Raw genomic sequence first — 53,776 nt, 5'->3', positions numbered from 1 at the left:
CCACTTGCGACGTGTAGTTCAGCGCGTCCCGATAGCTCAACGTCACCGCGTCCAGGGCGGCTTTCTGCTCCCTGGTGTGGTTCAGCTTGAGCTTGGCGGTCAGCGTCAACTTCACAGAAAGGGTTTAACATGCGAGCTGGTGAAAACCTAGGCCGCTTCGCGGCGCTCCGGTTCCTCCCCATGCCCGAAGGCAGGCGCTTCCCCGGAGCATCTTGGTGATTCCAGAGGCGTTTCTTAACCCTCCCGTAACCCACCCTCGCGTATTGCCGCGCGGGGTGCGTTAGGCTCAGGCCATGCGGACGGCTGTCCTGGTCATCATCGTGGTGCTCGCCGTGGTGTTTGCGGTGCTGAACCGGCATGCCCTGATGTTCGGGCACACCCTCAGCCTGGGGTTTGTGACCTACACCGGTGTGCCGCTGGGGCTTATCCTGCTGCTGACCGCGCTCGTGCTGGCGCTGATCTTCTACTTCTGGGCGGGAGTATCCAGCCTGCGGGCGCAGGCCGACAGCGCCCGGCTGCTGCGGGATATGGAAGCGCTGCGGGCCAGCCTCGACAGCCAGGAGAGTAGCCGGTTCGCCCAGCTTCAGGCGTACATCGACGAACGGTTTCAGGCCTTGGGCAGCGGCGCGGCCACGGCGAACCGAGCGGAGCTCGATGCCCTGCGGGCCCGCATCGACGCCTTGCAGGGCGACCTGAACGTGCAGCTCGCGCAGATCGACGACTATCTCAAGCGCCGCCTGGGCTAAGGGCCCTCTGGCTCTCCTTGCACTGCGTTCAGCCGCCGCAGGGGGACCGCACCCGTGCCTCTAGAATGGCGCGGGAAGCGAGTATTCCCCAGGAGGAGTGAAGCGTATGGCGCTCGACCGTTTTTTTCGCCGGCGTCGCCCGCAGCCGCAAGCTGGGGCAGAACTGCCGGACCTCTGGACCCAGTGCCCCCAGTGCAAGGCGGGGCTGTATAACCGTGAACTCGAAGCCAACCTCTTCGTCTGTCCCAAGTGCGGGCACCACCTTCGGCTCGACGCACAACAACGTGTGGATGTGCTGCTGGATGAGGGGAGCTTTGAGCAGCGCTCGGGCCGCGTGCATCCCACCGACCCCCTGGGTTTTGAGGATATCGAACCCTATCCGGCGCGGCTGGAGCGGGCGCAGAAGAGAACCGGGCGTCCCGACGCCATTCTGACGGGAACGGGGACCATCCACGGGATTCCCGTCACGGTTGCCGTGATGGACTTTGCCTTTAACGGCGGCAGCATGGGGAGCGTGGTGGGCGAAGAGATCGCCCGTGCCGCCGAGTATGCCGCTGGAGCGGGCACGCCCCTGGTGCTGGTCGCGGCGAGTGGTGGGGCCCGGATGCAGGAGAGTGCCCTCTCGCTGATGCAGATGGCCAAGACCACCGTGGCGCTCGAGGGCCTCGCGGCGCGCGGCCTACCCTACGTCAGTATTCTGACGGACCCCACGACTGGGGGCGTGACCGCCTCCTTTGCCACCATCGCGGACGTCATCATCGCGGAACCCGGGGCGCTGATCGGTTTTGCTGGGCCGCGGGTCATTCAGCAGACCATCCGCCAACACCTCCCCGAGGGCTTTCAACGGGCCGAATTCCTGCTGGAGCACGGCATGGTGGACGGCGTGGTGGACCGGCGTGAGCACCGCGCCTATCTCGCCCGGCTGCTTGGGGTGCTTCAGCAGCGGGAGGTGAGCGCGTGACTCACGACACGCTGAGCAGGCTGGAAGCCCAGGTGCGTGACCTAGAGGCGACGGCCCGCGAAACCGGGCAGAACCTCGACGCGGCCTTAGAGCCCCTGCGGGCCGAGGTCAAGCGCCTGCGTGCCGAGAGAAGCGCGAGCCTGACACGCTGGGACCGGGTGCAGCTCGCGCGGATGCCGGGGCGGCCCACCGCCCTCGACTACGTGGAGCGGCTCTGCACCGACTTCACCGAGCTGCACGGCGACCGCGCGTATGGCGATGACCCGGCCCTGATCGGTGGCCCGGCGCGCTGGCAGGGCACTCCGGTCATGCTGCTGATGCAGCAGAAGGGCCGCGACACGAAGAGCAAGATCAAGCGCCGCTTCGGCTCTGCTAACCCTGAGGGCTACCGCAAGGCCATGCGCCTGATGGATCTGGCCGACCGCTTCGGGCTGCCGGTGGTGTCGCTGATCGACACCCAGGGGGCTTACCCCGGGATCGAGGCCGAGGAACGCGGTCAGGGCTGGGCGATCGCCGAAAGCATCCAGCGAATGGTGCGGCTGCGGGTACCCGCCGTCTCGGTGGTGATCGGCGAGGGCGGCTCGGGTGGGGCGCTGGCCATCGGCGTCGGAAACAGGGTGCTGATCCAGGAGAATGCCTGGTACTCGGTGATCTCCCCGGAAGGGGCCGCCAGCATCATCTGGAAGGACGCGAGCAAGGCCCCCCAGGCCGCCGAGGCCCTCAAGGTCACGGCTGCCGACCTGCTGGACCTCGGGATCGTGGAGGAGGTGATCGCCGAGCCGCCCGGCGGCGCACACCTCGACGTAGACGCCGCCGCTCAGGCGGTGGGGGAGGCAGTGAGCCGTCATCTCGCTGAACTCTCGAACCTAGACGGCGAGGCGTTGCGGGCGGAGCGGGCAAGGCGCTTCCGGGCGCTGGGGGCCTTTACCGAGGTGTAGCAAGGGGCTGGCTTGGGCAGTACGCTGACCCATGACCAGTCGGGACGAACCAGAGGTCATCGTCGTAGGTGCAGGCCTGGCCGGACTCACCGCTGCACGCCGATTGACGCAGGCGGGGCGGCGGGTACGGGTGCTGGAGGCGCGGGAACGGGTGGGCGGACGAACACACACGGTTCGCCTTCCCGTGACCGGCGTGAGCGTGGATCTGGGCGGACAGTGGGTCGGGCCGAACCAGCCGCATGTGTCGGCGCTTCTTCGCGAACTGGGGCTGGACGTCTTTCCCACCTACGACGCCGGAAAGCACCTGGCGCACCTGCTGGGGCGCACGCGGCACTACCGCGGCCTTGTCCCGCCGCTGCCGCCGCACGTGCTCGCAGACTACGCGCTGCTTATAGGGCGCTTCGAGGCGCTGGCCCGCCGGATTCCGAAGGACGCGCCCTGGACCGCGCCGGACGCAGCAACCCTAGACGCACAGACCTTTGAAAGCTGGATCGTGAAGCACGCCCACACGCCGCAGACCCGCGCCCTGCTGCGGCGGTATGCCGGAGCGGTTTTGGGCGCAGACGCCAGCGAGTTCAGCCTGCTGCATGCCCTGACCTACACGCCTACACGGCCCACGGGGGCGGCATCAATGGCCATACCCTGACCCGTGGCCACGCCCTGCAAAACCGCGTGCTGGGTGGAGCACAAAGCGTGGCGTTGCGGCTGGCCGATGCCCTGCCCGACGTGCGCCTACACAGCCCGGTCACGCGCGTGGAGCAGGACAGCGTGGGCGTCACCCTACACACGCCGAACGGCCCGCACCACGCGGCGCGCGCCATTCTCGCCGTGCCGCCCGCCCTGCTCGCGGGTGTGGCCTTTGAGCCGCCGCTGCCTCCTCGCCGTGCGCAGCTTCAGCAGCGGTTGCCGATGGGTGCCGTCATCAAGTTCCTGGCCGTGTATACGCGGCCTTTCTGGCGCGCGGCGGGTCTGAGCGGTATGAGCATCAGCGACCGGGGGCCGGTCACGGTCACCTTCGACAACAGCCCGCCGCAGGGAAGGCCAGGTGTGCTGCTGGGCTTGATCGAGGGCGGGGAGGCCCGCGCCCTGCTGAACTGCAGCGAGGAGGAACGCCGGGAGGCTGCCCTCAGCAGCCTCGCGCGGCTTTTCGGCCCCGCGGCGCTGCACCCGCTGGAAACGGCCGAACGCAACTGGGCTGCCGAGCCCCTCAGCGGCGGCTGTTACGGCGCCCTGTTCGGCCCGGGCACCTGGACCGGTTACGGCGAGGCGCTGCGAGAACCCGTGGGCCGCCTGCACTGGGCGGGGGCAGAGACGGCCCGCGTGTGGATGAACTACCTAGACGGTGCTGTCGAGAGCGGCGAGCGGGTGGCGGCCGAGGTGCTCGCGGCGACATGAAGCAGAGGAGGGCGGGGACGCGTTCCCCGCCGGCAGAGCCTCTTTCAATCCGTCGCCACGTTCGCCACGTCCGGCGCGTTCGTCACGGCGGGTGTCTGGGTGACGGGTTTTTTCAGCAGGCCCAGCAGCACGGTGCTCACGGCCGTTCCAGCCAGAATCGCCACGATGTACAGGGGCAGGTTGGTGACGGCGTTGGGGATAAACAGCACGAAGATGCCGCCGTGGGGAGCACGCAGCAGGCAGCCCGCCGCCATGCTGATCGCGCCCGCGACCGCCGAGCCGGCCATCAGCGACGGGATCACGCGCAGGGGATCACGGGCCGCGAAGGGGATCGCCCCCTCGGTGATAAAGGAGATGCCCAGCACCCCGGCGGCCTTTCCAGCCTCGCGCTCGTCCGGCGTGAAGCGGTTCTTGAAAAACAGCGTGGCGAAGAAGACGGCGAGGGGCGGCGTCATGCCCGCGGCCATCACTGCAGCGATGGGCCCGTAGACCTTGGCGCCCAGCAGGCCGGTGCTGAAGGTGTAGGCCGCCTTGTTGATCGGGCCGCCCATATCAAAGGCCATCATCGCGCCCAGCAGCGCCCCCAGCAGGCCCGCGCTGGTGTTGCCCAGGCCCTGGAGCCACGCCGTGAGCCCGCTCAGCGCTGCCGCAACCGGCCGCCCGACCACGTACATCATGAGCAGGCCGACCGCCAGGGTGCCCAGCAGCGGCAGGATCAAGGTGGGCTTGAGGCCTTCTAACGTGCGCGGCAGCCGGATGGCGCGGGTCAGCCACCGGGTGATGTACCCGGCCAGGAACCCCGCGATGATGCCCCCCAGAAAGCCGCTTCCCGTCAGGCCCGCCAGGAAGCCGCCCACCATACCGGGCGCGAGGCCAGGCCGGTCCGCGATGGAAAAGGCGATGTAGCCTGCGAGCACCGGGACGAACAAGCCAAAAGCACCCTGGGCGCCGATCTTGAAGAGGGTGTTGCCCAGCGTCCCCGCGTAGCGGTCCTCGTAGATAAAGATGCCCTGATCCCCGAACTGGAACGATCCAATCGCAAAGGCGAGGGCGATCAGGAGGCCGCCCGCCACCACAAAGGGCAGCATGTGCGAGACGCCGGTCATCAGGTGCTTATAGAAGGCGGGGGCGCTCGCGTTTTTGGCCGCTTTGGCTGCACTCGCCTGGGTGACCAGATCCGGTCCTGCGCCTGGGCCCACGGCTCCGCCGTACACCACCGCTTCGGCCAGCGCCCGTTGCACCAGCGCCGACCCGTTTTGGATGGCGGGCTTGGTGCCCGTCTGGTACACTCGCTTGCCCTGGAAACGCGAGAGGTCTACGTTCGTATCCGCCGCGATGATCACCAGGTCTGCCTCCGCGATGTCCTGCGGCGTCAGCTGGTTTCCTGCCCCCACGCTGCCCTGTGTCTCCACCTTGATTCGGTGGCCCAGCGCCTTTGCGCCGTGTTCTAGCCCCTCGGCCGCCATAAAGGTGTGCGCGATCCCGGTGGGGCAGGAGGTGATGCCCACGATGCGAAGGGGCGCGGGGGAGACGCTCGCGGGCGGGCTGCCGGTGCCCGCCGTGCCCTGCCCGAGCGCCTGAGCGATGAGTGCCGGGGCGCTGCGGATCGCTTCTCCGCTGCTCGCCCGTACGAGGCGTTTCCCGGCAAAGCGCGCCTCATCCACCTTGACGTCAGCCGCAAGAATCACCGCGTCGGCTGCGGCGATCTCGGCGGGCGTCAGGGGATCTTGGGCTCCCACGCTCCCCTGCGTCTCCACGCGCAGTTCGTGTCCAGCGGCCTGGGCCGCGCGCCGCAGCGCCTCGGCAGCCATGAAGGTGTGAGCGATGCCTGTCGGGCAGGCGGTAACAGCGACTAGCTTTGCCATGACGGGACCTCCTGGAAGGGGGAATGAAGCGGGGATCGGGGGGCTGCCTGAGGGGGGCGGCGGGTCATGCGGGTTCCACCTGCTCCAGCGGTTCCACCCTCACCTGATGGGCGAACGCCTCCAGTTCGGCGCGGGGTGGCAGGTGCGCTCCCAAGCGAGTGATGGCGCCGAGACTAAAGGCTGTTGCGCGCCGCGCCGCGTCGACGAGCTTCAGGCCGTCCTGGTGGGCCGACAGCAGGCCCGCTACCATCGCGTCTCCCGCGCCCACGGTGCTTTTCACGGCCACGCGGGGGGGCTGGGCGCGCACGGCTTCCCCCGCCGTCACGAGGAGCGCGCCGCGTTCGCCCTGCGACACGGCCACCAGCCCGGCTCCGCGCCGCAGCAGTTCCCGCGCCGCCGCGAGCACTTCGGCCTCGCGGTCCAGCGAGCGCCCCAGCGCCGCTTCCAGCTCGTGGATGTTGGGCTTGACCAGGTCGGGGAGGACATCCGCCGCGAGGGAGGCCTGCAGCGCCGCGCCGCTGGTGTCGAGTGCCACGAAGCGCCCCGCCGCGCGCAGCCGGGCCGTGAGGCGCGCGTAGAAGTCGGGGGCCACGCCGGGCGGGAGGCTTCCGGCAAGCACGAAGATGGTGTGGTCGGCGGTCAGGGCCAAGAGCCGCGTTTCCAACTCCTGTACAGCGTCCGCTGTGGCCGCCAGGCCCGGCAGGTTGATGTCGGTCGTCTCCTGCGCGGCGCCGTCCACCAGCTTCACGCCCACCCGGGTGGCGCCGGGCACCCGCACGAAGCTATCGCGAATGCCCTTGGCACGAAAGAGCGTCTCGAACCGCTCTGGGTTCTCGTCGCCCAGCAGGCCGGTCGCGGTGACGGCAAGGCCCCAGTCGGCCAGGAAGGCGGCCACGTTCACGCCCTTGCCCCCTGCCGCCCAGTGCAGTGACTGACCGATATTCACTTCGCCCTGTCGCCAGCCGTCGGCTCGCACGGTGAGGTCGAGGGCGGGGTTAAGGGTCAGGGTGACGATGCCGGTGGGGGCAAACGTCATGCCGTCGCTCCTTCTGTCTGGGGAGGGCGTACCAGCGCCCGAACGTCCTCGGCGGTGGCCTGGGTGAGGGCTTCCCCGGCGAGGGCCTGAAGTTCGCCCAGGGTGCGCGCACGCAGGGCAGCCTTGACCCCGGCGATCTGCGGGGTGCTCACCGAGAGTTCCTTAACGCCCAGGCCTGCCAGCACCAGCGCGCCCACGTCGTCACCGGCCGCGCCGCCGCACACGCCCACCCATTTGCCGTGCCGGTCTGCCGCCCGCACGGTGAGTGCGATCAGCCGCAGCACGGCGGGATGCAGCGCGTCGGTCTGGCGGGCAAGCTGCGGGTGTAGCCGGTCCATCGCCAGGGTGTACTGGGTGAGGTCATTCGTGCCGATGGAGAAAAAGTCCACCTCGGGCGCAAGCGCCTCCGCGATCAACGCCGCCGAGGGCACCTCGATCATCACGCCCAGGGGGACACGGGGGGCGCCGAGCTCCTCGCGCACTCGGTCAAAGATCGCGCGGGCGCGGCGGAAGTCCTCCAGGGTGGAGATCATCGGAAACATCAGGTGGACGTTTGGGTGATCCTTGGCGACCCGCGCAACCGCCCGCAGCTGCGGCAGGAAGAGGTCGGGGCGCTCGAAACACAGCCGAATGCCGCGAATGCCCAGGAAGGAGTTGTCCTCGCGCGCCAGACCCAGGTACGGCACCTCTTTGTCACCGCCGATGTCCAGCGTGCGGATGATCAGGGGGCGGCCCGCAAGCGCTTCGGCCATCGCGCGGTACTCGCGTTCCTGCTCGTCCTCGCTGGGCACCGCGTCCCGCTCTAGGAAGAGAAACTCGGTGCGCATCAGCCCCACGCCCTCGGCTCCGGCGTCCAGGGCGGCGGGCGCGTCGGCCGCGCGGTTGATATTGGCGGCGACCTCGATCCGCGTCCCGTCGCGGGTGGCGGCGGGTGCGAAGCGCGCGGCGCGGGCGGCCTCGCGTTCCCGTTCAAGCACGCCCTGCCGCTCACGCGCCGAAGCCACATCCGCCCCCGAGGGGTTGAGGTATAGCCGCCCCGCCGCGCCGTCCAGAATCGCGGGCGTGCCGTCGGGGATATCCAGGACGCCCTCTCCAGCCGCCACCACCGCCGGAAGGCCTAGCCCACGCGCGATGATCGCCGTGTGGCTTGTCGGCCCGCCCTGCGCGGTCACAAAGCCCAGCAGCGTGTCCGGCCCCAGCCGCGCGGTGTCACTGGGGGTCAGGTCGGGCGCGAGCAGAATCACCGGGTCCCCGGCCGCCACCTCTACCTCACGGAGCCCCAGCAGGTGTCGCAGCACCCGCCGCTGCACGTCGCTGAGGTCAACGGCGCGGGCGGCGAGCGTGGGGTCATCCAGCCGCTGAAGCTGGGCGATGCGGGCCTCCGTGGCCTCACGGTACGCCCATGCTGCCCCGTGCCCGTCCAGAATGCGGGCGACGGTGTCCTGGAGGATGCCCTCGTCCCTCAGCAGCTCCTGATGGGCGCGGAAGATGGCGGCCTTGTCCGCGCCAAACTGGGCGCCCACGTCGGCGATCACCGTGGCGAGTTCGGCTTCCGCAGCGGCCAGCGCGCCATCTAGCCGCGTGGCCTCCTGCGCTGGATCACCCGGCTCGTCGCGGACATCGAGTGGCCGGGGCGCGTGCTGGCGCGTCACACCGACCACCAGGCCATCAGCGGCGGGGACGCCCTCGATGGTCGCTCCGACCTCGCTGGGCACCCAGTCGGGTGCGCGGCGAACGGGTGCGCCACTCGCCCCAGGGGCGCTGAGGTCATCCCCCAACCCGGCCCGGATCGCGTCCGTCACGGCGGCAAGCAGTTCGGGGCTGTCCGCGCTCACCCTGAGAAGCGTGCCGCGCGTCAGCCCCAGGCTCAAGACCTCCATGAGCCGCGTGGCGTCCGCGCTTTCGCCGTCCGTTCCATCCGGTTCGGCGCGGGTCAGGCGCACCCGGCCGCCGTGTGTCCGCACCAGTTTGGCCAGCAGGGTCGCGGGCCGGGCGTGCATCCCCAGGGGATTGGGCAGCGTCACGGCCGCGCTGTAGGGCAGCGCCGCGGGAGCTGCCGGTGCGGCGGCGGGCCGCTCCCCGGTGAGGGCTTCCTGAATGTCGGTGGGATCAACAGTGGTAGAGAGCCTTTCCACCAGGGCCTCGTCACCAAGCACCCGGGTAAGGCGGCGCAAAAGGCCCAGGTGTTCGTCACTCGTGGCGGCAATGCCGACCACCAGCCGTACCCTTTCGCCGCCCTCGCCCCAACGCACGCCGCCGGGAAGCTGCAACACGGCGATGCCCGTGCGGTGAATCAGGTGACGCGACTCGGGCGTGCCGTGCGGAATGGCGATGCCGCTCCCCAGGTAGGTGTTCGCCTGCTCCTCGCGGGCAAGCATGGCCTGCGCGTAGCCCGGTGCCACGTTGCCCGCCGCCGTCAGCAGCGCCGCGACCTGTGCGATCGCCTCGGCCTTGCTGCCCGCCTGCGCTCCCAGCCGGATGAGTTCCTGCGGAAGATCCATCATGCCTGTCTGCTGCCTCCCCCGGCGAGCCGTCAGCCGGTCTCTGAAAGATTTTGATTACTTCTGAACGTTTAGGATCATAAATGATTTAAGAAGAGGACACAAGTCCCCACCGGGCGCGCGAGGCCCGGTCCAGACGACCCACAGGGGTGAGCGACTTTGAGTCTAGGGGCGGGGTTGCGCTAGCATGCCCGCAGATGACCGCCCCGCTCGCTGAGGAACGCCTGAGCCGCATCCTCGATCTGCTGGCCCGCCGGGGTACCGTGCGCACCACGGCGATCACCGAGCACCTGGGGGTGAGTGGGGCCACGGTGCGGCGCGACCTCGACGTGTTGGCCCAGCGTGGCCTCATTCGCAAGGTGCATGGCGGCGCGGCGCTGGCCAGTCAGGATCAGCGCTACAGCGACCGGCAGCAGCTGGAGCAGGGCGGCAAGGCGCGGCTTGCTGAGGCGGCCCTCACCCTGCTGAAGCCGGGCGAGACGGTATACCTCGATGCGGGCACCACGGCTCGGCACGTCGCGCAGGCCCTGCGGCGCACCCCAGCCCTCACCCGTACCCTGCGGGTGGTCACGCACGGGATCGACGTGGCCTATGAGCTCAACGGCGAGTGCCCGCTGTACGTGGTTGGCGGTGAGCTGTACGGTTCCACCTACAGCCTGACTGGCCCCGACGCCCTTGCCACCGTGGAGCGCTACGCCTACGACACCTTCCTCGTCGGCTGCACGAGCATCGACCCGCAGCGCGGCCTGACGAACAGCAACCTGATCGAGGCCCAGCAGAAGACGGCCATCATGCGCCGTGCTCGCCGCAGCGTCCTGATCGCCGACCACAGCAAGTGGGGCCATACGGGCTTTGTCACCTTTGCAGCGCTGGGCGACGTGAGCGCCTGGGTCACCGATCAAGCGCCCCCGGGGGCCCGTGAAGCCTTTGAGGCCGCCGGTGCCCAGGTGGTGGAGGCCGCGGCGGTTCTGAGCTAGCCGGTAGGGGCGAGGGCGTCTCGCTTCAGTGCCCGCTTGTCGCCTTGAGCCCAAGGATCGCCACGATCATCAGGGCGAGAAAGACCAGCCGAGCAGGGGTAGCGGGTTCCTTGAACAGCACGATGCCCAGGAGAGCTGCGCCCACCGCGCCGATTCCAACCCACACGCCGTAGGCGGTACCGATGGGCAGCGTCTTGGCCGCCAAGCCCAAGAGCCCCATGCTGGCGGCCATGCTGGCGAGTGTCAGAACCGTGGGGAGCGGCCGGGTAAAGCCCTCGGTGTACTTCAGGCCGATGGCCCAGCCCACCTCCAAGAGCCCCGCGATCACGAGCAGAATCCATCCCATCAGACACCTCCCGCGCCGTCTTGTCGTGACCGGGTACGGCGGTGCTCTCGTCCGAGGCGCAGCCTAGAAGCTGTCCGAGCAGCAGTGTACCTGCCTCGCGTGAGCACAAGGAGAGCGGCGTGTCAGCGTCTCCTGGCACGCCGCCCGCCTGGCCCGAGCTTCAGACACCCAGGTACGCGCTCCTCACCCGGTCATTTCCCAGCAGGTCGGGTTGTGAGCCTTGCAGCGTGACCCGTCCGCCCTCCAGCACGTAGCCCCGGTGCGCGATGCCCAGCGCCGCAAAGGCATTCTGCTCGGCCAGCAGGACGCTCACGCCCGCCCCGTTCACCCGCTGTACCGCCTCGAACACCTGCTCGACGACCAGCGGTGCCAGGCCGAGAGAGGGCTCGTCCAGCAGCAGGAGCTGCGGGCGGGCCATCAGCGCGCGGGCGATCGCCACCATCTGCTGCTGCCCCCCCGAGAGGCTCCCAGCGGGCGCGTGCCGTTTCTCCACCAGGGCCGGGAAGAGGGCGTACACCCGCTCCAGTTCGCGCGCGGTTCCCGCCGGGTCGCGCCGGTGCACATAGGCGCCTAGCCGCAGGTTCTTCTCCACGCTCAGCTCGGGGAAAAGCAGGCGGCCTTCCGGGCACAGCGATACCCCGCGCGCCACGTTCAATTCCGGCTTGCCACCCGTCAGCGGCACCCCGTTCCAGGTGGCCGTTCCCCCCGAGGGCCGCCCCAAGCCGCTCAGGGTGCGAAAGAGCGTGCTTTTGCCCGCCCCGTTGGCACCCAGCAGCACCACAATCTCGCCCTGCTGAACGGTGAGGTGAACGTCATGCAGCGCACGAAAGGGGCCGTAGTTCACGCTCAGGTGGCGCACCTCAAGCATGGGCCCCTCCTCCCACGGGCTGACCCATCTGCCCGGCGTGCGCGTGCCCGCCCAGGTACGCCTCGATCACAGCGGGGTCACGGCTGACCTCGGCCGGCGTGCCCTGCGCGATCTTTTGGCCGTGGTGAAGCACCAGGATCTCGTCGGCCAGGCCCATCACCAGGCTCATTTTGTGCTCGACCAGTGCCACCGTGAGGCCGCCCGCGACCAGCTCGCGAATCAGGCCCATCAGATTGACCGTCTCCTCCGGGTTCATGCCCGCAGCGGGCTCGTCGAGCAGCAGCAGCGTGGGATCACTGGCCAGCGCCATCGCGATTCCAACCCGCTTCTGGCCCTCCTGTGTCAGGGCCCCAGCCAGGCGTCCCGCCTGCGCGGCCAGCCCCACCCGTTCCAGCGCCCGCAGGGCCCCGGCGCGGCTTTCTGCCTCGTCGTGGCGTTCTCGGCCGGTGCGCAGCAGGGCGTCGAGCAGCCCCGCGCGCGTGCGTACACGGTGGCCGATCATCGCATTCTCGAGCACGCTGAGTTCTCGGTAGATCGTGGTCGTCTGAAAGGTTCGGGCAATGCCGCGCGCCACCACCTGATGCGTCCTCAGCCGGGTGATGTCTTCGCCCCTGAAGCGGATGCGCCCCGAGGTGGGCTGATAAAACCCCGAGATCAGGTGAAAGAACGTGCTCTTGCCCGCCCCGTTCGGCCCGATGATCGCCGTGATTTTCCCGGCCGGGATGGTCGTGGTGACGTCCCGAACCGCGTGCAGGCCACCGAAGTGAATGCCCAGATGCTGCACCTCCAGCAGCGCGTCAGGCATGGTCCACCGCCCTTTCCGGCCGCGCGGCGGCTCGGCGCAGGCGGGAACGTTCCCACAGCCCCGCCAGGCCCTGCGGCGCAAACAGCACCAGCAGCACGAGCAGCGGCCCGAACACGATGTACTGGTAGTCCTGGAGGCCTTTCATAAACTGCAGCGCCACGTAGATCAGCCCGGTGCCCAGCAGCGGCCCCGCGAGTGTCCCCACGCCCCCCACAAGCAGGTACAGCAGCACCGTGAAGGTGGTGGTTGGCCCAGTCACCGCCGAACCCAGGAAGCCCACATAGGCCGCATACACGCCCCCGGCCAGCCCAGCGATCGCGGTTGAGAGCATCAGGGCCCGCAGCTTGTGCGAGAAGACATCGATGCCAGCGCTGCGCGCCAGATCCTCGCCGCCGCGGATGGCGATCAGCGAGCGGCCAAAGACACTCTTGCGCGTCCGAGCGACGATCAGCACCGTCAGGGCGAGGGCAGCAAGCACCACGTAGTAGAAGTTGGCGGACTTCGAGAAGTCGATTCCGAACAGGCTGGAAGCGGGCGGCACCCCGTTGAGGCCGTCGTTGCCGCCGGTCAGCTCGTCCCACTTGTTGATCACGAGCGCGATGATCACCCCGACGCCCAGGGTAAAGATCGCAAAGGCGTCTCCCCGAGTGCGAAAGGCCACCAGCCCCAGCAGCAGGCCGCCCAGCGCACACAGCAGCACGGCAGCAGGCCACGCCAACCAGAAGTTCCAGCCGTGCTTGAGGGTCAGAATGCCCACCGTGTACGCACCGATGCCAAAAAACCCAGCGTGTGCGAGCGGCAGCTGCCCGGTATAGCCCAGCATCACGTTCAGGCCGTAGGCCAGCATCGCCCAGACCATGGTGTTGATGGCGATGTCCAGCACGTAGGTGCCGGGCTGCGTCAGCGGCAGCAGCGCGGCAGGCGCAAACACGGCCAGCCAGCCCCAGAGGCCGGCTCTGAAGCGGCCCCGGTTCACGTGCTCCTCCGGAAGAGCCCCTCGGGCCGGAGCGCCAGCACGAGCACAAGCGCCGCGAAGCCGATCACATCCGCAAAGTCAAGGTTGATGTAGAAGCCGCCAAACACTTCTGCAAAGGCCAGCAGAAAAGCGCCCACGATGGCCCCCGGCACGCTGCCCATGCCGCCCAGAATGATGATGGCAAACACCTTGAGGTTCATGACCTCGCCCATGGAGGGCGCCACCGAGATAATGGGCGCGATGAGCGCGGCGGCGGCGGCGGCCAGTCCCCCGGAGATCGCAAAGGTCAGCATGCCAACGCGGTTCACGTTGATGCCCACCAGCCGCGCGCCTTCACGGTTTTGGGACATCGCCTCGATGGTCGCACCGGTCAGGGTGCGCTTCAGGAAGAAGTTCAGCCCCAGCATCACCACCAGCGAGGCGGCGATCACGATCAGGCGTTGCCAGGTGATCACCACGTCACCCAGGTTGAGGATGCCCGGCACCGGTTCGGCGATCTGCTTGAAATCTGGACCCCAGATCAGCTGCACAGCCGCCTCCAAAAAGAACAGCACGCCGATCGCGGCAATCATCGCGTGGACGTGCGGCGCGTTTCTGAGGGGATAGAACACCACCCGCTCGAGCAGCGCAGCAAGCAGAGCCACCGCGACCGCCGCGAGCAGCAGCGCGGGCACGTAGCCGATTCCCAGCCCGGTCAGGAGGGCGTAGGTGAAGTACGCGCCCAGCATATACAGGCCGCCGTGAGCGAAGTTGGGCACCCGCATCACGCCGTAGACCAGCGTGAGCCCCAGCGCGACCAGGGCGTACACGCCGCCCAGCGCCAGGGCATTGAACAGTTGTTGCAGCAGGATGGTCAAGGCTCAGCGTCTCCCTGAAGAATGAAAAAAGGCCGCGCCCCGGGATGGCTAGGGGCGCGGCAGCTCGTTACTTGTAGACCTTGTCGACGCGCAAACGGGTGTACTTGCCGTCCTTTACGCTGGCAATCACGAACTCGGCGTCGACGTGCCCGTCGGGGGTCACACCCGCGAGCCGGTAGATCGTCTTGCTCTGGGGAAGCGCCTTGGCGGCGGCATTCAGCTGCGCACGGATGGCCCGTGGGTCATCGGTGGTGCCCGCAAGTTCCATCGCCTTGGCAACGATATTCATGCCCATGTAGTTCAGGGCCGCCTCACTGGTGGGGATCTTCTTGTAGACCCGCTGGTACTGGTTACGGAAGACCTGGGTGCCGGGATACTCGATGGTGGGCAGTACACCCACGCTGCCATTGAGGTATGCGCGGGGAATAATGCCTTCCATCTGCTCGAACTTGGCCTGGTCCATCACGATGAAGCCGCCCTTGAAGCCCTGCTCGCGCGCGGCCTTGATCACCTGTGCGGTGGGCTGCGAAGGCCCCCCCACAAAGATCACGTCGGGTTTCTCGGCCAGGGCCTTGGTCACGGCACTGGAGTAGTCCACGGTGGTGTTGTAGTCCACCCCATTGTTTGCACCCACGGTGCCGCCCTGCCGCTTCCACTCCTCAGTGATGGCGTCGGTCCACTGCTTGCCGTAGGCGGTGGTGGTGCCCAGCAGCGCCAGCTTTTTGCCAAAAGCCCGCATCTGCGTCTGCGTAAAGGGCCGCAGGTAGTTGTCGTAGCGGGGCGGCAGCATAAAGGTCATGGGGTTTTTGGCTTCCAGGATCTTCGGCTCGCTGGAATACGCCACCAGCAGGAAGTCAGGGTCGCGCACGGCGAGGGGCTGCACCGCCTGAATGCCGCCAGCGTGCGGCACAAAGATCACGTCGATCCCCTGGCTGGTGAGGCGGCGGACGTTGGTGGCCGTCTCGTTGGGCAGGTACCGGTCGTCGAGGGACACCAGGCGGAAGGTGACCTTCTCGCCGTTGACCGTGATGCCACCCGCCCGGTTGATCTCATTGATGGCCATCTCAATCCCGCTCTGTACGTCTTTGCCGTAAAAGGCCGCGCCGCCCGACAGGGGCCCACTGTAGCCGATGCTCACGACCTTGTCGGCCCACGCTGAGCTGGCCGTCAGGGTGAGGGCGAGGGAGACGAGAGTGCGTCGCTTCATGGAAAACCTCCCGGTGAAAACGCAGAACGCTGCGAGCGAGACGGGCGGGCCTGTCGGCCCTGAACGCAGTACAGGTTGGGTGTGACCGTCATGCTGGCATGGGGGATAAGAAGTGTCAATTGCCCCGCTTCCATTTGGGCTTCCTGCCCCATCACCGCTGACCTGTTCTGGCCGCTACACTCGGGCACGATGTCTGACCCTGCTCGTCCTGCCACCACCCCCGCTCCCCGCAGTCGCGCACGCATGCTGGAACTGGTGTTTCCGAAAGACACCAATTACCTCGGCACGGCGTTCGGCGGCTTTGTGCTGTCGCTGATGGACAAGGCCGCCAGTGTCGCGGCGGTGCGCCACGCGGGCGGCGCGGTGGTCACGGCCCGCATGGACGGCGTGGATTTTCACGTTCCCATCCGCGTCGGAGACGCCGTGGCCCTGGATGCCCGCGTGGTGCGCGTGGGCCGCTCTTCCATGACCATCCAGGTGGACGTTTACCGCGAGCATATGGCGTCCGGTGAGCAGCAGCTGGCCACCACCGGCTTTTTTGTGTTTGTCGCTGTGGATGAAGAGGGTGCGCCGCGTCCCGTGCCTCCCCTGGCACCGGGTGAGGTAGACCCCGATCCCGACGGCCGCCCCTGAGGGCCGCCGTCCTAGGGGGAGGTGGTTTCCGGCCAGGTGGTGAGGCGCGCGCGGGTCCAGAACTCCAAAAAGCCCTCGACCTGCGCCACGAAGTCCTGGAAGTTCACCGACTTGATCAGGTAGGAGCTGGCGTGCAGCGTGTACGCCTGCGTGATGTCCTGGTCATGGTTGGAGGTCGTTAGCATCACCACCGGGATCCGCAGCAGCTGCGGGTGACTTTTCATGGCGCTCAACACCTCGAACCCCGTCATGCCCGGCATGTTGATGTCCAGCAGCACCACATCCGGCAGGAGGGCGCCCGGCGCGAGCATCGCTTCCAACGCCTCCCGGCCGTTGGCGGCGGTGGTGACCGTGCAGAGGTGAGCGTACCCGGCAAACACCTCCTCCGCCAGTTGCCGGTCCATCAGGCTGTCGTCGATCAGAAGCAGGCGCAGGGGACGGGTCATCGTCGCTCCGTCTGCCGCGGAGGACGCGTCTGAGCGGAAAAGGGCATTCGCGTCATGGGATAGCCCCAGTGTACCGAACCGCCGAGCAAGCTCGATACAGAAATGTCTACGGCGCTCCGTCTGGCGACAGAACGCAAAAGGGCAGCACGTTCCTGCCCGCGCTACCCTGCGCACATGACCGGTGCTCAGGCTTCCCCCCGTCCGCGAATTCTCGTTGCCAACGACGACGGCATCTTTTCTCCCGGCATCAAGGCGCTCGCCCTGGCGCTGGCCGATGTGGGGGACGTCGTGGTCGTCGCGCCGGATGTGGAGCAGTCGGCGGTTGGGCACGGCATCACCATCCGCCGGCCGCTGCGCTTTAAGCACACGGCGTCGGCAGGGTTCGGGGAGATTCCGGCCTACCGGGTGGACGGCACGCCCGCCGACTGCGTGGTACTGGGCGTCCACCTGCTGGGGCGACCTGATCTGGTGGTCAGCGGGATCAACCTGGGGCCGAACCTGGGGGACGATCTGACCCACTCGGGCACGGTGGCGGCGGCCATCGAAGGCCTCGCGCTGGGGCTGCCCGCCATCGCCCTGAGCCAGCAGGGGAGTACGGGAGGCGAGTACAGTTTCACGGCGAGCGCCGCCTATGCGGCCCGGCTGGCACACCAGGTGCTCGCGCGCGGCCTGCCGCCACGGGTGCTGCTCAACGTCAACTTTCCCGCTGGGCTGGCCCGCGGCGTGCGGGTGACCCGCGTGGGAGAGCACCGCTGGGAAGACGCCATCGTGACCCGCCACGACCCAGAAGGCCGCGAGTACCACTGGGTGGCCGGGCAGAGCCGCGCCGCCGACGCCCATGACCAGGACACCGATTATGGCGCGGTGCAGGCGGGGTTGATCAGCGTGACTCCGGTGCGTCTCGATCTGACCGCCCGCGACCTGTTGGGCGAGCTGGCCGGGTACGTGCCGGAGGTGTAAAGCGCTTCAACGCGTCTCCAGCACCACAAACACCCAGGCCCGCACGTCCGTTGGCAGGGGCAGGGGTGGCACCTCGCCCGCCCAACGGCTGGCCACGAGGGTGAGTTCCGGCTGGGCCGGGCTGGAGAGCAGTTCTGCGCCCAAAAAGCCGGGCAGGTCCGGCAGGGCCTGCAGGAAAGCGCGCAGGTTCCGGGCCCCTTCCTCGCCCTTGGCTTCGGCGTAGTGCACCTGCTGAACGCTCACTCGTAGAGCTGCAGGGGGTCTTTGGGGTTCCAGCGCAGATAGGTGCCGAAGTGAAGGTGCGGACCGGTGCTGCGGCCGGTGCTGCCCACCCGGCCGATGATCTGGCCCTGCGCCACCCGTTCACCCGCCCGGATCAGGTTGGCGCTGAGGTGCGCGTAGCGGGTAATCCAGCCGCCTTCGTGCTCGATCACAACGGTCCAGCCCCAGCCCCGCTCGAAATCCGCGCGGGACTCCAGAACGCGGCCCGCGCGCGCGGCCCGTACGGGGGTGCCCTGGGGTGCGACGATGTCGACGCCGTAGTGCATCTCGTGGTCGCCGTCGATGTTGCGTTCGCCAAAGCCGCTGCTGATAAAGCGGTACCCCGTCACCGGCCACAGCCAGCCCGAGCCTGTCACCGGTGAGACGCGGATAGACGCGGTACGAACCGTCGCGCCTGAACTGCGGCGCAGGGAGGCGGGCAAACGGGCGGCCACCTTGCGCCCCGGAATCTGTACGGTCATGCCCGGCCGCAGCGGACGGCGAACATTCAACCCCGGGTTGGCCCGCAGAAGCTGGGAGAGGCTCAGGCCGTGCCGGTGTGCAATCACCGTCAGATTCTCCCCCCGCTGCACGCGGTGCGTCTTGCCGGGCAGCTGCCGGTTGGGAATCAGAAGAATCTGGCCTGCTCGTACCTGGTTGGCATTGCGCAGCGAGGGGTTGGCGGCCCTCAGGGCGGTCAGGCTGACCCCCGCCCGCTGCGCGATGACCGTCAGGTTTTCGCCTGGCCGCACGCGGTAGGGTGTTGCGGCGCTCGCCAGCCCCGCCAGCACCAGCGTGGCGGTGATGAGGGAACGCCGCGCTCTCCGCCACCATACCTGTGAGGAAGAGGAGCAGCAGATGAGGGCGGGATTCACAAGCCTTAGCTTAATGGGTGTCCCGTGATGGAGATGTGAGGAATTCGGCTTGACGCTAGGCTGCCGGTATGGATCATGGGTCCACCTTCGCCCCGCCCGACGGCTTTCAGCGCCTGCGCCTGCTGCTTGCCTGGGACGGTGCGAGCTTTGCTGGTTGGCAGTCCCAGCGACGCGCGCCGAGCGTCCAGGACGCCTTGCATGCAGCCCTCGTGCAGCTGGGCGGCCAGCAGGTGGCCCGTCCCGTCGCCGCTGGGCGCACGGATGCGGGGGTCCACGCCGAGGCGATGCCCGCGCACGTGGACGTGCCGCAGGACTTTCGCGTCCCTCCGGCACAACTCGCCCGCGCGCTCAACGCACACCTGCCGCCCAGCGTGGCCGTGCTGGAGGTGGCGCCTGCGCCCCCCGGCTTCCACGCCCGCTTCTCCTGTACCGAGCGGCGCTATACCTACCGGCTGCTGAATGCGCCGCAGCGCCACCCCCTGTGGGCAGGACGCGCGCTGCACGTCCCCGGACCGCTCGACGTGCCCGCGATGAACGCCGCCGCCGCCACGCTGCTGGGCACCCACGACTTCGCCGCCTTCGCCACCCGCGAGGACCGGCAAACGGTGCGGGAACTGCGCGCCCTGGGCATCCAGCCTGGCCCCGCGCTTCCCGGCGGGCGGGTCTGGGAAGTTCATGTCGCGGGCGAGAGCTTCCTGCGGCACATGGTCCGGGGTCTGGTGGGCACCCTGCTTCTCGTTGGCCGGGGCAAGCTGGATGCCGAGGCGGTCAGCGCCATCCTTGCCGGGCGTGAGCGGTCGGGGGCGGGGGCGAACGTGCCCGCGCACGGGTTGTATTTCACGGGGGCGAGGTACGACGCTCCAGCGAGGACGATGAAGCGTTCCTCAACCGGTCTCGCCAGCGACATACCCTAAAAGCTCCCCTGTCGTCGAGGGGAAGTCCCCGCCTGCTCTTGGGTCTCTCACCCCCGCCGCGTCACCCCGTCCGTCGTCAGCAGCGGGCCGTACAGCTCGGGACGGCGGTCGCGGAAAAAGCCCATTCCGGCGCGAAACTTGCGGGCTTCTGCGAGGTTGAGGGTGTGCACGAGGGGCCCTTCCTCGGTTTCACCGAACTCGGCCACGATCTCGCCGGTGTAGTCACAGATAAAGGAGTGGCCGTAGTACGTCTGGGCGAGGTCGCCCACCACCTCGGTGCCGATGCGGTTGGCGGCGCCCACATAGGTGGAGTTGCTGACGGCGTGCCCCACCATGGCGCGCTGCCACATGCGGTGGTTGTTGGGGCTCTCCACCTCGGCGGGCTCGGTGCCGATGGCGGTTGGATACAGCAGGAAGTCAGCCCCCTGCAGCATCAGCGCGCGGGCGGTCTCGGGATACCACTGGTCCCAGCAGATGCCCACGCCGACGCGGCCGTAGCGGGTGGCCCACACCTTGAAGCCGGTGTCGCCGGGGTTGAAGTAAAATTTTTCCTCGTAGCCGGGACCGTCGGGAATGTGCGTCTTGCGGTAGTTGCCGAGCAGGGTGCCGTCGGCATCGATGCACACCAGCGAGTTGTAGTGCGCTTGCCCCGCCCGCTCGAAGTACGAGAGGGGAAGCACGACGCCGAGTTCTGCGGCCAGGTTCTGGAACCGCCCGATAAAGGGATGCCCCTCGACCGGATGGGCCAGCGCAAAATAGTCCTCGCGCTCGACCTGACAGAAGTACAGGTTCTCGAACAGTTCGGGCAGCAAGATCACCTGCGCCCCCTGGCGGGCCGCGTCCCGGACATGGGCTTCGGCGCGGCTCACGTTGTCTTCCAGCCGGTCAGTGACGTGCATCTGCACGACCGCGAGCTTCACGTTGTGCGTCATGCCTCCTCCTCCCTCAACTTCAGGCCCAGACGGCGGCTGAGTTCGCCCTCCGGGCGGATCAGGCCGCTGCGAGCGTCCATGTAGTCACGGTACACGGGGTCGAAGCTGTAGATCAGGACCGTCATCACGCCGTGCTCATTGGCGTGCAGGCCCTGAATTCGGAAGCCTGCGCGCAGTTTGGGCAGCAGCACCGCGTTGTTGGTGGCGTGGTGGTGGCTGCGCACCAGGCGGTAGCCCTCCTGCCGGAGGGTGTCCAGCACAATGGGTAGCAGCCGGGTATACAGGCCCCGGCCCCGGTGCTCGGGAAGAAAGGCCGTGTTGCTCATGTAGACCGTTCGGGCGTCCCACTGGCGGGAGAAGTGCCAGCCAGCCACCTCGCCTGCATGTGAGATGAGCCAGGTGTACGTTGGGACGCCTGGCTCGGGAAGCGGCGCAGGAGCGCTCCAGTTGAAAGACACCGATGCGTAGGCGGCGTCCTCCAGCTGGGTGTACACGTCCCGGTACACCTCGTAGGGGACGCGCCAAAGGGTGTAGCCGTCTCCCAGGTCCAGGCCCTGGCCCTCCACCGCTGGAAGCGGCAGGTGGGGGGCCGGGCCGCTCTCTGCCGCCTCCTCCCGGAGCGCCAGGCCCAGCCGCCGCGCCGTCTCGCCCGACGCCTGCCGCAGGCCGCTGCGAACGTGCATCGCTTCCCGGTATGTCTCGTCCAGGCTGAGGGTCAGAGCCACGTTGAGCCCGCCCTCGTACAGATTCAGGCCCTGAAGGAAAAACCCGGCCCGCAGCTTGGGGATGATGACCCGGTTGTTCGTGGCGCGGTGGTGACTCTGCACCAGGGTGTACCCTGCCCTGCGGTAGACCTCCAGCACGTGCGGCAGCAGGCGGCTATACAGCCCCCGGCCCTGATGCTCCGGCAGGATTCCGGTATCGGCCATGGACACCGTTCGCTCGTCCCGCTGGTGGGCGTGGTGCCAGCCGATCAGGTCCCGGTCGTGGTAGAGGCCCCACTGGAAGGTTTCGCCCAGCGGTGGGGGCGGTTTGGCCGGTGGTCCGAAGGCGTAGCCCCAGTTCCCCCCGAAGATGCGCCCCTCCAGCCGAGCGCAGGCGTCCCGGTAGGCGGCCAGCGAGATGGGGCGAGCCTCGTACCCGGCACCCAGCGGGATGACGCGCGCGCTCACTCCTCTCCTGTCCAGACCGGCCCCGCCGGCTGCTGCTGCGTCATGCAGTGAAAGGAACCGCCCCCCTCGATGATGGCGCGGCTGGGGAGACCGATCACCTCGCGTCCCGGGAAGAGGGGCCGCAGCACGTCAAGCGCCCGCGTGTCGTTCGGGTCGCCGTACAGGGGCACGACCACGAAGCCGTTTCCGATGTAGAAGTTCGCGTAGGTGGGCGGGAGACGGCCTTCTGCCCCCTCCAGGCGGTGGGCGGGAAGCGGCAACTCGACGATGCGGAAGGGCTGACCCCCCAGGTCGGTCATCCCGCGCAGTTCCGTCAGGTTCTGTTGCATCACCGGGAAGTTGGCGTCCTGCGGGTCTTCGGCCACGCTGGTCACGATGGTCCGCTCGTCCACAAAGCGGGTGATGGTGTCGATGTGCCCGTCGGTGTGGTCGTTTTCTAGGCCGCCGTCCAGCCACAGCAGCTTGTCTACGCCCAGCGTCTCGCGCAGGAGGGCAGCGTAGTCCGCCTCGGTCATCCCGGGATTGCGCGTCGCCGTGAGGAGGCAAGACCGGGTGGTCAGCCCCACGCCCGCACCGTTCACCTCGATGCCGCCGCCCTCAAGCACCTCCGGGCGGTCCCAGTGGGACAGGTTGAGCACTTCGGCCACGTACTCGGGGATGTGGTCGTCCTTTTGCCAGTGGAACTTGCCGCCCCAGGCATTAAAGCGCCAGTTCACCAGGGAAACCCGGCCCTGTTCGTCCTGCACGAAGATCGGGCCGTTGTCGCGGATCCAGGAGTCATCCAGGGGAACACGGTGAACGGTGACCTTCGCGCCGGTCAGACGTGTGCGCGCGTCCCGCTCGCTTTCTTCGTCGCGCACAAGCAGGTGTACGGGCTCAAAGCGGGCGATGGTCCGCACCAGTTCGGCGAACTCATTCCGCACGCCCGCCAGGTGGCCGAACCACAGCTCGTCGTCAGCGGGCCAGCTCATCCAGGTGGCTGCGTGCTGCGCCCACTCGGCGGGCATGGCAAAGCCCCGGTCGCGGGGCGTCGGGTCCTTGGGGGAGAAGTGCTGCATGGCCCGCATTAGAGCAGAGCGGGGAGCGCTGAACCGCGGCCCGGCGGCTGCAGATCGTTAGCCCAGCAGCGGAAGGTCGCCGGGGCAGGCGAGCGCGCGGAAGTGGGCGGCTTTGTCCAGCAGCCCCATCTGTTCGTAACAGGCGGCAAGCTTCAGGGCGAAGAACTCGACGGCACGGCAGTCCTCGCGGCGCTCGGCGGCTTCTAGGCATTCGCGGTAGTGCAGCACCGCGAGGTGGTACTGCGCTCCAGCGGCAGCGTGTTCGGCTCGGCAGTGACTCATCCTGAGGGACACGATGTCGGTGGGAACGCCGTTCATGGCCCTGAGTGTAAACAGGCCGGGCGGCACATGAATGCAAGGTGAATCCGATTCTGCTCCGGCCGGGGTGTGGGATGAAGAACCTCAAGGCGGAGTTCGGCCTACAGCGGGCGCGCCCGCACCGTCAGCGCGGGGAGATTCACGTCCGTGAGCCGCACCCGGAGGGCCGTGCCGAGGCTGGCTGGGGTGCTGAGGGGCAGGTCGAGGGCCAGGTCAGGCAGGAGCAGCGTCGCCTGCGGGCCGCGCCGCTCCACCACCACGGCGTCCCACACCCGGTCTGGTTGGGCCGCCACAAAGCGCAGGGTATGGTGCTTGCGGCTGAGGCGCTCTGCCTGCCGGGTCGCGTCCGCGTTCATCTGCGCCTGGGCGACGCGCGCGGCGACCTCCTGGCTGCTGAGGGGGACCCGGCCCGTCAGGTGGGCGCGGAGCTGCTGGTGCACCACCAGGTCGAGGTAGCGCCGCAGCGGACTGGTGGCCTGCGCGTACAGGTCCAGGCCCATGCCGTGGTGCGGACCGGGTGCGGGCTGGAAGCGGGTCCGCGCGAGCGTCTTGCGCCGGGCCCAGTGGGCCGGGAGCGTGTCTCCCTGCACGTCCCGCGTGGGCGCGTCCTGGGTGGCGAAGGGGAGGGGAAGGCCGTGGTCGTCGGCGTAGATCGCGGCGGCCCAGCCCGCCAGCGTCATGCACTCCTGCACCACCGCGCGCATCTCGGGTTTGGGGAGGGGTGCGACCACCGCGCCGTGCTTGTCGGCCCTGACCCGCACCTCGGGAAGGTCGATGCTGAGGGCCCCTTCCCCTTCGCGCAGCGCGCGGCTCGCACGGGCCAGGTGGGCGAGCTGCACAAAGGGTGCCTCACCGGCCTCCAGCCGCTGCTGCGCCTGGGTGTACGTGAGGCGCGTGACGCGCACCCGGGTCAGGTGCACATCCACCGTCTCGGCGTTGCCGTCGGCATCCAGGTCCAGTGCGATGGACAGGGCCGGGCTCGTTTCTGTCAGGCCCAGGCCGGCGCGTTCGACGAGGGCGTCGGGCAGCATTCCGACCGTCTGGTCGGGGAGGTACAGGGTGGCGCCGCGCGCGCGGGCCTCCTCGTCGAGGGGACTCTTCGCCGGGACGAGGGCCGCCACGTCTGCCACATGCACCCATAGCCGCGTGAGGCCGCCGGGAAGCGGCTCGCTGCTCACCGCGTCGTCTGGGTCGCGGTTCCCCTCGTCGTCGATCGCAAAGGCGGGAAGGTGCGTGAGATCGAGGCGTTCTTCTGCGGGAAAGTCGGGGACCGGTTGTGTCACCGGAGTCAGGGCCACGCCCAGCCGGTCGGCGTAGGGGGTGCGGGCCTCGTCCCACAGGCCCAGACGGAGCAGGAGCGCGTGCGCCGCCTCGGGCGTCTCGGGCTGACCCAGCTCGCGCAGAGTGCGCGATTTGGCCTGTTTGCCGCGCGCGACAAGCTCCACCTCCGTGCGCTGCGCAGACGTCAATTCGGGCGTGGTGGAAGGGGCCTCAGTCATGTGTCTGAGGATACGCGGCGGACCTGGCGACTACGGCTAGAACATCCGGCTTTCCATTTCCTCTGTACAACGGAGACCAGCCGCCGAGGAAAGAAGGGCAAAAGAGCCCCTCGCAGAGCCACCTTAACAGTTTTGAAAGTTAGACTTGACATTCTATCTGGGACGTGTTTCTATCTTGGTCAAGGAGGAGCGCATGAATGAACACCCCGACGAGAGCTTTCGCGCTCAGGTGGAGCGTCTGGTGGCCGAGGGCAAACTCACCCCCGAGGAGGCGGCCGGACTGTTGGAGGAGTCTCCCGAAGGCCCTGCGCCTGCTGACGACGGGCCGGAGACCGATCTGGGCACGGTTCCGCCCGACCTGCGGCTGAAGGTCAGCGGGTACAGCCTGACGGTGATTCACGATCCGGCGCTTTCCCGGCCACAGCTCAGCGCAAACCGTGACGGCGAACTGAGCCTGACGGCCACGCCCGAGGGCTGGTGGGTGCGGCGAGTGCACCGGCCCTCCGGTGGCCCCGCGCTCCTCAAGGCGATCCTCGCCGTGCCCTTTGTGCCCCGGCACGTGGCGACGCAGTTGGAGGGCGGCAGCCTCACCCTGCCCGACGCGGGCGGTGAGGTGCGGGCCGACGTGAGTGGCGGTCATCTTCGAATGGGCCGCGCCGCCAGCCTGCACGCGGACGTCAACGGGGGCAACCTGAACGCGGCGGAGATCGCTGGCCCCACACACCTGACGGTCAACGGCGGGAATCTCTCTCTGGAACGAGCGGCCAGCCTCAAAGCCAGCGTGAACGGCGGGAATCTGCGCTGGGCCGGGCAGCTCACCCAGGGTGACCACCGCTTGGAGGTGAATGCCGGCAACGCGACGCTGCACCTGCTTCCCGGCAGCAGTGTGCGTGTCGAGGCCGACGTGACCGTAGGGGCCTTTAAGGCGGACTTTCCCACCCACAGGAGCGGCAGTTTCATCAACACCCGGCACAGCGGCCAGCTCAGCAGCGGTGACGCCCGCCTGTTGTGCCACGTGGCCGCAGGTCAGGTCAAGGTGGTGACCGCATGAGAGAGAAAGTGAAACGCCTCCTTGACCTGGTGCGCGCGGGCAAGCTCACCCTAGAAGACGCCGCGCCGCTGCTCGCGGCCCTGAATCCCCGTCTGACCCTCACGGAGAGTGACCGCGAACTCATCGCGTCCCTGCTTGCCCGTGAGGACCTCGGCAGCGCCCAGGTCGCCGAACACCTGCTGCTGCTGCGGGGCGTGCGGGAGGTGCCCCAGCCGCCCTTTGCGCCGCGTGCTCCCAGACCCCAGTGGACAGGTCCCGGTCCTTTCGACGTGGAGGGCATCATGGCCGGAGTAGACAGCGCGTTGGGCCGCGTTCATGATGTGGTGGAGGCCGTACACGGGGCTCCCCGTGCCCATCCACGCCGCGAGTGGCATTTCGGCGAGACGGCCGCGCCTGCCCGGATCCTGCGGGTGCAGGTCGAGTCCAGCAGCGGCGACGAGTACACCGCTCACCTTCCGGTGAGCCTCGCCCCGCACCTGGACAAGCTGATTCCGCCGCACGGCCGGGAGGCGCTGGAGCGCGCCGGACTCAGCGTTGAGGCGCTGCAACTCCTGGTCGAGGCGGGGCCGCCCCCCGGCGACCTGATCGAGGCCGAGGACAGCGAGGGAAACAGCGTACGGATCAGCCTGAAGTGAGGCGGGGGGCAGCCCCCCTGCGCGTACAGTGACCCTATGCCCAGACCCCTCCCCCTGCCCTTCCCCGACGAGACCGAAGCTCCCCTTGTCACCGAGCTGCGTTTCCCGACAAGCGGCGTCACCGTGCGCGGCGTCTTCGAGCTCAACGAGTTTGCCACGCTCACGCCCGAGAATCTCGACTTCCTGCGCCTCTACATCCGGGTGCGCGGCAACCTCAAGGAGGTGGAGCGGGTGCTGGGCGTGAGTTATCCCACCGTGCGGGCCCGCTTCGATACCCTGCTGCGCGCCATCGGGTACGAGCCGGAGCCCGCGGATCCGCAGGCTGAGGTGCTGGCCAGCCTGGAACGCGGCGAGATCACCCCTGACGAGGCAGCGCGCAAACTGCGGCGCTAACTCGGCCCTCAGTCCTTGGCGAGCCGCTCTTGCCACTGCGTGTAGCTGATGCGGTCAAGGATAAAGGTGTCCCGGGTGTGGGTATAGGTGCCGCGGCCGCCCATGCGGCCCACCAGGTCGAGGGCGGCGGTGTTCACCTGAAAGCGCTGGGCGTCGAGCAGGGCGTCCGCGCGCAGGTGGAGGCCCAACACCTCGCCCAGGATGACGCGGGTGCGGCCGATCAGAACCGTCTGGACCTCGCGGCATTCGAGGGCGGCGGGGCTGGCCGCCACGCGCGGCACACGAACCAGAGTGCCGGGAACCAGCGTGATCCCCAGGGTCGCGGCCTCATCCATTCCGCGGGGAAAGTCAGTCGCCGTGGCGTTCATCACGGGGGCGAGGTCGGCGCTGACGAGATTGACCGTGAATTCACCGCCCGAGCGGAGATTAAGGGCCGTGTCCTTGGGTGTGCCGTCCGGACGGTCGCCGGGTGCGAAGGCCACCACCGCCGGGTCAGACCCCAGCAGCCCGAAGAAGGAAAAGGGCGCGAGGTTGACGCCTCCATCCGCGTTCAGCGTGGTCACCCAGGCGATGGGGCGCGGGACCACGGTACCCGTGAGCAGCTTGTAGCGGTCCGCAGGGTCCAGCGCCGCGAAATCAAAGTGTTCAAAGGCAGGAGAAGCAGTCACGTCTCAGGGTACGGCGCTATGCTCGGCGAGTGCCGGATCCCGAGACACCGCTCACCTACCGTGAGGCCTACGCGCGGCTTTCGCGCATCGCCGCCGAATTGGAAGCTGGCGAAGCTGACCTTGACCGGGTGCTGCCGCTGCTCGAAGAAGCCCGCGCCGCCTATGCCGCTTGCCGCGCGCGCATCGCGGCGGTGCAGGCGGTGCTGGCGGGCGACTGGGCTGGCGGGGAGGAGGACGGCCCCGCGCAGGAGGACTAGGCGCGGCGTATCCTCGCCGCATGAGTGATGCCCGTCCTCCCCTCGCCTCCGCTTCAGCCGAAGCCAGCGTGCCCCGCGTGAATCCCTGGGTCTACCGCCTGGTCCTCTTGATCACGACGCTGCCGGTGGTTCTGCGCGGGCAGCGCATCGAGGTGCACGGCCGCGAGCATGTTCCGCCGCCCGGCACCGCGCTGATCGTGGCGGGGAACCACCGTACGGGCCTGGACCCCTTCCTGATTGCCGCCGCCCTGCCGCCCGGGCGGCACCTGCAGTTCATGGCCAAAAAGGAACTCTTTGTACCGGTGATCGGCGCCATTATTCGCGCGGGAGGCTCTTTTCCGGTGGACCGCCAGGCGAACGATCTGGGGGCCGTCCGTACCGGCCTGCGGATCTTGCAGCGGGGCGGCACCCTGGGCATCTTTCCCGAAGGAACGCGCGGCGGAGGCGAGGTGCAGGGCGGCGTAGCGCTGCTGGCCCTCAAGGGTCAGGCCCCGATCCTGCCGGTGGGCCTGAGCCGCGAAGGGAGACGCTGGATCGTGCGGTTTGGCGAGCCGATTCCACCGGTGGGGGGCATCAAGGCCCTGACCGCTGCCGTAGGGGAGCGGCTCGCCGAACTCGCGCGGCCGGTGAGCCGGTGAATGGAGCAGGCGTAACCGCTGCGGGATCAGAAAGCGGCTATAGTCGGAGAGACGGGCGTGGGGGAAGACCGGTGCAAGTCCGGCACTGTCGCGCAACGGTAACCACGTCTCTTCCCGAGTGGAAGTCCGAACACCTGCCCCGTCCCGGCCCGCGTCAGACTGGCGGGGCTGGTGGCCTAACCTCTCGCGGAATGGAGGAACCGCCCGGCCCCGCCCCGCGGGTGACCCAGGACGCGCCCCTTCCGCCGCCCTCATCGGGGCGGCCTTTTCCGTGAGGGGCAAGGAGGTGCCCAATGCGTAGAGTCTTCCTGTGCACCCTGGGGCTCGCCCTCACCGGGGCGGTGGCGTCCGCGACCAGCTATCCCCTCACCCTGACGGACGACCTGGGGCGCAAAGTCACCCTGCGTGCAGAACCCAAGCGCATCGTCAGCGTGCTGCCCAGCACCACCGAAACGCTGTGCGCCCTGGGGGTGTGTGACCGGCTGGTTGGGGTGGATGACTTCAGTGACTACCCGCAGCAGGTCACGAAGCTCCCGAAGGTGGGCGGCCTGTACGATCCCGACATCGAGAAGATGGTGGCCCTCAAACCCGACCTGGTGCTGGTGAGTAAGTACGGCAAGCTGGTCGAGCCGCTCACCCAGGCGGGAATCACCGTGCTGGCCGTGAATCCCGAGACGTACGAGGAGGTCTTTTCCAAGACCCTCACCCTGGGCCGGGTGGTGAACCGCGAGGCGCAGGCGCGCGCGCTTGTGCTCAATATGCGGCGCGACATTGCCCGCGTCGAGATCCTGACAAAAAACGCCGTGCGCAAGCCGACCACCTACCTCGAAATCGACCCCACGCCGTACTCCATTGGCCCTAACTCATTTATGGGCGTGCTGCTCACCAAGGCGGGGGCGCGCAACATCATTCCTGCCTCGATGGGTGACTTTCCCAAGGTGGACCCGGAATTCATCGTGAAGGCCAACCCGCAGCTGATGCTGGGCCTGGACCTGAAGACCGCGCGCAGCCGCCCCGGCTGGCAGAACCTTCAGGCGGTGCGGACCGGGCGAGTCATCGAGATTCCAAAGGACCTCAATACCATCCTGGGCCGCCCTGGCCCGCGTCTACCCCAGGCGCTGCGGGGCCTGGCACGGCTCGTTCACCCGGAACTCTTTCGGTAGGCGTCCGGCCGTGAACCTGGAGCAGGAGGGGCGGGCGGCGGCCCCGGCAGTGTGGCCCAAGCGCCTCGGCCAGACCGCCGCACTCGTGGCCGCGCTGCTGGCGGCGGTGGTGCTGGCCGTCGGCCTGGGCAGCGTCACCATTCCGCCGGGCGAGGTGCTGGGGGCGTTGTGGCGGGGCCTGACACAGCTCGGGGGGGGCGCGGAGCTCACCGGCAACGACGTGATCGTGTGGCAGATTCGCCTGCCTCGCGTCGCGATGGGCCTGGTGGTGGGCGCCTGCCTCGCGGTGTGTGGGGGAGCTTTTCAGGGGGTGTTTCGCAATCCGCTGGCCGACCCCTACCTGCTGGGCGTGGCGAGTGGGGCGGGGCTGGGAGCGACGGTCGCCATCGTCGCGGGGTGGCCGCACAGCAGCATTCCGCTCGCGGCGCTGCTGCTGGCCCTCGCCGCCGTCAGCGTGACCCTGGTCCTGGCGCGGGAGGGGCGGCGCTTTCCGCCCACGCGCCTGATTTTGGCGGGGGTGGTGGTGGGTAGCGTCCTGACCGCCTGCACCACCTTTTTGATCCTGCGTGGCGAGGACCGGGCGCGGCAGGTGCTCGCGTACACGCTGGGCGATCTGGGCTTCAGCGGGTGGCGGGACGTGGCGACCGTGCTCCCCTACGCCGCCTTGGGCTGCGGCGTGCTGGTCCTGCTGGGGCGCGCGCTGGATACGCTGCAGCTCGGCGACCTCACCGCCCGTAGCTTGGGTGTGCCGGTCGAGCGCCTGCGGCTCTTGGTGGTGGTGGCCGCCAGCCTCGCGACCGCCGCTGCCGTCGCCTACGTAGGCATCATCGGCTTTGTGGGCCTGGTGGTGCCGCACGTCGTTCGGCTCGCCTGGGGAACCACTCACCGCGTCCTCCTCCCCGTCTGTGCCCTGATGGGCGGAACACTCCTGGTGCTGGCGGACCTCTTGGCCCGCGTCACCCTGCTCTCACAGGTCGGGGTGGTGACCACGCTGCTGGGCGGGCCATTTTTCCTGTGGCTGCTGCGGCGGGAGCGGCATGGATAGGATGACCGGCGACCAGCGGCTCGCTGCGGGCCTAGCGCTGGAGGCGCTTGATCTGCACGTTCGGGCCGGGAACATTCCGGCGCTGCGGGGCGTGAGTGCCGCCTTTCACGCGGGGCAGTTTTCCGCCGTGATCGGGCCAAATGGAGCAGGAAAAAGCACGCTGCTGCGGGCGCTGCTGGGCCTCAGCGTGCCGGAGGCGGGAGAAGTGCGGCTCGGGGGCCGTCCGCTGCGTGCGTGGTCGCGCCCGGAGCGGGCCCGCACCCTGGCGTACCTCGCGCAGGGGGAGGCGCTGCCCGAGGGGGCCCGCGTGCGCGACGTGGTGGCCCTGGGGCGCGGTGCGGGCGAGTGGCGGTGGGGCCTCTTTCCCACCCGGCCCTGGACCCAGGCCGACGAGGACGCGGTCACAGAGGCCATGCGCCGCACCGACACCCTGCGTTTTCAGGACCGGCGGGTGACCGACCTCAGCGGCGGCGAGCGCCAACGCGTCAGCCTGGCGCGAGCGCTCGCCGGGCAGCCCCGTTTCCTGCTGCTGGACGAACCCACCAATCACCTCGACCTCGCCTACGGCCTGGAGGTGATTCGTCACGCCCGCTGCGAGGCCGCGGGGGGGCTGGGCGTCGTGGCCGTGCTGCACGACCTGAACCTTGCCGCCCGCGCCGACCGGCTGCTGCTGTTGCAGGGGGGGCGGGTGCTCGCGCAGGGCACGCCGGAGGAGGTGCTGACTCCCGCGCACCTGCACGCGGCCTATGGCCTGCGCGCCCGCGTGGTTCGCGACGTGGGCCGTCTCCTCGTCATTCCGGAGGATTGAATTGCCCCCCAAATTCTTCCCTACGCGCGGCCATCTCCTCGTTTGTCAGGGCCCCAACTGCCAGGCACGGGGCTCTCGCCTGCTGCATCAGGCCCTCTGGAACTACCTGGAACGCACCTCCCTCGCCTACTACAAGAGGGGCGGGACGGTCCGGCTCACCGAGAGTGGCTGTTTGGGCGCCTGCAGCTACGGCCCGACCCTGTGCGTCTACCGCGAGCGGCGCGGCCACCTGGAAGAGGGCTGGTATGCCGCTGTGGATGTTCCCCTGGCGGCGAAAATCGCGCTGGCCGTGCACGAGGAGGCGGAGTTGCCACAGGAGCGGCGGTACGGGCCAGAGAAGGGCGGATGACCGTGAAGGTCTTCTGAGCGCGTCAACCCCGCACCACCTCCAGAATCTTTTCGCCGTACTTGCGGAGCCGCTCCGGTCCCATACCGCGCACGGCCCTGAGGTCATCGGGCGTGTAGGGGACGCGGCGGGCGATCTCCGCCAGGGTGGCGTTGCTGGCGATGATGAAGCGGCTCACCTCCTGCCGCCGCGCTTCGGCGTTGCGCCATTCGCGCAGCCGAGCGTAGATGGCCGCCTGCTCGTCGGTCAGGTCAGCGGCGGGGTCGGGGCCCGCCCCCTCACCCGCCGCCGCGGGCAGGTCGGGGGTGAGCTCGGCGGTGGGGGGCGTCTCGGGAGCCGCTGCGTCTTCCGGGGCCTCTTTCGGTACGTCCGGCTGCGCTTCGGCCGCGGGGCTGGCCTCCTCCGCTGCTGCAGGTTCGGCGGTGGCAAGGGGTGGCGTGACCTCCAGTTCGGGGGCGTCCGGTCCGGCGCTGACGGGGATGGGCAGCGGCGTGGGGGCCTCGGCGGTAGGATGACTGAACACGATCTCGGGCGTCCAGGGCTCCTCCTCAGGGAGCGGTGCGGGGACGGGGGCTTCAAAGGTCACGCGGGCAAGGGGTTCGGGCGTGTCGGGGGTGGCCTCGTCCGGGCGGTTGGGGCGGTCTGGACGGTCGCCTTCACTGCGGCGGGAGAGCCGGGCTTCACGCGTGTCGGGCAGGGGCGGTGCCGCTCGGGTGTCTTCATCGCGCGGGAGCGGCGCAGAGACGGGGGCCGTTCCCGCCGGGTGCAGCAGGGCCAGCGCGGTTTCGGCGTCCTGAAGGCCGGGAGCAAAGATCACGCCGCCGTCCACGCTGCGCGTTCCAGCCAGCACCCCACCGGGAGGGTGCGGGGTGTCGGGTGCGGCGTCGGGCGGGAGCAGCAGCGCCGTCGGTCCGAAGGGAAGCGCGCCGCCGCCCAGCCGCTCGGCCAGTTGCGTGACGGTGCGGGCGGTGCGGGCCAGGCGCAGGGGAAGGGTGGCCACGTCCCGCAGGGCCAGGGCAACGGTGAGGTCGGCGGGGGCCGGCGCGGCCGGAGTGGGCGCGCGGCCCTGTCCGAACAGCAGGGCAAGGGGGTTTCCTTCGAAGCCGGTGAGGGTGACGCCGTGGCGGTACACCACGTAGGCGGCCCCCCGCTCGAACCAGCCGCTCCCCGGCGCGAGGGTGGCGTCCACAATCACCGGCACGTTGACCCGCGCGGCGCGCCGCAGCAGCCGCTCATCAGGTTCGGCCAGCCACACGGCCCGCGCGCCGGTCCAGTCGGCGTCCAGGGTGGCGGCGGCCAGGCCCTGCTCGGCCAGCAGGGCGCGGTTGACGCCCAGCCGCTCGTCCACGCGCAGCACGCCGGGGCCCAGCAGCGCCGCGAGTTGCCGCGCCAGCGCCGCCTCGCCCGCCAGCGTAAGCCCCCAGTCTGCGCCCTCCAGGGCCGCGAGGGCAGCGGCCAACCGGGCGTGTGGGTCGCCCCGCTCGGCGTGCAGGGTCAGCAGCCGGGCATCAGGGCGGGGATGGGGGCGAGAAGGGTGATGGGTCATGCGCTCTATTGTGCCGCACGGCTCCCCGCTTGCCCCCCTCAACCTCCCGGTTCAGTCCTCGAAGCGCAGGTGCCGAACGCTGCGACCCCCCCGGCGAATCTCACGCAGCGCCTCGATACCGATCTGAACGTGCTGGTTGGCAAAGGTCTGCGTCACCCAGCGGTCACTCTCGCTCGTCTTGACACCCTCGGGCGTCATGGGCTGATCAGACACCAGCAGCAGCGCTCCGGTGGGAATGTGGTTGGCAAAGCCCACGGTGAAGATGGTGGCCGTCTCCATATCGATCGCCATGCAGCGCGTACGCGCGAGGTAACGCTTAAAGGTCTCGTCGTGCTCCCACACCCGGCGGTTGGTGGTGTAGACGGTGCCGGTCCAGTAGTCCCGGCCCGCGTCCCGGATGCTCGAGGAGATCGCCCGCTGAAGGCTAAAGGCGGGCAGGGCCGGCACTTCCGGCGGCAGGTAGTCGTTTGAGGTGCCCTCACCGCGAATGGCCGCGATGGGCAGAATCAGGTCACCGACCTTGTTTTTGCGCTTCAGGCCGCCGCACTTGCCCAGAAACAGCACCGCCCGGGGCTGTACGGCCCCAAGCAGGTCCATGATCGTCGCCGCGTTGGCACTGCCCATCGTGAAGTTGATCATGGTGATGCCGTCCGCTGTGATCGTCGGCATGGCCTTGCTTGGATCGTGAACCGCCGTTCCGGTGATCTCCCCAAAGATCTCCAGGTAGTTCATGAAGTTGGTCAGGAGAATGTAGTCCCCGAAGTCGGAAAGGGAGAGGCCGGTATAGCGGGGCAGCCAATTCTCGACGATCTCCTGTTTCGTGCGCATCTGGCCTGCCAGCGTAGGAAGGGCCGTCAGGTGTGTCAATCCGCGAAAGCCTTAAGCCCCGGCGCGCGGCGTTTCGCCGCTGTGGCGGGCAAGGTGCCCTACCGCCCGAAGCGGCGCTCCCGGCCCTGGAAATCCCGCAGGGCGCGCAGAAAGTCCACTCGGCGGAAGCCCGGCCAGTACACGTCACAGAAGTAGAACTCGGAATAGACGCTCTGCCACAGCAGGAAGCCCGAGAGGCGAATCTCACCGCTGGTGCGGATGATGAAGTCGGGGTCGGGCGTGCCCGCCGTGTACAGGTGAGCGCTGATGTGCCGCGGTTCCAGCGTGGCAATCACGTCTTCCAGGTCTCGGCCCGCCGCCGCCTGCTGCGCCAGGTGCTGCTTGACGGCGTCCACGATCTCCTCGCGGCCCCCGTAGCCCACGGCGATGTTGAGCAGCATGCCGTCGTATTCGGCGGTTTTTGCCTCCAGTTCCCGCAGGGCTTCGAGGACATTGCCGGGAAAGCCCTCGTGTTGGCCGATGGCGCGCACACGCACCCGGTTGGCGTGAATGCGGGGATCACGGGCGAGATGGCGCGCCTCGCGGTCGAAGAGGCGCATCAGGTGGGCGAGTTCCTGGGGATCACGGCTGGTGTTGTCGGTGGACAGCACCCAGATGGTCACGGCGGGGATGCCCAGTTCCAGGCACCACTGAAGGACCTCGTGGGCCTTGTCCACGCCGAACTCGTGGCCCAGTTCCCGTTCCACACCCAGCGCCCGCGCGTAACGCCGGTTGCCGTCCAGAATCAGGCCCAGGTGGCGGGGCAGTTTGCCGTGCGCCTTCACCTCGCGGGCGAGGCGCTGCTCGTAGCCCCACAGCAGCAGGCCACGCGCCGTGTCTCGCGTCTTTTTGGCGGCGCGCAGGGCCACCTTGAGGGGTTCACGGCTCGTCACGCGCGCCAGTCTAGCGCCTGCGGTGGGAGCAGGCTTCCACCAAAAGAGGCAAGCTCTAGGCGGGAGCGAGGAGCAGCAGCCCCTGCCGCCGCTCCCAGAGGTCCAGCGCCTTGTGGTCCAGCCGGGACAGGGCTGCCTCCGCCACCCGCGTTCGCGCGGGGCCGCCCTCTCCGCCGTACACGGTCAGGGTGATCCGGCGGTGGGTCATGGCGTGCGTCACCTGCCCCAGCTTGCCCGTCACCGTGGCCCCCAGGCGGTCCAAGAGGCGAGCGAGCGCGTCCTGCTCGGTCTCGTCGGCCGCTACCACCTCGCTCGGCAGGCCCATCAAGCCGCCCAGCAACGTGCCCGCGCGGCGCTCCAATACCGCTTCCCGCGCGTCGCCAAGCAGCAGGGCCACCGCGCGCACCTCCCGCACCGCCGCGCGAAGCTTGGGGACAGGAAAGGCTGCGGGATGACCCGACTGGAAGGCCGCGCACCACGCCGAGACGGGGCACTCGCCGCACCGCGGCGCTCTGGGAGTACAGACGGTGGCTCCCAGGTCCATCAGCGCCTCGTTAAAGGCTCCGGGACGAGCGGGGTCGAGCAGTTCGGCGGCCCGCGCCTGTACCCAGGGTTCTGTGGGCCGCTGCTCAGCGTGCAGCCGGGAGAGGACTCGCCGCACGTTTCCGTCATTCACCGCGCGCGCCTCCCCGCCGGCGAGGCTGGCGATGGCGGCAGCCGTGTACGGCCCGACGCCGGGCAGGGCGCGCCACCCCGCGTAGCTTGTGGGGAAACCTTCCCGCACGATCACGCCCGCAGCCCGGTGCAGGTTTCTTGCCCGCGCGTAGTACCCGCAGCCCTCCCACGCCTTGAGAATGGCCTCCAGCGGGGCAGAGGCGAGGGCCTCTACGGTCGGAAAGGCCCTCACAAAGCGCTCGAAGTACACCCGCCCGCGGCTCACCTGCGTTTGCTGCAAGAGCACCTCCGAGACCCACACGCGGTAGGGGTCACGCCGTCCTTCAGGCCCTACCCGCCAGGGCAGCTCGCGCCCCGAACGGTCAAACCAGGCGAGCAGCGCGGCGCGCACCTCGAGCAGGGGAAGGCTCACCGAGCGAGTGTAGCGGGAAGCCGACTTCGCAAACCGTGTGGCATGCAGCGAAAGGGACGCTCCTTATGGAAGCGTCCAGCCGGGAGCGCAGGAGGCTAGAGGCCCCTGAGGTAGGCGTGAATGGCGTTTATCTGCTCGTCCGTGGCGGGCGCGCCGTCTAGGCCCGTCTCCCCAAAGCGGGGCATGACGGGAGCAAGCTCGCGCCCATCCGGGGCCCGGCCGCGCAGAACGGCCTCGGCAAAAGCCGCCGCAGTCCAATGCTTGGTGGCGGTGAGCGCGGGGCCAACGCCGCCCTGGGCCTGCGGACCGTGGCAGCCCGCGCAGTTGGTGGCGTAGAGCGTCTGCCCGTTCACGGGGGTTCCGGTGGCGACGGAGACCGCCTCTGCCCCCCCCGCTGTTTCCCCAGCGATCTTCAGGCCGGTGATGTAGGAGCCGGTCCCGATGGCCACCGCCAGCACGGTAAAGGTGAGAACGGCGGTGATCTCGCGCCTGCTGAAGCCGTCGCCGCTCATCAGTACAGCCTCCAGCCAGGAACCAGCTGCATGTTGGCGACCATACGCGCGAGCACCGGCCCATACATCAGCAGCACCAGCGCCAGGGCCAGCACCCACAGGGCCATCAGCGGCTCGGTGAGACGCACCAGGGGATGAGCCGCAGCGAGCTTCTCCCCGGCGGGGCTGATCGCCTCGCTGTAGGGGATGGGCGTTTGTTCACCGTTTTCCACTCGGGGGGAAAGCAGCATGCGAAACAGCACCGAGAAGTACAGGAGGGCGCTGATGAGCAGGATGACGCCGCTGATCGCCGTCAACATGGTGGGAATGGCGATGGGCAGGTCGCGGTATACGTCCGGGGCGGCCGCGCTGACCTGCGCGCGGCGGGACACGCCATACAGGCCCTGCCAGTGCATCCCCAGCGCGAAGACCATCATGCCGACGAACCAGGTCCAGACCGCCCAGGAGGCGACCCTCATGGAGGGCAGGCGCTTGCCGGTGAGGTGCGGGATCAGCCACAGGGCGATGCCCATGAAGCTGAGGGTGGTGGCGGTGCCCACGGTGATATGGAAGTGCCCGGGAATCCAAGCGGTGTTGTGAACGACCGGCGAGAAGGAAGAACTGGCGTTTACGACGCCGCCTGCGCCGCCCAGGATAAAGGAGATCATCGCCAGAACCTGAGCGCTAAAGATCGCGTTCCCCCAGGGCAGCCGGGTGACCCAGCCGACCAGGCCCCGACCACCCCGCGCCCGCGCGGCGTCCTCCAGCGAGGCCGTGACCGAGAAGGCAGTCAGCAGGCTGGGCACCGCGATCATGAACGTCAGGAACATGTGGACGGTCTTCCACAGGTTGGAGATGTTGGGGTCGGCATACTGGTGATGAATGCCAACCGGTGTGGAGTTGAGCAGGAACAGCACAAACACCAGTCGGGTGAGGGGTTCGGAAACGGTGCGGCCTCCCGCGTGCCGGGGAATAAAGGCATACCAGGAGATGTAGGCCGGAAGCACCCAGAAGTAGACGATGGCGTGCCCGGTCCACCAGAAAAGCGTCTTCGAGAGCAGCGGGTCTACGCCCCCCACCAGGCCCAGCGACCAGGGGATCAGCAGGGCCACCACCTCGGTGACGATGCCCAGCGAGGCGACGAACCACATCATCCACACGGCGACACTCATAAAGGTCACCAAGGGGGTGACTTTGCCCGGATTGGCCCGCTTCCAGTTCCACCACATCAGCACGATTTGGCCCACCACCAGCAGGCTGGAGCCCACCATGATGGCCGCCCCGATGTAGAAGAGCGCGTCACCCTGCATGGGCGGGTAGAAGGTATACAGCAGGGTAGCGCGGTTGGTGAGGAGCGGCACGGCGGCCAGCAGCAGCCCGGCCGTCATCAGGACGTAGGTGAACCAGGCAAAGCGCATGTTGATCCGTGCGCCCAGGTCGCGAACCGGCAGGTACAGCAGCCAGCCGCTGATGAAAAACTGCGTGAACACCAGGGCATTGAGCACGCCGTGAAGCGAGAGACCCTGGTAGTAGGACTTGAGCAGCGCCTTGACAATGGGGATGTCGTAGACGTTGATCCCGCCGTAGTTCAGCGCTTGGAGGGGGCCGATCAGCACGCCGATGAAGAGGGCCAGAAAGGCCGTCACGACGTAGTACTGCGTGACCTTTTTGAGAGAAGCGAGGTACCCGGCATCGGTGATGGGCGGGGGCTGGCGCACCACGCCCGTCGGGGCGGGGATACCGGAGGCGCTGGCCTGCCCGGGCGGGGCGTGAAGGGGCGTGGTCGTCACAAGGGTTCTCCTGCGGGGGGAGGGGACACGGCTTTCATAGAACTGTTCAACCGGAATTCGTACTACTGCTGCGGCGTTTCCACGATCACGCGGGTGACCATGTTGTGGTGGCCGATTCCGCAGTACTCGTTGCAGATGGTGCTCAGGGTGCCGGGACGGCGGAAGGTGGTGGTAAAACTGGCGACTTGGCCGGGAATGGCAGTCGCGTTGATGTTGGTGCCCTCCACCTGGTACCCGTGCAGCACATCAAGCGAGGTGACGTGGAAGGTGACGGGGCGGCCAGCGGGCACCCGCAGCACGGTGGGTTCGAAGGCAAAAGCTTTGGCCACCACAAAGGCTTCTAGGGTGCCGTCGGGATTCTCGCGCAGGCCTGGCTTTGCGAAGGGCGTGGCGGCGATGTTCTTGGGGTCGATCCGGCCGTTTTGCACCCCGGTGATGTGGTGCCCGCCTTCCCCGCGGAGAGAAGGGTAGGTGCCGCTGACGAAGCTGGCGATGGCACTCGTAAAGAGGAGCACGTTCATCACGATGGCCACGCCCAGCCAAATGTTCTCTAGGCGTTCCAGGGTGTGATGTTCGAGCCGGGGGACAGGACGTCTACTCGTCATGGCTTCAGGCCCTGCCCTGCTGGATTCCCAGCACCAGCATCCACAGCCAGAGGATCGAGAGCAGCACCACCGCGACAAGCATCAGCGTGCCCACCGGAACCACGCTGCGCTGCGGCTCCTGTTCCTGGTGTGGGCCTGGGTCTAGAGGCGGGCGGCTCATGAGGCGGCCTCCTGCCCGGCGTCGTCCGCGACGGTGATCCCGGCCAGCCGCGTGCTGACCTCGCGCAGGCCGCGGTCGGTCACGATGCCAACCGGGCGCGAACCGTCCGTCACGGGAAGACGGCGGACGCCGCGCTGCCGCAGCAGCCGGGCAGCATCTGGGACGCTGTGGCCAGGCGTGATACGGATTCTGCCCCCGCCGTTCGCCCTCAGTGCTTTCCCGAAGGCGAACGCCATTGTGGAATCCGTCCCTTTTCCTTCTCCCGCCGGTCGGGGTTCACAGGGACCGCATCCCTGTTCAAGCGGAATCCGTATGCCACCAACAGGGGCTGTCGACATCCATTCGGAAACAAGCAAGGGGGAACCTCCTTTCCCGCAGCCTCCCCCCGTCCCATTACGAGGCCATTACCGCTTCGACTCTGCGGCCTGCCCCTCCTGCTCCGCCGCCCAGCACAGGAGCTCGCCTGCCTTGAGGCGCTCGGCGAGACGCACGGTATCGGGCATGGGGGTGTCCCCGACCTCCTCACGCAGGTAACGGCGGTAGCGGCGGTAGTGCTCGACCGCCTCGAAGCGGCCCCTTGTCTGCGCCAGGCAGGTCATCAGGCGCTGGTGGTGGTCTTCCCCGATCAGGGGATCACTCTGCACGGCCCGCAGCAGCGTCTGGGCAGCCAGTGGACACTCGCGCCGCGCGCAGTGCAGCGACGAGAGCGCGACATGGGCCCGCACCCGCGCGGCGCGCCAGTACGCCCGCGCCTCCTCGACCCATTCGGCCCGCACCTGCGGCAGGTACTCGCCGTCCACGCAGGCCAGTGCTCGGCGCAGGGCCTCCTCACGCTCGTCCCCCGTGCGGGCAGCCCGGGCGGCTTCCAGACCCGCTTGCAGCGCTGCGGTATCGCTGGCGGCGAGCAGCTCGGGGTGTAGCAGGTAACGTCCCCGCACCTCCGTCACGGCGTCGGCCCGGCCCAGCGTTGCCCGCAGGCGGTGGAGCGCGACCCGAAAACGGTTGGTGGCGGTGGGGGTGTCTTCTAGGCCCCACAGGTCGGCGAGCACGTCCGCGCGGTACGCCCCCTGTGGATGGGCGTGCAGGTACCAGAGCAACTCCTCAGCGCTGCGCGCGGGCCAGACCAGGGGTTGTCCGTTGAGGGTAACAAGGGCGTCACCCAGTGTCCGCAGGTGGAGGGTGGTGGGGGCAAAGTCGGTCATTGCTCGTGCCTCCCTTCACAGGAAGGATGCGCCTGTAGGGGAAGGCAGGTGTCCCCGTTTCTGTGCTCCTGGGCGGCAACCCCCGCCGGTGCTTGGCCCCGCGTGGTATGACCTTCCCATGACCCTTCAGGAACAAGCCCGGCAGCAGGCCGACCTGTTGCAGGGGTGGCTGGAGCAGCTCAACGACCTGACCCTCAGCACTCCGCCGGAGCGCGTCGCCCTCGTCTGTGTGGACCTGATCGAGGGGTTCACGCGGCGGGGGGCCCTCGCCAGCCCGCGGGTCGCGGCGATTATTCCCCGAATCACCGACCTGATTCGCAGCCTGCTGGACTGCGGGGTTCCGGCCTCAAACATCGTCCTCGTGCAGGACGCCCATCCACAGGACGCCAAGGAATTTGCGGCCTACCCGCCCCACTGCGTCGCGGGCACACCCGAGGCCGAGGCCGTGGCCGAACTGCGCGCGCTGCCCGAGTTCTCGTCTTTCCGGCACGTTCAGAAGAACAGCATCGCCAGTCATACCAGCCCTGAATTTCAGGCGTGGCTCGCCGAGGCGGACTTTGACGCGGTCATCGCTGTGGGGGACGTGACGGACCTTTGCCTCTACACGCTGGCCCTGCACCTCGTGACGTACGGCATGGCGCAGCAGAAGGACTGGCGGGTGATCGTGCCCGAAGAGGGCGTGCAGACCTGGGATGCCCCCGGTCACCCAGGGGACCTGTATCACGCCCTCTTCCTGCACCAGCTCGAACGCAACGGCGTAGAGGTCGTGCGGCGCGTGCGCTGCTAATCTTTACCCGCGCAGCAGGAAGTGCTCGATGATCGCGTGGTGGTCCTCGAAAAACACCTCAGGGTGTGCGAGCGCCTCCGAGAAGGGGAGCCAGCGGGCCTCGGCGGCGTCGGCGGCCGCGTGCAGCTCGGGAAGCGGTCCAGTCCCCAGGTCAAAGTGAAAGGCGTGGGTGACGGTCCGTCCGCGCTGGCTGCGGCCCGGCGCGTCAAAGACGGCCTGAGCACGCCGCTGCGCCGGGAGATTCACCGCCTCGCTCAGCCCGGTTTCGCTGTAGGCCCGGCGAGCGGCGCAGTGGAGAAGCGTCTCCCCGGGGCTCAGAAACCCGCCCGGCAGAGCGAGCTGACCGCGCCCCGGCAGCCCTGCCCGGCGCACGACAAGCACGTGTCCGCTGCGGGTCACCGCCGCGTCGGCGGTCACGAACACGGGCGGGAAGGGAGCCCGTGCCCAGGCCGCGCGGTACTCGCGCAGGTAGTCGTACTCGGTCCGCAGGTCCCGGTACTCCGGCGTCTCCCGGAAAGCGGCCAGAAAGGCGTGGACGGCGGGGGGCACCATGCCCGCCACCTCGGAGAGGCGGTCTTCGAAAAAGGCCTGGCGCACATCGGTGGCGTTCAGCGGGCTCACGACGTGGGTGGGCAGGAACGTCCAGGCGGGAAAGGACCGCAGGTAGTAGCTGCTCTCGTCCTTGAGGTGCCCGATCAGGGCCACGTCCCGGCTGCCCCGCGTCTGCTGCGCTACGCCCTCCTGCACCTCCGAGAGCCACAAGCCCTCGTTGTAGAGGTGGTCGCGCACCTGCACAAAGCGCAGCCGCTCCTGCGCGGTGCCGGCGTCCCGCAGCATCTCGGAGATCACCGCCTGCCGCTCGGCAGCCGTGAAGGGGTTTTTGGTGTTTCGCGCCGCCCGCGCCGACCCGATCACCACGATCAGCTGCCCCACGTGCTGCAACGCCTCGAGCATCACCAGCAGGTGCGCCTGGTGCGGCGGCTGAAAACGCCCGATGTATACGCCGTAGGCCCACCGGCGGGCCACCGGGGGAGAGGTCAGGGCCGGGTCATGCGGAGCGGTCATGCTCCACGGTGGGGGCAGGAACGGATGTGAGGGATGAGAAGGAGCAGCCTACGCCGTCAGCTCTCCCCGTTCCCGCATCTTCTCGGCCAGCTTGGAGGGCTCAAGCAGGCTGGCCCCGGCCCCGTAGCGCCGTTTGACCGCAGCCTGCACGAGGGAGATGGCGAGGCCGACGCCGATCAGGCTGATCACCAGGCTGGGAACGCGCATCAGGGCGTTCACCTCGGCAACCTGGGCATTAAAGGCGTCCGTGCCGAACTTCGCGGTGACCCGCTGGTAGTTCACGGCGCTGTTGACTACGCCGCCGAGAAGGTCTACGGCGGCAAAGACGACGGTGCCCAGCACCACCCCACGGTGAATCTGTGGATCGCGCAGCGCCTGCTCGGTCACGGCGCGGTCCGCGGGCTTCTCGCCGAGGCTGGCCGCGTCCAGAAAGACGCGAAAGAGGGGCACGCGGGTCGCGGCGCTCGCCAAAAACAGGAGGCCCATCAGGTACGAGCGGGCGCTGTCCTTGATGGCGTACCAGAAGCCGTCCACGTACCAAAAGGCCAGCGCCCCGCTCAGGATGGCCCCGGCCCCGCCGATCAGGGCGACCGGGCTGACGTTGCGGTTGACAAACAGGTCGGCGAGCACATAGACGACCGGAACGAGCGCGGCGATCAGGTAGGCCCGGACATTCCCGGCTGTGCCGCCCCCCAGCAGGTCCGAGACGCCGATTCCCTGACCCAGCAGGTTGGGGCTCAGGATCAGGATGGGAATCGCCAGGGTAAAGATCAGGTCCCAGATCGTCTTGGGAATGCGGGAGCGGGACTGGGCGGCTTGCGGCGCGGACATGGGGACTATTCTCGCACCCGGACGTGAGGGGGAGGTGCTGCTCCGCGTTGCTGCCTTGCTTAGTCGTCGTGCGCGTGCCCGCCCTGGCCGCGCTGGCCGCTGACCTCCTCGCGCACCTCGGCGATGAAGTAGGTGCAGGCTTCGGCGCAGGGGATGGCGCCCGGTACCCCGCTGAAAAAGGTGACATTCAGTTTCTCCCCGGCCCACAGCCGGGTCTTGAGGCAGCGGCTGCACACGTCCCGGGCCACGGCCTCCACCTGTTCGGGTGTGGCGCGGGTGACCTTGGCATAGATGCCGGTCTGCCGCCGCGCGGTGGTGGGCCAGGGAGTGGCGCGCAGGGTTTGGGTGTGGTGCGCGTAGCCCTCCTCGACGACCGCCGGGTAGAGGTAGTGCACTCCGCGCGGAAGGTCGGCCTCCGACAGCACCGCTCGCCAGCCGCGCGGCAGGGTGCGGAAGGTGTGGACCGGCCGGTGGTGCCCGCCCTCGTCGCGGCGGGTGAGGTCGCGCAGGCCCTCGGGCGTGACGACGGTGGTGAGCCCTTCGGCAGGACGGCCCTCGTCCAGCGCGTGCCGCAGCTCGAACATGCCCGCGTGCGGGGTGATCAGCGCCTCGCCGACCCGCACGCCCTGGCGGGCCAGCGCCAAAAAGGCCGCCCATGCCTCGGCGTGACCGCGGTCCTCGTCCCCGCCCCGCGTGGGCGCGCCGCGCGCCTCCTCGGCCAGGTGCAGCACCACGTCCGCGACGCTGGGATGGGTGCCGACCGGCCTCGCGTAGTACACCGTCTGGGGACCGTGGGGATTCTCCGGGAAGATGGTCACCTCTCCGGTCAGGCCCATGTCCTCGGGAATGGTCTCCAGCGTGTGCCAACCCTCCGAGGCAAAAAAGGGCACGACGACCACCCGGGGCGCCCGGACCACCTCCGGCCAGGTGCCGATCCGCGGATCCTCATCCAGAAAAAGGGCGTGGACCTCGGCGAAGTGTCCTGCCTCGCGCAGGCGCTCCGCGTTGCGGTAGATCACCCGGTTGCTGTTCTCGTTGCGGGTGGTGCCGTGCCCCAACACGATCAGGGCTGTGTCCGCGGGGCTGAGGTCGGGCAGCACCTCGCGGGCACGGGCGAGAATCACCTCGCTCATCGTGGGGTGCACGCCGTAGGGCAGGGTATAGCGGACCGTGCGGCCGCCCAGCACGCGAGCCACGCCGCCCGCGGGGACCGGGCCCTGGTGGCCCAGGCCAAGCTCGCGGGGAATCACCGTCTCGGTGAAGTAGCCCTCGCTGATGAACATAGGAATCACGGTCACGTCGGTGCTGCGGGTGGTCTTGAGCACCTGGCGCAGGGACGGTTCCTCCTTCCAGTACCCCTCTACGACCTCGTCGTAAAGCCCCCGCTCGCGGAGCAGTTCCGCGTAGCGGTAGACCGCACCCGCGGACTCGCCATTCAGGTGAGAACCGTGACCGATCAGCACGAGCGAACGCATATGGGGCAATCTAGCAGCGCGTTGGCGGCGCAATTGTCCTCCTTGCTGCCCTCAGCGCGGCGGATAAACGCCCCTGAAGTGCCTCCTCACGCATGAGCTTGCCAGGATGCCTAGGGTGAGGGCGTTTGTACGGTCCAGCCGCTGGGGCCGGACCCCGTTCCTCTGCAGGAGGTTTCCATGTTCTTCCAGCAACGCGACCGTCACGAGCGGATGGCCCGCCTCGATCCCCGCGACCTCAACGGTGACGGGACCGTCAGCCCCCAGGAGGCGGCTGCCTACGTCCACGATTACCTGCAAAACGCCTCCCCAGAAGAGCGACGTGAGATTCTGCGCGAGTACTTCGGGCAGATGGACCCGCAGGAGCGGCAGCAGGTCGGTGACGCCATCGTTCGCAGCCCGTTGAATCCGGTGCAGAACGTTCGCTATGACGACCCCGACGACCTCGCCGACGCCTACACCCGCGCGGCGCAGGCCCCGGCACAGGACAACCGCAGCCCGCTGGAGGCGGCTTTTGCGCCCGGCGGCACCCTGAGTCATCCGCTGGTGAAAGCGGGCCTGGTCGGCCTCGCTGCGGCGATCGGCAGCCGGATGATGCGCCGCTGAGCCGCGCTGCTCCCAGACCTGCCCCCGCGCTCGGTCGGGGGCAGGATGACTTTTGCTCCGGTGAGCGTCCTTCCACACCGGCACCCGCTAGAATCGCCCGCGATGCCCCTCTCGTACCTCACGCGCATCGCGCAGACACCCGCCCCAACGTTCGAGGAGGGGGAACGCGCCGCCCTGATCGCAGGTCTCTGGCGCGAGCTGGGCTATGACGTCGTGCGCGACGAGGTGGGCAACGTCGTCACCCGCATCACACCCCCGGGCACGGAAGGCAAGCCTGCTCTGCTGCTCGCTGCGCACCTGGACACCGTGTTTGCTCGGGGCACGGACGTGACTGTGCGCGAGGACCGCGGGCGGCTGATCGGGCCGGGGGTAGGAGACAACAGTGCCAGTCTGGCGGTGATCACGGCGCTGCTGCGCGACCTACGCGGCCACACCCATGAATGGCGCCGTCCCCTGTGGGTGGCGGCGAACGTGGGCGAGGAGGGGCTGGGCGACCTGCGTGGGGCCAAGCACCTGCTCGCCCGGCACCGGGACGACCTGGGGGCCATGATCGCGGTGGACGGCTACCTGGGGGTCGCGGTGACGCGGGCGGTGGGCGTGCGGCGCTACCGAGCCGTGTTTCTGGGCCCCGGCGGGCACTCCTGGGGCGACCAGGCCCCCAGCGCCCTGCACGCGCTGGGTCTGGCCATTCAGGGCCTGTACGCGCTGCACCGCCCGGTGACCCCGCGCACCACCCTGAATGTGGGCCTGGCCTCCGGCGGCACCAGCATCAATTCCATCGCGGGCAGCGCCGAACTGCTTCTTGACCTGCGCTCGCTTGATCCCGCGCTGCTCGCGGACCTCGATACCCGTGCCCAGGCTGTCCTGCACGCCGCCGCCCGTGAGGTGGGCGTCTCGGTGCGCCTGGAGCGTGTCGGTGACCGGCCCGGTGGTGACCTCCACGCCGAGCCGCTCCTGGGGCTTGCCCGCGACGCCGCCCGCGAGGGCCGCATCGACCTGCGCCTCGCTTCCAGCAGCACCGATGCCAACGCCGCCGCCCCCTACCACCTGCCCGCCATCGCTCTGGGTGTCTACCGTGGCGGCAACGCGCACCGCGAGGACGAGTGGGTCCAGGCCAGCAGCCTAGGACCGGGTCTGCGCTTTCTGCGGCGAGTGGTGGAGCTGTACCAGCGGCGACCGGTGGCCTAAGCCCCGTGCGGCTCGCGCGCCAGTGCCCGCGTAAAGCTCTCTGCCGCCCGCGCTTGCATCCCCGCCACCGCGTTCCAGTCAGGAGCGGTGCGGTCCAGAGCCTGCCGAGTGAGGTCGTCCGGGTTCAGGGCCGTGGGGTGGATGGGGGCAGCGGCGTCCGTGCAAAAGCCCTGTACCTTGGGGTCGTAGGCGACGCCCGCGAAGGGAATACGAGCCGCCGCAGCGAGAATGACCGCGTGGAGGCGGACGCCGATCACAAAGCCGGCGGACGCGATCGCGTCCAGGGCCACCTGCGGGTCACGGGTGCTGAGCACCTCGTCCGCGCCGAGGCTGTGGGCCGCCGCGTCGTCCTGATCGGGCATGAAACTCAGGGCGGTCACGCGGCGGCCCTCGGCGCGCAGCTGGGCCGTGACCCGTTTCAGCCGCTCCGTCGCCTCCGTCACGTCGCCGCGCGGCGCGAGGATGACCCGCTGTGGGCCACGCGGCAGGCCCGGCGTGGGGGAGAGGAGCAGGGCGGGGTCGCCGCCCAATTCTCCTGCCAGCCCCAGCGCGCGCAGCGTGTCCAGGCTGCCACGGTCCCGCACGATCACCCGCACGCCCTGAAGGGCCGCCGCCACCCGGCGTCCACCCGCCTCGCTCAGCGGCCCGACGCTTTGGTTAAAGACGACCACCCGCTTGCCCAGCAGCCGGGCGAGGCGAATTACCCCCAGGTAGTAGGTGAGGGTGCGGGCACTCGTCTTGTCCTGCAACAGGCCCCCCCCGCCCGACAGCACGACCTGCGAGCGAGCGAGCGCGCCCAGCAGCGCGGCGGGGTTCATGCGCGCGGCACTCTCGCAGCCGTAGGTCCGGGCGGTCTCGGCGGGCGTGTTCGACAGCAGCAGCGGAACGGCCCCCCGCCGCTTCAGCTCGCGGGTGATCGCCAGGGCAATCGCCTCGTCGCCAGTGTTTCCGAAGCCGTAATATCCGCTGACGGCGACCCTCATGCCCGCACCTCCTGGCCGGCGCGGCGGGCACCCCAGTTCTCCCATAGCCGCAGCAGGAAGTTCAGCAGCGGAATGGCGGCCAAACCGAGCAGCAGGCCCACCCCCAGACCGATGAGGACGCGGGCTGCGCTGATCAGCAGCGGGGTGTGGAAGTGCGAGAAGGTGTTCAGAATGCTCGCCTGCCCCACCACGCCCCCCAGGATCAGGAGTGTGCTGAAAAAGCCCGGCAGCACGCCGCTCAGGCCGACAAGCGCCAGCGGGTGTCCGGCCACCTCTTTGAACCGCGGGCGGATGATGGAATCCTGAAGTTCTTGCCGCAGCCTCGCTTCGGTGTCGCTCACGCCCAGGCCGGTGGCATTTCCGCGGCGCAGGAAGACGACGGCGAACACGGCCAGACCCAGCGCCAACACCGCGAGGTCGCCCAGGCGCAGCGGCGTGTTGTAGAGGTCACGCGCCGTTTGGCGGATGTCTTGGCGCGGCAGAAAGCTGAGGGCCACCAGCGCCAGCGGGACCAGCAGCGTGAGGCCTACGCCCCGAAAGGGTTCTAGGCCAAGCACGCTCTCGCGGTTGGCCCCCAGCGCCGAGACGAACAGCACCCCCGCCAGCGAGAGGCCCGTGGCGATGAACCAGTCGGTGACGCGCGAGCGGCGCAGCACCAGCCCCAGCGCCGGAAAGGTGAGCGCAGCGATCAGTGCTCCGCCCGCGAAGGGCTGGAGGCCGTTGAGCCCGAGCGCGCCCAGCCCGGTCAACCCGGCCACGAGGAGCCCCAGCCGCGGCAGCGGGAAGCTCAGGCCGAGCAGCACGAGGGCGGCCAGCGGTCCAAAGAGGCTCAGCCAGCGCAGGGTGTCATTGGTCTGAAAGGGCGTGATGACCGGGGAGCCGACCTTGACCCCCGCCCGTTGGAGCAGCTCCGAGGTGCGCTTCAGAAAACGTTCTGTCTCGTACACCGTCGGAAAGGGGCGCACATACAGCAGGCGCTGGCTGCGTTCACGGGCGGCCAGCGCGTACTTGCTGGCACTGTCGATCGGCCCGATGCGGTTTTGCCAGCTGGGGTTCAGCGCGAACATCCGGGCCGCGCCGCGCCCCTCGATCAGGGTATTCAGTTCGCGCTGCGGCGAGCCCTCGATCAGGGCGGGCAGGCGCTGCCCGAGCCCCGCTTTGACCTGGGCAAGCCGCTCGGGTGTCCTGGCCCCGACCACCTCGTCCCCCGTAAAGGCGATAAAGGGAACGTCCGGCCAGTCCGCGGCGGGCGCCTTCACCGCCTCGTCATCGTAGGGGCGGTAGACCAGCACCAGGCCCTGTGCCCTGAGGGCGTCGATCAGCGCCTCATTCGGTCCGGCGGGCAAAAAGCTGGGATCGGTGGGCCACGCCACCCACGGCTGCCCGGCCACCGTCACCCGGCGCGTGGGAATGGTGTACCGTCCCGGCAGCGTCGCGAGCTCCCGCTCGCCCTGCGGGGTGAGGGCCCGCAGGTACACCCACTGCGGGTTGACATCCGCGCCGGGGTGCTCGGCGGCCAGGTCCGCGCCCCGCCGCACGTACAGGTCACCGCGCTGCTCCAGGTTGCCGATCACGTCCTCGTACACGGCCACGCCATTCACGCCGAGCGCCCTGTAGCGGTCGAGGAGGGCTTGCGGTTCCAGCCCGACCCGCTGTGCCTGCACCGCCAGCGCCGGATAGTCCATCACGACGGCGACGGTTTTTTGCGCCTGCTCGTACGCCACCCGTTGCCAGGCCAGCACCAGCGCCGGCAGCAGCGACAGCAGGATCACGGCCAGCAGCGGAACAGTGAGGGGATGGCGGGTGGGCGGCGGGAGGGGGGTGGGGTCGGTCACGGGAGACATCCTAGAGGGGAGAAGTTGGAGGTGAGGGAGGGTCAGGGCGCCTGGGCGGCTCCCATCCCGCCCTCAGATCGTCGCGCGAATTCGGGCTGCGAGCATGTCGAGCGCGGGTTCGTTCATGCCGCCGTGGGGAATGATGACGTCGGCGTAGCGTTTGGTGGGCTCCACAAAGCTCAGGTGCATGGGCCGCACGAACTCCAGGTACTGTTCGATGACGCTTTCGGGGGTGCGCCCGCGCTCCTGGGTGTCGCGCAGCAGACGGCGGATAAAGCGCACGTCGGCGTCGGCATCCACAAAGACTTTGAGGTGCATCCGCTCGCGCAGCTCCGGGTCATACAGGGCAAAAAAGCCCTCCAGCACCACGACGGGCGCGGGCAGCACGGTGGTCGTCTTCTGCGAGCGGGTGTGCTGGGTAAAGTCGTACTCCGGCATCTCGATGGGCACTCCGGCGAGCAGGGCGCCGAGGTGTTCGCGCAGCAGTGCCCAGTCGAACGCCGCCGGGTGGTCGTAGTTCGTCTTCAGCCGCACCTGAAGCGGGATGTCGTCCTGTGACCGGTAGTAGTTGTCCTGGTTCAGCACCGCGACGCCGCCCTGCCCGACCGTCTCGATCACCCGCCGAGTCACGGTGGTTTTGCCGCTTCCCGAGCCCCCCGCGACGCCGATGACAAAGGGAGAACTCACGCGCCCCGCCCCAGGCTGCCGATCAGGTCTATGCGCCGTTCAGCCATGCGCCGCGCGACCACATGGGGGGGCTTGCCGACCCGCTCGGCCACGACCACGATGCGGGCAACGGTGGCGTATACGCGCTCTGCCGCCTGTTCAGGGGTTAGGTTGGTGGCGGCGGCGATCAGGCCCGCGGCATTGATGGCGAAGTCGGGGATGTACACGATGCCGGCTTCGCGCACGGCGTCCTCGCCCCGGCGCGAGAGGGGATGATGCTCGCCCCCCGCGATCAGGCGGCACTGCAGGCGGGGGACGTCGGCCGAGTGGATGGAGTGCCCGTAGCCGCACGGCGCGAGGATGTCACAGGGCACGTCGAGCAGTGCCCCCGCCTCAACAACGGCGGTGCCCTCCAGGTCGTCGGCGAGGTCCTGGGCGCGCTCGGGCCGGGTATCCGCCACGGTGAGGCGAGCGCCCTCGCGGTGCAGGTGCTCGGCGAGCGCGCGGCCCACCGCTCCCGCGCCCAGGACCGCTACCCGTACGCCGCGCATGCTCTCGTTGCCCAGGGCGTAGCGGGCGGCAGCCTTGATGCCGCGGTACACGCCGTAGCCGGTCACGCTGCTGGTATCGGTGTTGACACCCAGCGTGGCGGGCGTCTCCTGCGCCACAAAGGCGATGTCGTTCGGCGTCACGCCGATGTCCTCGGTGAGCACCACGCGTGACGCCAGTGGCCGGACCTGGCGGCCCAGAGCACGGAACAGCGCCTCTCGGGCGTGCGGGTCGTCCACGCCGGTTTCGGGCATCAGGAGGACGCATGCGCCGCCCCCGTAGTTCAGACCGGCCAGCGCGGCTTTGAGGGTCAGGCTCTCGCTGAGGGCCAGGGCGCCTTTGAGGGCTTCTTCCTCGCTCAGCGGCCGCAGGCGCACCCCTGCGATGGCCGGGCCCAGCACCGTCGAATGCACCGCCAGGGCTGCTCGCAGGCCGCTGGGCGCGTGGTGCAAAAGCGTCAGGGCCTCATGCCCCCGCGACTGCATCTCCTCGAATATCTGCATCTTTTCTCCGGTACGCGGCGGCGGCCGCGCAGCAACGCCCCGAGAGTAGCATCTGGGGATGAGGCGCGGGGGTGAGCGGCTGGTGCCCCAGCGTTTTTCTTGGTCTCCCTTGAAAGAAGCCTGTCAGGCGTGAGGCGTCACTCTGACGCCTATGGAAATGGAACGCATTGCTCCGCTCGCCAAGATCCTGGCGGAAGCGAACGGGATCGACTGGCGGCACCTGCACGGCACCGGTGACGGTGGTATGATCGTCGAGCAGGACATCTTGAATTACCTCTCGCGGGTGATGAGCGGTGAGGAGGAGCCCCCGCCCACCCCGGTTGACGCTCCACCGCCCGAGTGGACCGGTACCGAGCTGCCGCCCGGCGGCGGCCTGCTGGGCCCCGGCATGCCCAGCATGGACATGCTCAGCAGCGCCGGTGTGGACGCTGACCTGGCCGCGTTTGTCGGTCAGGCTCCGGTAGCGGCCCCGCCCCCCGCCCAAGCCGAAGACGAGCTCGAGTTCGAACTGGAAGACGAGCAGGTGGATGACGTACCCCCGGCGGCCCAGCCGGAACCCCAGCCGCTGCCCGTGCGGGAAGAACGGGAAGAAACGGTGGCGGCCCGTCACGAGGAGCCTGTCGCCGAGCCGGTGCCCGCTGTTGCTGCAGCTGCTTCCGGCAGCGTGATGGGCGGCCTGGGCAGCCTGCTCTCCCGCCTGTACCAGCCCTCTCGAACCACGCCGGAGGTTTCGGCCCCCGCCGCCGAGCCCGCGCCTGCCTCCTCCCCCGCACCCGCCTCCTCTGAGGTGCCCGCCGTTGCCGCCACGGCAGAGGTCACGCCGCCTGCTTCTGCCCCCGCTGTCCCGGTCGCGGCGGAAGCTGTCGCGGCGCAGCCTGAGGTGCGGCCCGCCGAACAGGAGCCGGAAGTCGTCACGCCCGCTCCGGCAGCTGCGGCGGCGCTTCCCAGCCATGAAGCCCGCCGGGAAGCCGTCTGGTTGGGCACCTACCTGCGCCGTGACGCGAACCTGGCCCCGGTCACCGACCTGCGCCGTCAGCTCGTGAATGCCCTTGGACAGGACGTGCCCCTTGCGCTGCTTGTCGCCCGCGCCGCGCAGCGCCACGCGGACAGCCTGAACCTGAATACCGTTGCCATCTACGACCCCAACACCGGTGGGGCCTGCCCCGCCCAGCCGGGTTCCCTGCGCGCCGCCCTCTCCGCTGTGCAGGGCGAGCACGAGGGTACGCCGGAACTGCTGGTGACCGATGCCGGGGCGCTTGACCTCGACGACCTGCACCTTCCGCACACCCTGACCCTCAGCGTGGGCCGCGTGCAGGAGGGCCGCGCCGCCCTCACCCTCAATGGCGACGTGGAGCCCGCCCGAGCGGCCCGCTTTCTGGCGAACGTGGCGGCGACGCTGGAGGAGCCCATCATTCTGGTGCTGTAAACGCGAAGCGGCCAGCTCAAGGAGCGCGCGGCTGGCCGCCCTCTGGACAGGACCAGGCGCGCTTATTCCCCGCCGGGGTACACTGAGGCACGGTGCCGCGCGCCGTGCTTTTTTTTGCCCCCGAGGCGGAACAGAGCAAGTCTGCGCGCGCGGCGGGAGGCTCGATGCCTGGAATTGCAATCATCGGCGCGCAGTGGGGAGACGAAGGCAAGGGGAAGATTACCGACTTTCTGGCTCCGCAGGCGAGGTATGTGGTGCGCTATCAGGGCGGCGCGAACGCCGGGCACACCGTGACGGCCCGGGGGCAGACCTTTAAGCTGAACCTGTTGCCCAGCGGCGTCCTGCACGAGGGCACCGTCAGCATCCTGGGTGACGGCATGGTGATTGACCCGGAAAAGTTCCTCGCTGAGCGGCAGAACCTGCTTGATGGCGGGCTGAACCCCGAACTGCGCATCAGCGACCGAGCGCACCTCGTGTTGCCGCACCACAAGTACGTCGACGGGCGCAAGGACTTCGTGGGCACCACCGGGCGCGGAATTGGCCCGGCCTATGCCGACCGAGCGCGGCGCGTTGGCATTCGCTTTGGGGACCTGGCGGATGAGGGCGTGCTGCGCGAGCGGGTCGAGCGGCTGCTGGAAGCCAAACCCAACAGCACCCGGGACGCGGGCTGGGCCACGGTGGCGGACGCGCTGGGTTACCTGCTCCCCATCCGTGACGCGCTGCTGCCCTTTGTGGAAGACACCGGCGCGCAGCTTCGCCAGGCGATCCGGGAGGGCGAGAACGTCCTGTTCGAGGGGGCGCAGGCGACCCTCCTCGACCTCAACTACGGCACCTATCCCTTCGTGACGAGCAGCCATCCCACGGTGGGCGGCATCCTGGTGGGCGCGGGGGTCAACCACAAGGCGATCAGCCGGACGTACGGCGTGGCCAAGGCCTTTAATACCCGCGTCGGCCACGGTCCCTTTCCCACCGAGGTCTTCGGGGAGATGGAGGTGCGCCTGCGCGGCGACGGCTCCAAGCCCTGGGACGAGTTCGGCACCACGACGGGCCGTGCCCGCCGCGTGGGCTGGCTGGACCTGGCCCTGCTGAAATACGCGGTGGACGTGAACGGCTTTGACGGCCTGGTCATCAACAAGATGGACATCCTGGCGGGCCTGGAGACCGTGAAGGTCGGCGTGGGGTATGACGCGGCGGGTCAGCCCATCTACCGCGAACTGCCCGGCTGGGCCAGCACCGAGGGCGCGACGAGCCGCGCTACGCTCCCCAAGGAGGCGCAGGCGTACCTCGACCTGATCGAGGAAACCGTGGGCTGCCCGGTCGTGATCTTCTCCTGCGGCCCCGCGCGCGAGCAGACGTACGGCGCGGTGAGCTGGGACTAGGAGGTCTGTGCTCTCCTACAGTTCCTCACGGCCCCCGCCCTCTAGACTGGCCCCGAATCACTCGCGTCCCGTGCGGCGCGGGAAGGAGCTGTCATCTTGACCACCCCCCCCCACATCAGCGCCGACGACGAGCGGCAGGAAGTGCCGGGTCTGAGCGACCTGACGTATCACTGGCTGACGGCGATCGGCGAGGACCCGGACCGCGAGGGGCTGCTGAAAACCCCGCAGCGCGTGGCCAAAGCTTGGAGTTTTCTGACGGCGGGCTACCACCGAACCCTGGCCGACGCCGCCGGAG

60 protein-coding genes and 2 riboswitches (2 of these 62 only partly in view) are annotated in these 53,776 nt (G+C 68.9%); of the genes, 24 read left to right on the top strand and 36 right to left on the bottom strand.

All coding sequences use genetic code 11. From position 1 onward, the window contains the following. Positions 1-115: the beginning of a transposase gene (locus EI73_RS08090; RefSeq protein ID WP_231557309.1), read on the bottom strand. Its footprint begins 1,358 nt before the window's first position; the window shows 115 of its 1,473 coding nt (coding positions 1-115); its start codon is at positions 113-115; the stop codon falls past the left edge of the window. 178 nt (positions 116-293) lie between these two features. Here EI73_RS08090 and EI73_RS08085 point away from each other — a divergent pair, with 178 nt between their 5' ends. The 5 genes from EI73_RS08085 (at position 294) to EI73_RS16840 (ending at position 4,040) form a co-directional block, all read left to right on the top strand. Beyond that, positions 294-746 carry a hypothetical protein gene (locus tag EI73_RS08085; RefSeq protein WP_034385825.1) on the top strand — a complete coding sequence of 151 codons (453 nt, stop codon included), beginning with the start codon at positions 294-296 and terminating at the stop codon, positions 744-746. Between the two features lie 106 nt (positions 747-852). Continuing rightward, a complete protein-coding gene (gene accD / locus EI73_RS08080) occupies positions 853-1,707 on the top strand; it encodes an acetyl-CoA carboxylase, carboxyltransferase subunit beta (RefSeq protein WP_034385824.1) in 855 nt (284 codons plus the stop codon). Further along, the gene (locus EI73_RS08075) at positions 1,704-2,645 is read left to right on the top strand and encodes an acetyl-CoA carboxylase carboxyltransferase subunit alpha (RefSeq protein WP_034385822.1); all 942 of its coding nucleotides are present in this window, start codon (positions 1,704-1,706) and stop codon (positions 2,643-2,645) included. Before accD ends, EI73_RS08075 begins: the two co-directional genes overlap by 4 nt. A 31-nt stretch (positions 2,646-2,676) precedes the next feature. Beyond that, positions 2,677-3,291, top strand: coding sequence for an FAD-dependent oxidoreductase (locus tag EI73_RS16845; protein WP_197050755.1), 615 nt, complete (start codon positions 2,677-2,679; stop codon positions 3,289-3,291). Next, a complete protein-coding gene (locus EI73_RS16840) occupies positions 3,273-4,040 on the top strand; it encodes a flavin monoamine oxidase family protein (RefSeq protein ID WP_369699471.1) in 768 nt (255 codons plus the stop codon). The genes EI73_RS16845 and EI73_RS16840 overlap by 19 nt, the downstream gene beginning before the upstream one ends. Positions 4,041-4,084: 44 nt before the next feature. Here EI73_RS16840 and EI73_RS08065 read toward each other — a convergent pair whose 3' ends face one another. The 3 genes from EI73_RS08065 to ptsP all read right to left on the bottom strand — a co-directional run bounded on the left by EI73_RS08065 (position 4,085) and on the right by ptsP (position 9,445). Continuing rightward, on the bottom strand, positions 4,085-5,905 hold the full coding sequence (locus EI73_RS08065) for a PTS fructose-like transporter subunit IIB (RefSeq protein WP_034385821.1): 1,821 nt from the start codon (positions 5,903-5,905) through the stop codon (positions 4,085-4,087). Positions 5,906-5,969: 64 nt separating this feature from the next. Further along, positions 5,970-6,941: a 1-phosphofructokinase gene (pfkB, locus tag EI73_RS08060; protein WP_034385819.1), complete on the bottom strand. Its 972-nt coding sequence runs from the start codon at positions 6,939-6,941 to the stop codon at positions 5,970-5,972. Beyond that, positions 6,938-9,445 (bottom strand): phosphoenolpyruvate--protein phosphotransferase, encoded by a 2,508-nt coding sequence (gene ptsP / locus EI73_RS08055; RefSeq protein WP_034385818.1) that lies wholly within the window; start codon positions 9,443-9,445, stop codon positions 6,938-6,940. Before ptsP ends, pfkB begins: the two co-directional genes overlap by 4 nt. A 194-nt stretch (positions 9,446-9,639) precedes the next feature. On the opposite strand from ptsP, the gene EI73_RS08050 reads away from it, so the two are divergent. After that, positions 9,640-10,419, top strand: coding sequence for a DeoR/GlpR family DNA-binding transcription regulator (locus EI73_RS08050; protein WP_034385817.1), 780 nt, complete (start codon positions 9,640-9,642; stop codon positions 10,417-10,419). Positions 10,420-10,444: 25 nt separating this feature from the next. On the opposite strand, the gene sugE is transcribed toward EI73_RS08050, so the two are convergent. The 6 genes from sugE to EI73_RS08020 all read right to left on the bottom strand — a co-directional run bounded on the left by sugE (position 10,445) and on the right by EI73_RS08020 (position 15,478). After that, complete coding sequence (gene sugE, locus EI73_RS08045) at positions 10,445-10,765, bottom strand: quaternary ammonium compound efflux SMR transporter SugE (protein WP_034385816.1); 321 nt, start codon at positions 10,763-10,765, stop codon at positions 10,445-10,447. A gap of 9 nt (positions 10,766-10,774) precedes the next feature. Next, positions 10,775-10,843, bottom strand: a riboswitch (guanidine-III (ykkC-III) riboswitch). An 82-nt stretch (positions 10,844-10,925) separates the two neighbouring features. Continuing rightward, a complete protein-coding gene (locus EI73_RS08040) occupies positions 10,926-11,633 on the bottom strand; it encodes an ABC transporter ATP-binding protein (protein WP_034385815.1) in 708 nt (235 codons plus the stop codon). Beyond that, positions 11,626-12,438, bottom strand: a complete 813-nt coding sequence (locus tag EI73_RS08035; protein WP_034385814.1) for an ABC transporter ATP-binding protein — start codon at positions 12,436-12,438, stop codon at positions 11,626-11,628. The genes EI73_RS08040 and EI73_RS08035 overlap by 8 nt, the downstream gene beginning before the upstream one ends. After that, positions 12,431-13,414: a branched-chain amino acid ABC transporter permease gene (locus EI73_RS08030; RefSeq protein WP_034385813.1), complete on the bottom strand. Its 984-nt coding sequence runs from the start codon at positions 13,412-13,414 to the stop codon at positions 12,431-12,433. Before EI73_RS08030 ends, EI73_RS08035 begins: the two co-directional genes overlap by 8 nt. Next, positions 13,411-14,271: a branched-chain amino acid ABC transporter permease gene (locus tag EI73_RS08025; RefSeq protein ID WP_034385812.1), complete on the bottom strand. Its 861-nt coding sequence runs from the start codon at positions 14,269-14,271 to the stop codon at positions 13,411-13,413. The genes EI73_RS08030 and EI73_RS08025 overlap by 4 nt, the downstream gene beginning before the upstream one ends. A 67-nt stretch (positions 14,272-14,338) precedes the next feature. Then, a complete protein-coding gene (locus tag EI73_RS08020) occupies positions 14,339-15,478 on the bottom strand; it encodes an ABC transporter substrate-binding protein (protein ID WP_034385811.1) in 1,140 nt (379 codons plus the stop codon). A 189-nt stretch (positions 15,479-15,667) separates the two neighbouring features. Here EI73_RS08020 and EI73_RS08015 point away from each other — a divergent pair, with 189 nt between their 5' ends. Next, entirely contained in the window at positions 15,668-16,111 is a 444-nt protein-coding gene (locus EI73_RS08015) for an acyl-CoA thioesterase (RefSeq protein WP_034385810.1), read from the top strand. An 11-nt stretch (positions 16,112-16,122) separates the two neighbouring features. On the opposite strand, the gene EI73_RS08010 is transcribed toward EI73_RS08015, so the two are convergent. After that, positions 16,123-16,557 (bottom strand): response regulator, encoded by a 435-nt coding sequence (locus EI73_RS08010; protein ID WP_034385809.1) that lies wholly within the window; start codon positions 16,555-16,557, stop codon positions 16,123-16,125. 174 nt (positions 16,558-16,731) lie between these two features. Between EI73_RS08010 and surE the strand changes: the two genes are divergently transcribed. Beyond that, a complete protein-coding gene (gene surE, locus EI73_RS08005) occupies positions 16,732-17,517 on the top strand; it encodes a 5'/3'-nucleotidase SurE (RefSeq protein WP_034385808.1) in 786 nt (261 codons plus the stop codon). Positions 17,518-17,523: 6 nt separating this feature from the next. Here the strand turns inward: surE and EI73_RS08000 are convergent, their stop codons facing one another. Both EI73_RS08000 and EI73_RS07995 read right to left on the bottom strand, forming a co-directional pair. Further along, a complete protein-coding gene (locus EI73_RS08000) occupies positions 17,524-17,760 on the bottom strand; it encodes a hypothetical protein (RefSeq protein WP_034385806.1) in 237 nt (78 codons plus the stop codon). Further along, positions 17,757-18,653, bottom strand: coding sequence for a peptidoglycan DD-metalloendopeptidase family protein (locus EI73_RS07995; RefSeq protein WP_231557308.1), 897 nt, complete (start codon positions 18,651-18,653; stop codon positions 17,757-17,759). Before EI73_RS07995 ends, EI73_RS08000 begins: the two co-directional genes overlap by 4 nt. A 68-nt stretch (positions 18,654-18,721) precedes the next feature. Between EI73_RS07995 and truA the strand changes: the two genes are divergently transcribed. Beyond that, positions 18,722-19,567 carry a tRNA pseudouridine(38-40) synthase TruA gene (gene truA, locus EI73_RS07990; RefSeq protein WP_051935450.1) on the top strand — a complete coding sequence of 282 codons (846 nt, stop codon included), beginning with the start codon at positions 18,722-18,724 and terminating at the stop codon, positions 19,565-19,567. 47 nt (positions 19,568-19,614) lie between these two features. Here the strand turns inward: truA and aguB are convergent, their stop codons facing one another. The 5 genes from aguB to EI73_RS07965 all read right to left on the bottom strand — a co-directional run bounded on the left by aguB (position 19,615) and on the right by EI73_RS07965 (position 24,546). Continuing rightward, the gene (gene aguB / locus EI73_RS07985) at positions 19,615-20,499 is read right to left on the bottom strand and encodes an N-carbamoylputrescine amidase (protein ID WP_034385805.1); all 885 of its coding nucleotides are present in this window, start codon (positions 20,497-20,499) and stop codon (positions 19,615-19,617) included. Next, positions 20,496-21,671 carry a GNAT family N-acetyltransferase gene (locus tag EI73_RS07980; protein ID WP_034385803.1) on the bottom strand — a complete coding sequence of 392 codons (1,176 nt, stop codon included), beginning with the start codon at positions 21,669-21,671 and terminating at the stop codon, positions 20,496-20,498. Before EI73_RS07980 ends, aguB begins: the two co-directional genes overlap by 4 nt. Beyond that, entirely contained in the window at positions 21,668-22,729 is a 1,062-nt protein-coding gene (locus EI73_RS07975) for an agmatine/peptidylarginine deiminase (protein ID WP_051935581.1), read from the bottom strand. The genes EI73_RS07980 and EI73_RS07975 overlap by 4 nt, the downstream gene beginning before the upstream one ends. Before the next feature lie 57 nt (positions 22,730-22,786). Beyond that, positions 22,787-23,047: a hypothetical protein gene (locus tag EI73_RS07970; protein ID WP_034385799.1), complete on the bottom strand. Its 261-nt coding sequence runs from the start codon at positions 23,045-23,047 to the stop codon at positions 22,787-22,789. Positions 23,048-23,148: 101 nt separating this feature from the next. Further along, on the bottom strand, positions 23,149-24,546 hold the full coding sequence (locus EI73_RS07965; RefSeq protein ID WP_034385797.1) for a ribonuclease catalytic domain-containing protein: 1,398 nt from the start codon (positions 24,544-24,546) through the stop codon (positions 23,149-23,151). 193 nt (positions 24,547-24,739) lie between these two features. On the opposite strand from EI73_RS07965, the gene EI73_RS07960 reads away from it, so the two are divergent. The 3 genes from EI73_RS07960 to EI73_RS07950 are packed head-to-tail and all read left to right on the top strand — an operon-like array spanning position 24,740 to position 26,625. Further along, positions 24,740-25,597 carry a hypothetical protein gene (locus EI73_RS07960; RefSeq protein ID WP_034385795.1) on the top strand — a complete coding sequence of 286 codons (858 nt, stop codon included), beginning with the start codon at positions 24,740-24,742 and terminating at the stop codon, positions 25,595-25,597. After that, positions 25,594-26,232, top strand: coding sequence for a hypothetical protein (locus EI73_RS07955; RefSeq protein ID WP_034385793.1), 639 nt, complete (start codon positions 25,594-25,596; stop codon positions 26,230-26,232). The genes EI73_RS07960 and EI73_RS07955 overlap by 4 nt, the downstream gene beginning before the upstream one ends. A 36-nt stretch (positions 26,233-26,268) precedes the next feature. Continuing rightward, entirely contained in the window at positions 26,269-26,625 is a 357-nt protein-coding gene (locus EI73_RS07950) for a DUF2089 domain-containing protein (protein WP_034385791.1), read from the top strand. Positions 26,626-26,633: 8 nt separating this feature from the next. On the opposite strand, the gene EI73_RS07945 is transcribed toward EI73_RS07950, so the two are convergent. After that, complete coding sequence (locus EI73_RS07945; RefSeq protein ID WP_034385789.1) at positions 26,634-27,293, bottom strand: flavin reductase family protein; 660 nt, start codon at positions 27,291-27,293, stop codon at positions 26,634-26,636. A gap of 29 nt (positions 27,294-27,322) precedes the next feature. On the opposite strand from EI73_RS07945, the gene xseB reads away from it, so the two are divergent. From xseB to EI73_RS07915, 6 genes are all read left to right on the top strand, one after another. Further along, positions 27,323-27,550, top strand: coding sequence for an exodeoxyribonuclease VII small subunit (gene xseB, locus EI73_RS07940; RefSeq protein WP_034385787.1), 228 nt, complete (start codon positions 27,323-27,325; stop codon positions 27,548-27,550). 20 nt (positions 27,551-27,570) lie between these two features. Beyond that, complete coding sequence (locus EI73_RS07935) at positions 27,571-28,188, top strand: 1-acyl-sn-glycerol-3-phosphate acyltransferase (RefSeq protein WP_034385785.1); 618 nt, start codon at positions 27,571-27,573, stop codon at positions 28,186-28,188. Between the two features lie 29 nt (positions 28,189-28,217). Further along, positions 28,218-28,345, top strand: a riboswitch (cobalamin riboswitch). Positions 28,346-28,481: 136 nt separating this feature from the next. Continuing rightward, positions 28,482-29,351 (top strand): ABC transporter substrate-binding protein, encoded by an 870-nt coding sequence (locus EI73_RS07930; protein WP_034385783.1) that lies wholly within the window; start codon positions 28,482-28,484, stop codon positions 29,349-29,351. 10 nt (positions 29,352-29,361) lie between these two features. Then, positions 29,362-30,396 (top strand): iron ABC transporter permease, encoded by a 1,035-nt coding sequence (locus tag EI73_RS07925; protein WP_034385781.1) that lies wholly within the window; start codon positions 29,362-29,364, stop codon positions 30,394-30,396. Beyond that, entirely contained in the window at positions 30,389-31,204 is an 816-nt protein-coding gene (locus EI73_RS07920) for an ABC transporter ATP-binding protein (protein ID WP_156103486.1), read from the top strand. The genes EI73_RS07925 and EI73_RS07920 overlap by 8 nt, the downstream gene beginning before the upstream one ends. 1 nt (position 31,205) lies before the next feature. Next, complete coding sequence (locus EI73_RS07915; RefSeq protein ID WP_034385778.1) at positions 31,206-31,553, top strand: ferredoxin; 348 nt, start codon at positions 31,206-31,208, stop codon at positions 31,551-31,553. A 22-nt stretch (positions 31,554-31,575) separates the two neighbouring features. Here the strand turns inward: EI73_RS07915 and EI73_RS07910 are convergent, their stop codons facing one another. From EI73_RS07910 to EI73_RS07870, 10 genes are all read right to left on the bottom strand, one after another. After that, positions 31,576-33,096, bottom strand: coding sequence for an HRDC domain-containing protein (locus EI73_RS07910; protein WP_034385777.1), 1,521 nt, complete (start codon positions 33,094-33,096; stop codon positions 31,576-31,578). 51 nt (positions 33,097-33,147) lie between these two features. Then, positions 33,148-33,924: an AMP nucleosidase gene (locus EI73_RS07905; RefSeq protein WP_034385775.1), complete on the bottom strand. Its 777-nt coding sequence runs from the start codon at positions 33,922-33,924 to the stop codon at positions 33,148-33,150. Positions 33,925-34,022: 98 nt separating this feature from the next. After that, positions 34,023-34,856: an isoprenyl transferase gene (locus EI73_RS07900; protein ID WP_034385773.1), complete on the bottom strand. Its 834-nt coding sequence runs from the start codon at positions 34,854-34,856 to the stop codon at positions 34,023-34,025. A gap of 55 nt (positions 34,857-34,911) precedes the next feature. Next, positions 34,912-35,943, bottom strand: coding sequence for an A/G-specific adenine glycosylase (gene mutY, locus EI73_RS07895; RefSeq protein WP_034385771.1), 1,032 nt, complete (start codon positions 35,941-35,943; stop codon positions 34,912-34,914). A gap of 95 nt (positions 35,944-36,038) precedes the next feature. Beyond that, the gene (locus EI73_RS07890) at positions 36,039-36,455 is read right to left on the bottom strand and encodes a cytochrome c (RefSeq protein ID WP_034385769.1); all 417 of its coding nucleotides are present in this window, start codon (positions 36,453-36,455) and stop codon (positions 36,039-36,041) included. Continuing rightward, entirely contained in the window at positions 36,455-38,224 is a 1,770-nt protein-coding gene (locus EI73_RS07885; protein WP_081908986.1) for a b(o/a)3-type cytochrome-c oxidase subunit 1, read from the bottom strand. The genes EI73_RS07890 and EI73_RS07885 overlap by 1 nt, the downstream gene beginning before the upstream one ends. Before the next feature lie 62 nt (positions 38,225-38,286). Next, complete coding sequence (locus tag EI73_RS07880; RefSeq protein WP_034385767.1) at positions 38,287-38,829, bottom strand: cytochrome c oxidase subunit II; 543 nt, start codon at positions 38,827-38,829, stop codon at positions 38,287-38,289. Between the two features lie 4 nt (positions 38,830-38,833). After that, positions 38,834-38,989 (bottom strand): hypothetical protein, encoded by a 156-nt coding sequence (locus EI73_RS16260; RefSeq protein ID WP_156103485.1) that lies wholly within the window; start codon positions 38,987-38,989, stop codon positions 38,834-38,836. Then, entirely contained in the window at positions 38,986-39,225 is a 240-nt protein-coding gene (locus tag EI73_RS16835; RefSeq protein WP_034385765.1) for a CBS domain-containing protein, read from the bottom strand. Before EI73_RS16835 ends, EI73_RS16260 begins: the two co-directional genes overlap by 4 nt. 168 nt (positions 39,226-39,393) lie before the next feature. Beyond that, on the bottom strand, positions 39,394-40,191 hold the full coding sequence (locus tag EI73_RS07870; protein ID WP_034385763.1) for a BTAD domain-containing putative transcriptional regulator: 798 nt from the start codon (positions 40,189-40,191) through the stop codon (positions 39,394-39,396). Between the two features lie 118 nt (positions 40,192-40,309). Here EI73_RS07870 and EI73_RS07865 point away from each other — a divergent pair, with 118 nt between their 5' ends. After that, positions 40,310-40,978, top strand: a complete 669-nt coding sequence (locus EI73_RS07865) for a cysteine hydrolase family protein (RefSeq protein WP_034385761.1) — start codon at positions 40,310-40,312, stop codon at positions 40,976-40,978. 3 nt (positions 40,979-40,981) lie between these two features. Here EI73_RS07865 and EI73_RS07860 read toward each other — a convergent pair whose 3' ends face one another. The 3 genes from EI73_RS07860 to EI73_RS07850 are packed head-to-tail and all read right to left on the bottom strand — an operon-like array spanning position 40,982 to position 44,349. Next, on the bottom strand, positions 40,982-42,043 hold the full coding sequence (locus EI73_RS07860) for a bifunctional nicotinamide-nucleotide adenylyltransferase/Nudix hydroxylase (RefSeq protein ID WP_034385759.1): 1,062 nt from the start codon (positions 42,041-42,043) through the stop codon (positions 40,982-40,984). Positions 42,044-42,091: 48 nt separating this feature from the next. After that, on the bottom strand, positions 42,092-42,874 hold the full coding sequence (locus EI73_RS07855) for a VC0807 family protein (protein WP_034385757.1): 783 nt from the start codon (positions 42,872-42,874) through the stop codon (positions 42,092-42,094). A 59-nt stretch (positions 42,875-42,933) separates the two neighbouring features. Beyond that, a complete protein-coding gene (locus EI73_RS07850) occupies positions 42,934-44,349 on the bottom strand; it encodes a DR2241 family protein (RefSeq protein ID WP_034385756.1) in 1,416 nt (471 codons plus the stop codon). Between the two features lie 177 nt (positions 44,350-44,526). Between EI73_RS07850 and EI73_RS07845 the strand changes: the two genes are divergently transcribed. Continuing rightward, the gene (locus EI73_RS07845) at positions 44,527-44,952 is read left to right on the top strand and encodes a hypothetical protein (RefSeq protein WP_034385755.1); all 426 of its coding nucleotides are present in this window, start codon (positions 44,527-44,529) and stop codon (positions 44,950-44,952) included. Between the two features lie 102 nt (positions 44,953-45,054). Then, the gene (locus tag EI73_RS07840; RefSeq protein WP_034385753.1) at positions 45,055-46,140 is read left to right on the top strand and encodes a M20/M25/M40 family metallo-hydrolase; all 1,086 of its coding nucleotides are present in this window, start codon (positions 45,055-45,057) and stop codon (positions 46,138-46,140) included. On the opposite strand, the gene csaB is transcribed toward EI73_RS07840, so the two are convergent. The 4 genes from csaB to EI73_RS07820 form a co-directional block, all read right to left on the bottom strand. After that, positions 46,137-47,123, bottom strand: coding sequence for a polysaccharide pyruvyl transferase CsaB (gene csaB / locus EI73_RS07835; protein ID WP_034385752.1), 987 nt, complete (start codon positions 47,121-47,123; stop codon positions 46,137-46,139). The genes EI73_RS07840 and csaB overlap by 4 nt on opposite strands. Continuing rightward, positions 47,120-48,967 (bottom strand): DUF5693 family protein, encoded by a 1,848-nt coding sequence (locus EI73_RS07830; protein WP_034385751.1) that lies wholly within the window; start codon positions 48,965-48,967, stop codon positions 47,120-47,122. The genes csaB and EI73_RS07830 overlap by 4 nt, the downstream gene beginning before the upstream one ends. A 63-nt stretch (positions 48,968-49,030) precedes the next feature. Continuing rightward, positions 49,031-49,645: a uridine kinase gene (udk, locus tag EI73_RS07825; RefSeq protein WP_034385749.1), complete on the bottom strand. Its 615-nt coding sequence runs from the start codon at positions 49,643-49,645 to the stop codon at positions 49,031-49,033. After that, entirely contained in the window at positions 49,642-50,676 is a 1,035-nt protein-coding gene (locus EI73_RS07820; RefSeq protein ID WP_034385747.1) for a Glu/Leu/Phe/Val dehydrogenase dimerization domain-containing protein, read from the bottom strand. The genes udk and EI73_RS07820 overlap by 4 nt, the downstream gene beginning before the upstream one ends. 151 nt (positions 50,677-50,827) lie before the next feature. Between EI73_RS07820 and EI73_RS07815 the strand changes: the two genes are divergently transcribed. The 3 genes from EI73_RS07815 to folE all read left to right on the top strand — a co-directional run. Further along, the gene (locus EI73_RS07815) at positions 50,828-52,102 is read left to right on the top strand and encodes an E3 binding domain-containing protein (RefSeq protein ID WP_231557307.1); all 1,275 of its coding nucleotides are present in this window, start codon (positions 50,828-50,830) and stop codon (positions 52,100-52,102) included. Between the two features lie 164 nt (positions 52,103-52,266). Further along, positions 52,267-53,481: an adenylosuccinate synthase gene (locus EI73_RS07810; RefSeq protein ID WP_034387907.1), complete on the top strand. Its 1,215-nt coding sequence runs from the start codon at positions 52,267-52,269 to the stop codon at positions 53,479-53,481. A gap of 150 nt (positions 53,482-53,631) precedes the next feature. Then, positions 53,632-53,776: the start of a GTP cyclohydrolase I FolE gene (gene folE / locus EI73_RS07805; protein WP_255344507.1), read on the top strand. Its footprint extends 413 nt past the window's final position; only the first 145 of its 558 coding nucleotides appear in the window; its start codon is at positions 53,632-53,634; its stop codon lies beyond the right edge, outside the window.

It is taken from the genome of Deinococcus sp. YIM 77859, from assembly GCF_000745175.1.
GTDB lineage: Bacteria > Deinococcota > Deinococci > Deinococcales > Deinococcaceae > Deinococcus.
The sequence above is the reverse complement of the archived record's forward strand: the minus strand, read 5'-3'. Positions and strand labels throughout refer to the sequence as shown.

Excerpts from the sequence above, each read along its gene's own strand:
- EI73_RS07855 (WP_034385757.1), bottom strand. The coding sequence starts at position 42,874 with ATGTCCGCGCCGCAAGCCGCCCAGTCCCGCTCCCGCATTCCCAAGACG.
- EI73_RS07845 (WP_034385755.1), top strand. The coding sequence starts at position 44,527 with ATGTTCTTCCAGCAACGCGACCGTCACGAGCGGATGGCCCGCCTCGAT.
- EI73_RS08010 (WP_034385809.1), bottom strand. The coding sequence starts at position 16,557 with ATGACCCGTCCCCTGCGCCTGCTTCTGATCGACGACAGCCTGATGGAC.
- EI73_RS07810 (WP_034387907.1), top strand. The coding sequence starts at position 52,267 with ATGCCTGGAATTGCAATCATCGGCGCGCAGTGGGGAGACGAAGGCAAG.
- EI73_RS16260 (WP_156103485.1), bottom strand. The coding sequence starts at position 38,989 with ATGAGCCGCCCGCCTCTAGACCCAGGCCCACACCAGGAACAGGAGCCG.
- EI73_RS08035 (WP_034385814.1), bottom strand. The coding sequence starts at position 12,438 with ATGCCTGACGCGCTGCTGGAGGTGCAGCATCTGGGCATTCACTTCGGT.
- EI73_RS07870 (WP_034385763.1), bottom strand. The coding sequence starts at position 40,191 with ATGACCGACTTTGCCCCCACCACCCTCCACCTGCGGACACTGGGTGAC.
- EI73_RS07920 (WP_156103486.1), top strand. The coding sequence starts at position 30,389 with ATGGATAGGATGACCGGCGACCAGCGGCTCGCTGCGGGCCTAGCGCTG.
- csaB (WP_034385752.1), bottom strand. The coding sequence starts at position 47,123 with ATGAGGGTCGCCGTCAGCGGATATTACGGCTTCGGAAACACTGGCGAC.
- EI73_RS16845 (WP_197050755.1), top strand. The coding sequence starts at position 2,677 with ATGACCAGTCGGGACGAACCAGAGGTCATCGTCGTAGGTGCAGGCCTG.
- EI73_RS07910 (WP_034385777.1), bottom strand. The coding sequence starts at position 33,096 with ATGACCCATCACCCTTCTCGCCCCCATCCCCGCCCTGATGCCCGGCTG.
- sugE (WP_034385816.1), bottom strand. The coding sequence starts at position 10,765 with ATGGGATGGATTCTGCTCGTGATCGCGGGGCTCTTGGAGGTGGGCTGG.
- EI73_RS07850 (WP_034385756.1), bottom strand. The coding sequence starts at position 44,349 with ATGCGTTCGCTCGTGCTGATCGGTCACGGTTCTCACCTGAATGGCGAG.
- EI73_RS07930 (WP_034385783.1), top strand. The coding sequence starts at position 28,482 with ATGCGTAGAGTCTTCCTGTGCACCCTGGGGCTCGCCCTCACCGGGGCG.
- accD (WP_034385824.1), top strand. The coding sequence starts at position 853 with ATGGCGCTCGACCGTTTTTTTCGCCGGCGTCGCCCGCAGCCGCAAGCT.
- EI73_RS07970 (WP_034385799.1), bottom strand. The coding sequence starts at position 23,047 with ATGAACGGCGTTCCCACCGACATCGTGTCCCTCAGGATGAGTCACTGC.
- EI73_RS07960 (WP_034385795.1), top strand. The coding sequence starts at position 24,740 with ATGAATGAACACCCCGACGAGAGCTTTCGCGCTCAGGTGGAGCGTCTG.
- surE (WP_034385808.1), top strand. The coding sequence starts at position 16,732 with ATGACCGGTGCTCAGGCTTCCCCCCGTCCGCGAATTCTCGTTGCCAAC.
- EI73_RS07860 (WP_034385759.1), bottom strand. The coding sequence starts at position 42,043 with ATGACCGCTCCGCATGACCCGGCCCTGACCTCTCCCCCGGTGGCCCGC.
- EI73_RS07965 (WP_034385797.1), bottom strand. The coding sequence starts at position 24,546 with ATGACTGAGGCCCCTTCCACCACGCCCGAATTGACGTCTGCGCAGCGC.
- EI73_RS07830 (WP_034385751.1), bottom strand. The coding sequence starts at position 48,967 with ATGTCTCCCGTGACCGACCCCACCCCCCTCCCGCCGCCCACCCGCCAT.
- EI73_RS07905 (WP_034385775.1), bottom strand. The coding sequence starts at position 33,924 with ATGCGCACGAAACAGGAGATCGTCGAGAATTGGCTGCCCCGCTATACC.
- EI73_RS08065 (WP_034385821.1), bottom strand. The coding sequence starts at position 5,905 with ATGGCAAAGCTAGTCGCTGTTACCGCCTGCCCGACAGGCATCGCTCAC.
- EI73_RS07880 (WP_034385767.1), bottom strand. The coding sequence starts at position 38,829 with ATGACGAGTAGACGTCCTGTCCCCCGGCTCGAACATCACACCCTGGAA.
- EI73_RS07840 (WP_034385753.1), top strand. The coding sequence starts at position 45,055 with ATGCCCCTCTCGTACCTCACGCGCATCGCGCAGACACCCGCCCCAACG.
- EI73_RS08015 (WP_034385810.1), top strand. The coding sequence starts at position 15,668 with ATGTCTGACCCTGCTCGTCCTGCCACCACCCCCGCTCCCCGCAGTCGC.
- EI73_RS07820 (WP_034385747.1), bottom strand. The coding sequence starts at position 50,676 with ATGCAGATATTCGAGGAGATGCAGTCGCGGGGGCATGAGGCCCTGACG.
- pfkB (WP_034385819.1), bottom strand. The coding sequence starts at position 6,941 with ATGACGTTTGCCCCCACCGGCATCGTCACCCTGACCCTTAACCCCGCC.
- EI73_RS07865 (WP_034385761.1), top strand. The coding sequence starts at position 40,310 with ATGACCCTTCAGGAACAAGCCCGGCAGCAGGCCGACCTGTTGCAGGGG.
- EI73_RS07975 (WP_051935581.1), bottom strand. The coding sequence starts at position 22,729 with ATGCAGCACTTCTCCCCCAAGGACCCGACGCCCCGCGACCGGGGCTTT.
- EI73_RS16835 (WP_034385765.1), bottom strand. The coding sequence starts at position 39,225 with ATGGCGTTCGCCTTCGGGAAAGCACTGAGGGCGAACGGCGGGGGCAGA.
- EI73_RS08020 (WP_034385811.1), bottom strand. The coding sequence starts at position 15,478 with ATGAAGCGACGCACTCTCGTCTCCCTCGCCCTCACCCTGACGGCCAGC.
- EI73_RS08050 (WP_034385817.1), top strand. The coding sequence starts at position 9,640 with ATGACCGCCCCGCTCGCTGAGGAACGCCTGAGCCGCATCCTCGATCTG.
- EI73_RS07890 (WP_034385769.1), bottom strand. The coding sequence starts at position 36,455 with ATGAGCGGCGACGGCTTCAGCAGGCGCGAGATCACCGCCGTTCTCACC.
- truA (WP_051935450.1), top strand. The coding sequence starts at position 18,722 with ATGGATCATGGGTCCACCTTCGCCCCGCCCGACGGCTTTCAGCGCCTG.
- EI73_RS08040 (WP_034385815.1), bottom strand. The coding sequence starts at position 11,633 with ATGCTTGAGGTGCGCCACCTGAGCGTGAACTACGGCCCCTTTCGTGCG.
- EI73_RS07950 (WP_034385791.1), top strand. The coding sequence starts at position 26,269 with ATGCCCAGACCCCTCCCCCTGCCCTTCCCCGACGAGACCGAAGCTCCC.
- EI73_RS07815 (WP_231557307.1), top strand. The coding sequence starts at position 50,828 with ATGGAAATGGAACGCATTGCTCCGCTCGCCAAGATCCTGGCGGAAGCG.
- EI73_RS08085 (WP_034385825.1), top strand. The coding sequence starts at position 294 with ATGCGGACGGCTGTCCTGGTCATCATCGTGGTGCTCGCCGTGGTGTTT.
- ptsP (WP_034385818.1), bottom strand. The coding sequence starts at position 9,445 with ATGATGGATCTTCCGCAGGAACTCATCCGGCTGGGAGCGCAGGCGGGC.
- EI73_RS07955 (WP_034385793.1), top strand. The coding sequence starts at position 25,594 with ATGAGAGAGAAAGTGAAACGCCTCCTTGACCTGGTGCGCGCGGGCAAG.
- aguB (WP_034385805.1), bottom strand. The coding sequence starts at position 20,499 with ATGACGCACAACGTGAAGCTCGCGGTCGTGCAGATGCACGTCACTGAC.
- EI73_RS07935 (WP_034385785.1), top strand. The coding sequence starts at position 27,571 with ATGAGTGATGCCCGTCCTCCCCTCGCCTCCGCTTCAGCCGAAGCCAGC.